The 57,671-nt window shown below is 42.0% G+C and carries 43 protein-coding genes (1 of these 43 only partly in view); 6 read left to right on the forward strand and 37 right to left on the reverse strand.

The annotated features are described in order from the left end of the window. Both GDK41_RS16420 and GDK41_RS16425 read right to left on the reverse strand, forming a co-directional pair. Window positions 1–570: the 5' portion of a 3-deoxy-manno-octulosonate cytidylyltransferase family protein gene (locus GDK41_RS16420; protein ID WP_152087411.1), read on the reverse strand. It extends 252 nt beyond the left edge of the window; only the first 570 of its 822 coding nucleotides appear in the window; its start codon is at window positions 568–570; its stop codon lies off the left edge, out of view. 112 nt (window positions 571–682) lie between these two features. Then, window positions 683–6,250: a two-component regulator propeller domain-containing protein gene (locus GDK41_RS16425; RefSeq protein ID WP_152087412.1), complete on the reverse strand. Its 5,568-nt coding sequence runs from the start codon at window positions 6,248–6,250 to the stop codon at window positions 683–685. 172 nt (window positions 6,251–6,422) lie between these two features. Between GDK41_RS16425 and GDK41_RS16430 the strand changes: the two genes are divergently transcribed. Further along, a complete protein-coding gene (locus GDK41_RS16430) occupies window positions 6,423–7,940 on the forward strand; it encodes a response regulator (RefSeq protein WP_172971634.1) in 1,518 nt (505 codons plus the stop codon). Window positions 7,941–7,956: 16 nt separating this feature from the next. On the opposite strand, the gene GDK41_RS16435 is transcribed toward GDK41_RS16430, so the two are convergent. The 10 genes from GDK41_RS16435 to GDK41_RS16480 form a co-directional block, all read right to left on the reverse strand. After that, window positions 7,957–8,310 carry a hypothetical protein gene (locus GDK41_RS16435; protein WP_152087414.1) on the reverse strand — a complete coding sequence of 118 codons (354 nt, stop codon included), beginning with the start codon at window positions 8,308–8,310 and terminating at the stop codon, window positions 7,957–7,959. Window positions 8,311–8,579: 269 nt separating this feature from the next. Further along, window positions 8,580–9,140, reverse strand: coding sequence for a hypothetical protein (locus GDK41_RS16440; RefSeq protein WP_152087415.1), 561 nt, complete (start codon window positions 9,138–9,140; stop codon window positions 8,580–8,582). Window positions 9,141–9,220: 80 nt separating this feature from the next. Beyond that, window positions 9,221–9,583 carry a hypothetical protein gene (locus tag GDK41_RS16445; protein WP_152087416.1) on the reverse strand — a complete coding sequence of 121 codons (363 nt, stop codon included), beginning with the start codon at window positions 9,581–9,583 and terminating at the stop codon, window positions 9,221–9,223. Between the two features lie 268 nt (window positions 9,584–9,851). Further along, window positions 9,852–12,542 carry a CHASE domain-containing protein gene (locus GDK41_RS16450; protein ID WP_152087417.1) on the reverse strand — a complete coding sequence of 897 codons (2,691 nt, stop codon included), beginning with the start codon at window positions 12,540–12,542 and terminating at the stop codon, window positions 9,852–9,854. 121 nt (window positions 12,543–12,663) lie between these two features. After that, window positions 12,664–13,644: a substrate-binding domain-containing protein gene (locus tag GDK41_RS16455; RefSeq protein ID WP_232056487.1), complete on the reverse strand. Its 981-nt coding sequence runs from the start codon at window positions 13,642–13,644 to the stop codon at window positions 12,664–12,666. A 245-nt stretch (window positions 13,645–13,889) separates the two neighbouring features. Further along, entirely contained in the window at window positions 13,890–14,375 is a 486-nt protein-coding gene (locus GDK41_RS16460; protein ID WP_152087418.1) for a hypothetical protein, read from the reverse strand. Between the two features lie 34 nt (window positions 14,376–14,409). Beyond that, window positions 14,410–15,255 (reverse strand): hypothetical protein, encoded by an 846-nt coding sequence (locus GDK41_RS16465; protein ID WP_152087419.1) that lies wholly within the window; start codon window positions 15,253–15,255, stop codon window positions 14,410–14,412. Between the two features lie 382 nt (window positions 15,256–15,637). Further along, window positions 15,638–18,478 carry an InlB B-repeat-containing protein gene (locus GDK41_RS16470; RefSeq protein ID WP_152087420.1) on the reverse strand — a complete coding sequence of 947 codons (2,841 nt, stop codon included), beginning with the start codon at window positions 18,476–18,478 and terminating at the stop codon, window positions 15,638–15,640. A gap of 568 nt (window positions 18,479–19,046) precedes the next feature. Further along, window positions 19,047–19,553, reverse strand: coding sequence for a cytochrome b (locus tag GDK41_RS16475; protein ID WP_152087421.1), 507 nt, complete (start codon window positions 19,551–19,553; stop codon window positions 19,047–19,049). A 243-nt stretch (window positions 19,554–19,796) separates the two neighbouring features. After that, window positions 19,797–20,534: a helix-turn-helix transcriptional regulator gene (locus tag GDK41_RS16480; protein ID WP_152087422.1), complete on the reverse strand. Its 738-nt coding sequence runs from the start codon at window positions 20,532–20,534 to the stop codon at window positions 19,797–19,799. A 73-nt stretch (window positions 20,535–20,607) separates the two neighbouring features. Between GDK41_RS16480 and GDK41_RS16485 the strand changes: the two genes are divergently transcribed. Further along, window positions 20,608–21,180: a DUF1579 domain-containing protein gene (locus GDK41_RS16485; RefSeq protein ID WP_232056488.1), complete on the forward strand. Its 573-nt coding sequence runs from the start codon at window positions 20,608–20,610 to the stop codon at window positions 21,178–21,180. 184 nt (window positions 21,181–21,364) lie between these two features. Here GDK41_RS16485 and glmS read toward each other — a convergent pair whose 3' ends face one another. The 3 genes from glmS to GDK41_RS16500 form a co-directional block, all read right to left on the reverse strand. Next, entirely contained in the window at window positions 21,365–23,185 is a 1,821-nt protein-coding gene (gene glmS / locus GDK41_RS16490; protein ID WP_152087617.1) for a glutamine--fructose-6-phosphate transaminase (isomerizing), read from the reverse strand. A gap of 86 nt (window positions 23,186–23,271) precedes the next feature. Further along, window positions 23,272–24,039 carry a DeoR/GlpR family DNA-binding transcription regulator gene (locus GDK41_RS16495; RefSeq protein WP_152087423.1) on the reverse strand — a complete coding sequence of 256 codons (768 nt, stop codon included), beginning with the start codon at window positions 24,037–24,039 and terminating at the stop codon, window positions 23,272–23,274. Between the two features lie 140 nt (window positions 24,040–24,179). After that, window positions 24,180–24,476, reverse strand: coding sequence for a DUF6482 family protein (locus GDK41_RS16500; RefSeq protein ID WP_152087424.1), 297 nt, complete (start codon window positions 24,474–24,476; stop codon window positions 24,180–24,182). A gap of 222 nt (window positions 24,477–24,698) precedes the next feature. On the opposite strand from GDK41_RS16500, the gene GDK41_RS16505 reads away from it, so the two are divergent. The 4 genes from GDK41_RS16505 to GDK41_RS16520 all read left to right on the forward strand — a co-directional run bounded on the left by GDK41_RS16505 (window position 24,699) and on the right by GDK41_RS16520 (window position 30,431). Further along, a complete protein-coding gene (locus tag GDK41_RS16505) occupies window positions 24,699–25,982 on the forward strand; it encodes a beta-ketoacyl-[acyl-carrier-protein] synthase family protein (RefSeq protein WP_172971635.1) in 1,284 nt (427 codons plus the stop codon). A gap of 101 nt (window positions 25,983–26,083) precedes the next feature. After that, window positions 26,084–26,860 (forward strand): LytTR family DNA-binding domain-containing protein, encoded by a 777-nt coding sequence (locus tag GDK41_RS16510; protein ID WP_152087426.1) that lies wholly within the window; start codon window positions 26,084–26,086, stop codon window positions 26,858–26,860. A 140-nt stretch (window positions 26,861–27,000) separates the two neighbouring features. Then, window positions 27,001–28,986, forward strand: coding sequence for a TonB-dependent receptor (locus GDK41_RS16515; protein WP_152087427.1), 1,986 nt, complete (start codon window positions 27,001–27,003; stop codon window positions 28,984–28,986). Window positions 28,987–29,141: 155 nt separating this feature from the next. Next, entirely contained in the window at window positions 29,142–30,431 is a 1,290-nt protein-coding gene (locus GDK41_RS16520; protein ID WP_152087428.1) for a LysM peptidoglycan-binding domain-containing protein, read from the forward strand. A 63-nt stretch (window positions 30,432–30,494) separates the two neighbouring features. Here GDK41_RS16520 and GDK41_RS16525 read toward each other — a convergent pair whose 3' ends face one another. The 22 genes from GDK41_RS16525 to mnmG all read right to left on the reverse strand — a co-directional run bounded on the left by GDK41_RS16525 (window position 30,495) and on the right by mnmG (window position 57,504). After that, complete coding sequence (locus GDK41_RS16525; RefSeq protein WP_152087429.1) at window positions 30,495–33,668, reverse strand: lantibiotic dehydratase; 3,174 nt, start codon at window positions 33,666–33,668, stop codon at window positions 30,495–30,497. A 10-nt stretch (window positions 33,669–33,678) separates the two neighbouring features. Next, the gene (locus GDK41_RS16530) at window positions 33,679–34,899 is read right to left on the reverse strand and encodes a lanthionine synthetase C family protein (protein ID WP_152087430.1); all 1,221 of its coding nucleotides are present in this window, start codon (window positions 34,897–34,899) and stop codon (window positions 33,679–33,681) included. Between the two features lie 73 nt (window positions 34,900–34,972). Continuing rightward, the gene (locus GDK41_RS16535) at window positions 34,973–37,096 is read right to left on the reverse strand and encodes a peptidase domain-containing ABC transporter (protein ID WP_152087431.1); all 2,124 of its coding nucleotides are present in this window, start codon (window positions 37,094–37,096) and stop codon (window positions 34,973–34,975) included. A 30-nt stretch (window positions 37,097–37,126) separates the two neighbouring features. After that, window positions 37,127–38,371, reverse strand: a complete 1,245-nt coding sequence (locus GDK41_RS16540; RefSeq protein ID WP_152087432.1) for an HlyD family secretion protein — start codon at window positions 38,369–38,371, stop codon at window positions 37,127–37,129. Window positions 38,372–38,598: 227 nt separating this feature from the next. Next, window positions 38,599–39,963, reverse strand: a complete 1,365-nt coding sequence (gene glmU, locus GDK41_RS16545; protein ID WP_152087433.1) for a bifunctional UDP-N-acetylglucosamine diphosphorylase/glucosamine-1-phosphate N-acetyltransferase GlmU — start codon at window positions 39,961–39,963, stop codon at window positions 38,599–38,601. Window positions 39,964–40,496: 533 nt separating this feature from the next. Then, the gene (locus GDK41_RS20460) at window positions 40,497–41,183 is read right to left on the reverse strand and encodes a helix-turn-helix transcriptional regulator (RefSeq protein ID WP_152087434.1); all 687 of its coding nucleotides are present in this window, start codon (window positions 41,181–41,183) and stop codon (window positions 40,497–40,499) included. Window positions 41,184–42,327: 1,144 nt separating this feature from the next. After that, window positions 42,328–42,885: a hypothetical protein gene (locus tag GDK41_RS16555; protein WP_152087435.1), complete on the reverse strand. Its 558-nt coding sequence runs from the start codon at window positions 42,883–42,885 to the stop codon at window positions 42,328–42,330. A gap of 45 nt (window positions 42,886–42,930) precedes the next feature. Then, the gene (locus GDK41_RS20265; protein WP_172971636.1) at window positions 42,931–43,077 is read right to left on the reverse strand and encodes a hypothetical protein; all 147 of its coding nucleotides are present in this window, start codon (window positions 43,075–43,077) and stop codon (window positions 42,931–42,933) included. A gap of 572 nt (window positions 43,078–43,649) precedes the next feature. Beyond that, the gene (locus GDK41_RS16560) at window positions 43,650–45,773 is read right to left on the reverse strand and encodes a winged helix-turn-helix domain-containing protein (RefSeq protein WP_152087436.1); all 2,124 of its coding nucleotides are present in this window, start codon (window positions 45,771–45,773) and stop codon (window positions 43,650–43,652) included. A gap of 384 nt (window positions 45,774–46,157) precedes the next feature. Next, on the reverse strand, window positions 46,158–46,574 hold the full coding sequence (locus tag GDK41_RS16565) for a F0F1 ATP synthase subunit epsilon (protein ID WP_152087437.1): 417 nt from the start codon (window positions 46,572–46,574) through the stop codon (window positions 46,158–46,160). Between the two features lie 13 nt (window positions 46,575–46,587). Continuing rightward, complete coding sequence (gene atpD, locus GDK41_RS16570) at window positions 46,588–47,973, reverse strand: F0F1 ATP synthase subunit beta (protein WP_152087438.1); 1,386 nt, start codon at window positions 47,971–47,973, stop codon at window positions 46,588–46,590. Between the two features lie 32 nt (window positions 47,974–48,005). After that, complete coding sequence (gene atpG, locus GDK41_RS16575; RefSeq protein WP_152087439.1) at window positions 48,006–48,866, reverse strand: F0F1 ATP synthase subunit gamma; 861 nt, start codon at window positions 48,864–48,866, stop codon at window positions 48,006–48,008. Window positions 48,867–48,924: 58 nt separating this feature from the next. After that, a complete protein-coding gene (atpA, locus tag GDK41_RS16580) occupies window positions 48,925–50,466 on the reverse strand; it encodes a F0F1 ATP synthase subunit alpha (RefSeq protein ID WP_152087440.1) in 1,542 nt (513 codons plus the stop codon). A gap of 14 nt (window positions 50,467–50,480) precedes the next feature. Then, on the reverse strand, window positions 50,481–51,014 hold the full coding sequence (atpH, locus tag GDK41_RS16585) for a F0F1 ATP synthase subunit delta (protein WP_152087441.1): 534 nt from the start codon (window positions 51,012–51,014) through the stop codon (window positions 50,481–50,483). 16 nt (window positions 51,015–51,030) lie between these two features. After that, window positions 51,031–51,501 carry a F0F1 ATP synthase subunit B gene (gene atpF, locus GDK41_RS16590; RefSeq protein ID WP_152087442.1) on the reverse strand — a complete coding sequence of 157 codons (471 nt, stop codon included), beginning with the start codon at window positions 51,499–51,501 and terminating at the stop codon, window positions 51,031–51,033. A 42-nt stretch (window positions 51,502–51,543) separates the two neighbouring features. After that, entirely contained in the window at window positions 51,544–51,777 is a 234-nt protein-coding gene (gene atpE / locus GDK41_RS16595) for a F0F1 ATP synthase subunit C (RefSeq protein ID WP_004335261.1), read from the reverse strand. Window positions 51,778–51,837: 60 nt separating this feature from the next. Beyond that, complete coding sequence (atpB, locus tag GDK41_RS16600) at window positions 51,838–52,695, reverse strand: F0F1 ATP synthase subunit A (protein ID WP_152087443.1); 858 nt, start codon at window positions 52,693–52,695, stop codon at window positions 51,838–51,840. 15 nt (window positions 52,696–52,710) lie between these two features. Next, complete coding sequence (locus GDK41_RS16605) at window positions 52,711–53,091, reverse strand: ATP synthase subunit I (RefSeq protein WP_152087444.1); 381 nt, start codon at window positions 53,089–53,091, stop codon at window positions 52,711–52,713. Between the two features lie 139 nt (window positions 53,092–53,230). After that, window positions 53,231–54,163 carry a ParB/RepB/Spo0J family partition protein gene (locus GDK41_RS16610; RefSeq protein ID WP_152087445.1) on the reverse strand — a complete coding sequence of 311 codons (933 nt, stop codon included), beginning with the start codon at window positions 54,161–54,163 and terminating at the stop codon, window positions 53,231–53,233. A gap of 15 nt (window positions 54,164–54,178) precedes the next feature. Next, window positions 54,179–54,964 (reverse strand): ParA family protein, encoded by a 786-nt coding sequence (locus tag GDK41_RS16615; RefSeq protein WP_152087446.1) that lies wholly within the window; start codon window positions 54,962–54,964, stop codon window positions 54,179–54,181. 14 nt (window positions 54,965–54,978) lie between these two features. Then, complete coding sequence (rsmG, locus tag GDK41_RS16620) at window positions 54,979–55,599, reverse strand: 16S rRNA (guanine(527)-N(7))-methyltransferase RsmG (protein ID WP_152087447.1); 621 nt, start codon at window positions 55,597–55,599, stop codon at window positions 54,979–54,981. A gap of 15 nt (window positions 55,600–55,614) precedes the next feature. Next, window positions 55,615–57,504: a tRNA uridine-5-carboxymethylaminomethyl(34) synthesis enzyme MnmG gene (gene mnmG / locus GDK41_RS16625; protein WP_152087448.1), complete on the reverse strand. Its 1,890-nt coding sequence runs from the start codon at window positions 57,502–57,504 to the stop codon at window positions 55,615–55,617. Window positions 57,505–57,671 lie beyond the last annotated feature (167 nt).

Consider the following 57,671-nt stretch of genomic DNA (forward strand, 5'->3'; position numbering starts at 1 on the left):
TGGAGACAACTCTGTGGAGTCACGCATATCTTGTTCTTTTCGTATCGCTGGAATAATATTTTTACTGAACGTTAAGGCCAATTGCGCTTTGTTAACTTGTACAGTTGTACCGCTAAATGGGGTGATCTTTTTTACTTCTCTAAGTTTATCCAATTCTTGCCATGTTAAATCCACATACGGGGTAAAGACTTCTCCCACTTCACTGGTGCGCCAAGACTCTATCAAAGCACTAATAAACCACGGCGGACAAAGCGGGTTATCACCTTGTAAGTTAACGATAAAGTCAGGTTTTTCTGGCACCTTTTGCAGCACATCATAGCAACGCTCAGTACCACTGCTACATTGCGGCGAAGTCATGATACAAGGCACTTGATGTTGCTGACACAATTGCTCAATTCGCACATCATCCGTCGCTACCACATAGTCACATTGCGCTAAATTCTGGCAAACGTAGCGTGCTATATCTGCAACGCGTAGCAGCATTTCTCTACCGGCTATTTTTATTAAAGGTTTACCCGGCAACCTAGTGCTGCCAAATCTTGCAGGGATCACGACCAACGTCTTATGCATTGAGAAGTCCTTAGAAGTTTTTATAAGCGGCTTTATCACTTTCGATAGCCTAAATTACTGCACATTATAGAACGTCTATCACTTTACTTTAAGGGCCAGTCTTACATTAAAGTTACTCATCAATGTTATGATCGACCCGCCATTGCGTTAGCAGTAACTGCAACACGGCATGTGCACTCTCAAAGTCATATTCATCCAGGCACTTTACCAACGCTAGCAACTGAGATTGGTAATGAGCCTGCGGCAACACACTCATTAGTTCATCAACGACATCCGCAGCCCCCGTATCGCTGTCAGTCAACATGCTGTTCAGCAACGAAAATTTCTCCTGGATACTCTGCGTATCTTGTTGCACATCAACTCTACTTGAGTCTGTGGTGATGTTAGAGCCAGATTTTACCTTACTCAGCGCGCGCTTAATATGATGCATTAAATGCGGCAAACATTCGTTGATCGCTTGCAGATACAAATATAGATCGCGACTATTCTCAAGGCATGCTTGCTCTAATTGAGATGCGGCTTTTTGCAACTCATTCGCGCCAATATTACCCGCTAACGCTTTAAGTGTATGAGCCCAATGGAAAGTTTGATCTTTGTCTTGCTCAGCAGTTGTCAGTAAATTAGCCAACTGATCTATAAACACAGCTTCTTTATCAACAAAGCGCCTCAAAAGTTGTATATACAACTCTATATCCCCATCGGCAACTTGCAAACCTGCTATGGCATCTAGACCATTGATATGATTAAATTCTTTAATTTCCTTGTCATCAATATGCGTTATTGCAAGCTCAAGAATTGGCTGCTCAGGTGCCACCCAGCGTACTATTGTCGTTATCATGTCGCCGATATTGATTGGTTTAAAAATAATATCGTTCATCCCACACGTTTTTACTGCATGCTGATTATCTTTGGTCACACTGGCCGTCATGGCGATGATGGGCAAATTTATAAAATTCGGCTGGGCCCGGATTAACCGAGTTGTCTCATAGCCATCCATTAAGGGCATTTGGCAATCCATCAATACACCATCAAATGCCTGCTCTTGCAACCAATCCAAGGCTTGTTGACCATTACTCGCCACTTCAACATGCGCACCATGCTTAGCCAACAGAGCTACAGCAAGCTCTTGATTTAATTCATTATCCTCAACCAGAAGTAGGCTTTTATTCAGCAGTGGCTGAGCACTTTCGTGTTTAACAAACGCATTGCTATCGGTATCATTGTTTATTCCGATAAGCACCGCAAGTTCGTGGTAAAGAACGCTTGGAAAAATAGGCTTAGTCAGCAATCTCACACGGCTGTGCTGTGCTGCGATGTACTGCAAGTGGTCAGTATCAAAGTCAGCCATTAAAACAACATACCCCTGTGGATTACTAAGTTTAAACTTTGCTATGAGTGATAGCGCTCGTTCAACATATTGATCGATAAACAACACATTCGCCTGCATTAACTGCGGCTCAATTTGGGCCAGTTGCGTGCTACTAAAACTTTGTACTTGCAAATTAGCATGTTCTAAATAACGGGATAGCGCTCGGCTTGTATATTGGTCATCATCTACTAACAAGGCATTGCTTATCGCCAACTTTGGCGGAGCAATTAATTGCCCTGATCGACTTTGTAGTGTTATTGCAAAAGAAAATGTACTACCAATCTCAGGTGTACTCTGACATTCGATCCGTCCACCCATTAGTGCGACAAGCTTCTGACTAATCGCTAGTCCAAGACCAGTTCCACCAAACTTACGGGTAATGGAAGCATCGGCTTGGCTGAATGACTCAAACAACTTATGCTGCTGCGCTTGTGTCATGCCGATACCAGTGTCAATTACAGCGATAGCTATCGTCACCTGCTCAGCCGATTGCTGATCCAAAGTGACATTAAAGGTAACTTGCCCACCTGACTCGGTAAATTTGATGGCATTACTACCCAAGTTTAACAAAACCTGACTAATTCTTAGTGGATCCCCATACAGCTGCTCGGGGATTTGCGGGTCTAGCGACACGCTCATTTTCAACCCCTTCTCCTGTGCCTTAACACTCAATACATCAACACAATTTGATAGCACTTCTTCCAGTGCAAACGGCACGGCTTCAATATCAAGTTTGCCTGCTTCAATTTTTGAAAAGTCTAATATATCGTTAATGATCCCCAACAACGATTCTGCACTACGGTGGATTTTTTCTAAGTAATTTCGCTGTTTTCGATTAAGCTCTGTGTCTAAAACCAAATAACTCATGCCAATAATTGCATTCATAGGCGTGCGAATTTCATGAGACATATTAGATAAGAAATCAGACTTCGCTTGTGTTGCACTCTCAGCCGTTTCTTTGGCCTGTTTTAACGCGGCTTCTAATGTTTTGGCATCGGTGATGTCCATATTGATACCAAATATACTTCGTTTTTGCGTACGGTTTTCTTGGTGAAAGCTGCGACCTATACTAAGTACCCATTTCCACTTATCATCCGCGGTGCGCATCCTAAACTCGCAGCGAAACATCGATGACTGTTTTTTAAAATATGCAAACAGTGTATTTTGTACATGATCAAAGTCATCGGGGTGAACAAGTGCTCGCCAACGAGCAATACTTTTACCATGCTTTTGCTCTAACTCATGAGAAAGGTAACCAAGCATGGTTGACCATACGCTATTCGTTAGCAAGATATCTTTAAAGCTATCCCACTCCCAAGCCCCCATATTCGCACCATGCATCGCCAACTCCATACGTTGCTCCGCTTCCTTAAGCTCACCGTAAGATAAAGAATTGGCTAATGCCACCGCCAAATGATTGCCAACAACGCGTAGAATACTTAACTGGGAGTCGCTAAATGCCCCGCCTCTACTTGATTGTATTGAGAACACACCCAACACTTTACCATCTACAATCAAAGGCATACAAAACACTGATTGCGTGCGCTCTCCATTGAGACTGTCTGATGGCAGCAAATCATATGCTTGCCAAGCCTCATTGCTATCAAGTGACAATTCTGCGCCATGTTTCATGCAAACACTCTCTGCGATTGCTGTTTGACTTATATTTACCTCAAGTAACGACACTCGGTTACGATCTTTTTCTGCATAAATGAACTCTATTATTTGCTCGCTGTGCTGGTAAAGCCCTACAGCAAACAGCTCAAAGTCAAGGGTATTGCTCAGATGCTCATTGATTGTATGACAAATTTTGCTCATATCATGACTTGCAGCAGCATCTTTACCCACCTCTGCGAGCACGATAATATCTTGAGTTCGCTGAGCGATTTTTTGTTCCAACTTTGCCCCAGCAATACTTAGGCGCTTGAAACGCCAGAAAATAATACTCGCAAGTATCATTATAAAAAGTACAGGGGCAGATATTTGAAACCAACGAGTTTGATACCATGCCGGCGCGCGCACTACTTTTATCGAAATACCTTGCTTGTTCCATACACCATGATTGTTGCTGCCCTGTACTCGCAGCTCATATTCACCAGGCGGCAAATCTCGATAACTCACTTCATGACTAGCGGTAATGTCAGTCCACCCTGCTTGATAACCCACCAGCCAAGTTCGGTAACGATTATCTTCAGTGGCTTGATAGTCGAGCGCCGAAAAATAAACGGTTAAAATATGGCTGTCTGGGGCAAGGGTAATACGTTCACCCAAATCAGCGATATCGCGCCCATCCACATTTGCTTGAGTAAAGACGAGCTTTGGTACGGTGCGATTTACACTCACCTCACCGGGCAAAAAGCGGGTGATGCCATCAATGCTGCCAAACATAATTTGATCATCAAATTGTACTTGAGCCCCCACCAAAAAATGATTACTTGCTAAACCATCATGTGTGGTAAAGCGATGAAAGACATTCGTTTTTGTATCAAGCTTGTATATACCACTTGATGTCGCCAACCATAAAAAACCGTTTTTATCTGCAATAATGGATTTAACAGCAAAAGAAGAGTCAAACCCTGTGTTATTAACACGCTGGAAATTACGACTTGCCATATCATAGCTCGTCAACCCACTATTAGTTGCAAACCATATTTTACCATTGAGTTCAATGGCTTGATTAACATAGTTATTACTTAAACTTGCGCTATCTCTTTGCGAAATAAATTGCACCAAGTTTCGTCCGTCTGATTCAACTCGAAAGACACCTTCTCCATCAGTTCCCGCCCAAACCCGTTGCTCGCTATCGACGAATAAGAAGTTTGCGTCAACATGGGGAAATAAAAACTGATATTGATCAGTGCCTAAACGCCACTTGCTCACTGAATTTTGACCGGTTGGGATCACCCAAGCCCAGCCGTTATGGTCGAACACAATATCTTCGATCGAATGGCGTTTATCATCAAGCCAAGGCAATGGCATCAAATGTAATTTTTTACTCAGTTCATCAACACGATAAAGACCAAAGTTTGTTGCCACGAACAATTGACCGGCTTGATCACGCGCCAGTTTATGAATGCGCAACCGATAATCATCTGTTAACCGAGAACGCTCTGTAAAAGGTGTAAAGTGCTGCTTCGCATCAAAATGTACAAGGCCTCGCCCTGTGCCTAGCCACACCCCTCCCTGGCGAGCCTCAATCATACTGAATACTTGACGAAACAACCCAGCAAGTATGTATTCTTGTAAAAAATCTTGATGAGATATAAATGTGGGTGGTTGAGGGTAAATTTTCACAACTCCAGAATAACGCGTCGCCGCCCAAAAGAGTCCCGTTTCATCGACCAAAACTTGCCTAACATCGCGACTGGGCAGCAGTGCCAACTGCGGCATATTCGCCGTGTTTATAAACTGGCGCTGCGCGATAGAAAACCGATATATGCCAGCAAACGTCGACAATATAATGTCACCGTTATGATGCAGCATACCCGATACGCTAGGTAATTTTTCATTTGGTAAATCATAAACTTGATATCGACCCGTTGCTGGGTAAAACGCACCAAAGCTGCGCCGCGTCGCGAGCCACATTTGCCCGTTGCTATCAAATGATACGTACCTAATTTCTTGATGGTCTAACTCACTGGAGTGCATATCAAAGCTGCTGATCTGAGCGGATCGCCGGTCTAGCTTTTGCAGACCATGTGAGGTGCCGTACCAAATTGCGCCTTGGGCATCTTCACTGATACTCCAGACTCGGTTTTTGCTCTGAAAATGCGGGTCACTGACATCATGAATAAAACGCTTAAAACTCAGCTCACCTCTTTGTAGTTGATTTAGCCCACCTCCGTTTGTACCCACCCATAAAGTACCATCTCGACTTTCAAACAACGTTTGAATTTTATCAGATCCCAACGACGTCTCTTCTGTACTATCGTGCTTGAGGTGCAAAAATGATTGAGAAGCAGTAAGTAGATTCAGCCCACCTCCCCATGTGCCGACCCAGAGTTTACCCTTACTATCAAATAAGATACTCGATACGCTGTTCGCTGATAATGAATCAGGCCTGCTAATGTCGTTTTTGTAGGTAATAAATTGATATCCATCATAACGTATAATGCCGTCTGCGCTTGCAAACCACATAAAGCCTTTTGAGTCTTTGGCTAACGCATAAATTTGTGGATTTAAAAGACCATTATTGGCAGAAACATACTCTACTTTCAGTGACGGATGTACTGTTTTTGCCCAAGTGTTGTTTTGCAAAACAACAATAAGTGTCAGAGCCAATAAAGTACTAAAGACTAACGATTGTTTCACATACAACTCCGCTGAAAGCACAGCCAGTACAATGACACACCATCAATGCCAGCCAATATAAAGCTTAAATTATAACAGTTATCTCGTTTAATTAAGGATATTTAACCTTCATGATGCATCTTCTTGCCCTTATGCTATTACTATACAGTTAGCTCGCAAACAAGGTATGTTCATGAATTCTCTTACCAATAAAATGACAGTGCTGATCGTTGACCCATTCGAAGCATTTCGTGCCATGATCAGTAAAGTGCTTAACGAAATGGAAGAGATCACAGTAATACAAAGCTCTCATGGAAACGATGCCCTAGAAAAGCTAGCTTACAATGATGTGGATCTGATTATTGCTGAGTGGCAGTTATCAGGCCTATCTGGAATAGAGTTTTTAACCCAAGTTCGCACAAACCAACGCACTAAGCACATTCCATTTTTAATGACCTCCTCTACTATAGAGCAATCCCATGTAGTGAGAGCTATACAATGTGGTGTATCTGAGTTTGTGGTCAAACCCTTTTCAAGCAAACAGCTTAAATCAAGGATTGAGCGTGCGCTTTGCCGACCTGTTCGAGAATATCAAGGAGAGGTTAACCAAGAGGAAGAGAAAGCTTTAGATCAAAAAATTCAATTACTTATCGTTGATGATGTTGCAGATAATATCAAAGTGATCAGTGATATTTTACGTAAAGATTATAAAGTGCGCGCTGCGTTAAATGGTAAAAAAGCACTGCAAATTTGCCGTGCTGAGCCCCAACCCGATATTGTCTTATTAGATATCATGATGCCCGAAGTAGATGGCTTGCAAGTGTGCCAACAACTAAAGTCAGACCCCAATACACAGCATATCACCATCATTTTCTTAAGTGCACTAGAGCAGACGGAGCATGTAGTTAAAGGTCTATCTCTTGGAGCCGTTGATTATATCACCAAGCCTGCCAACCCAGCTATTGTAAAATCAAGGGTACAGGCGCATTGTCGGGGTATTCAATCAAATAGACTAATGCGTGACCAGATAGATACCATGCTTGAAAATGCACGACTCAGAGATGAGTTTGACAACCTCAATCAAAATGAAATATCAAAGCCTATCAAGCACATTAAAAGCGCCTGTGGTCTTTTGGCAAACCACTTAAACCATCCGCAAAGAGCCATGCCCTACCTCAGTGAAATTCAATTAAATTGCAACCAATTACAGCTGCATTTAGATAGTATTTCGGCCCTCAGCGCAATCGAAAAGGGCGATTACGAGCTGACCTCAAAATCCCACAACCTTGCGCCCATCATTGACAATGTACTTGAAAACCTGGCGGGTATGCTAAAACATTATAAAATCAGTGCGCATACCTCAGTGGATAAAACCTTTACCTTTTATGGTGATGCTGATCTCACATTTGCCTTATTAATGCATTTAACAAAAAATGCCATCGAAGCATCGAGTAAACGGCCCAGTATCAATATTAATAGCAGTGAAAGTGAAGACTTCATCGTTATTACGATTCATAACTCAGACACGGTACCACACCAAGTACGAACCCAGTTTTTTGAAAAGTTTGTTAGCTATGGGAAACCTGATCACTTAGGGATGGGTACCTATGCAGCAAGACGGCTTTGTGAAGCACAAGGGGGAACTGTCGCATTTAGAACAGATGAGGGCTTAGGCACCGAGGTTTTTGTTCACCTACCTATAAAAAAATAAGCCAGCAATGCCAGCTTTATTTTACTACTTTTAGAAAAGATGCCTGAGCTTCAGGTCGCATAGGAATGGTCGTTTGATCACTACACCCTAGCGTTTGCGCGCGTAAAGCACTCACATGGTTAAACACCGTCTTTACACCATAATACTGTTCGATATCTTTATCACTCTCTAACAAATCACCTAACTCGAGCATTAAGTAATAAGCAGTGTGTTGGATTTGTTCTGGCACCTGCTCTTCAACCTCACCTTTTACAAACCAACGACGGATCCAAAACTCTAGGCGATTGCATCCATGCCCTTGTACAATCATGCCAACAGCTAATGCGATCGCAACAACCATCAAAACTGTAAAAATTATAACCGGTTGCATCGTCTATACTTCCTCCAATTACTGACCTATAAATGTGATTCGTCGTCTATTTCGAGCAATATAATATTTGATTTACCAAATATTAACTTCCGCATTAAAGCGTGTCAATTTTAACTCAGCTAACCTAATGCTCTTGATCAACAAAAGACTGAAATAACATACAAAAACCATGTACAGTATATAAATATATTTATACAAAACCAATAGATAAAGTTAATATTTGTTAACAAACTTAAATAACTCTGAGCCAAAGCTCATATAAAGTCAGTTCATACTTTTTTTTGTGCCGCAAAAACATGAACGAGATATTTAATTGGCACGCACAGCAGAATAAATGCTGTCAAAATATTAATCGATATAACCCCAAGACTGTATATATGATAGTCATACAGCACGTTAATATCTAAATAGCCTCGCAGAACCAACTGCACATAATTTAGAACAACCACCACCGAGGCGCCATACATGTATATTCTCGCATACAATGAAAAATGACAGCCTCTCACTCGATGTACAATATACAAAGTAAGCATGAATAAAAATCCAGAGCACATCAAAGACGTATAAAAAATTTGTCTTCGATCAATCACATCCATTGATAAAGCCACTAACTCATAAGCTAGGGGAGTTGCATATAGTGAATTTGCCGCGACCATAAATGTAGTTACTAAACATGAATACAACTGATGGTCTTGTGCTGTTTTCAAACTCGATTTGTCGACTAAGGAAAAGCGAATTCCATGGTATTTATAAACAATTAAGGTGATTAAAAAGGCGCAACTTTCTATAGCTAAAGTAATCGCATCAGTGACGACTAAATAGCTTTTCATAAAGCTTCCCTGCGACAATTTACTCTGTATTCAAATTCATATACCAACTTTTACAGCCTTTTACCTAGCGTTTTTGTTGTTTATTTCACCACTTTTAAATTAGGCTTTTTCGTCTTATTTTCTGGCGTTGCTTCTTCAGCGCTTGATTGAGATTCATACTCTGCAGTTTCAGCGTGTAATTCACTGACTTTTGATAACGCTTGTCTGACTCCATGTTGCTGGGCATGATCTTCTTGCTCTTCTAGTGCTTCACCAAGCTCCATCATTATATGGTATGCTTGGCTTTGAAGCTGATCTGGGGCGTCATCATCCACATCTTTGCCCAACACCAACTTATGTAGTTTCTTTTCAAATTTTAAACGCTTTTGTCCATGAACAACCGACATAACAACGAGCCCAAATGAAATAACCATAAGCACTGAGCCGATTATCAATGGCTGCATACTTCACTCTCCCTTATATTAAAAAAGCAATCTGTTGCCTTCGCTGAGATACAAACACTTAAAATGTGGTGTTGACTGTTATAATCAAAGTAACCCTATAAAAAATTATAGAGTTTTGTAAAAATTTTTCATCGTTCACTCTCATTAGCGCTATGATGTTAAATCTTCTTTCCTGCCGTAGCAATAGAGTGATGGCTTTATATACAGTTTTTTACATCTCTGTTAACGCTTCATATACATGATAGTTTAGTGAGGATGCACCTTTTGCTTAACTCAAAACAAAAGCGGCGACAGCTCTCAAGAGTTCATTTTGCTCAATTGGCTTTGCGATGTGGCCATCAAAGCCTACTTGTCGATACAAACGTTTGTCCTCTTCATAAGCATTTGCGGTCAGTGCAATGATTGGAATGGATGGTTGGATGTGCTTGATTATTTTACACGCTTCAATTCCATCCATTATTGGCATTTGAATATCCATTAAAATGATATCAGGCGCCTGATCTCTAAAGGCGTCTACCGCTTCCTGGCCATTATTTGCTATACAGATCTTTGCTTTGGTTGGTGACAACATTGCCTTTGCGACCATTTGGTTAATTTCGTTATCTTCAACAACTAAAATGTAACTCCCCTCAAAGTCATACTGCTCTATAACTGCTTCATCATCTTCCAATCTCGGGGTGGTTTTAAGCAACGGCAAGGTAACACAAAAGAGACTCCCTTTATCGGGCTCGCTTTGCACATCAATCGAGCCATGCATCATCGTAACAAGAGAGTGCGTAATGGCTAAGCCTAATCCAGATCCCCCATACTTGCGAGTCGTTGATTTATCTGCCTGCTCAAAACGGTAGAAAAGTCGACTCATTTGTTGCTCATTCATCCCAATTCCAGTATCGCTCACTTGAATAAGTAAGTTCTGTGGACCACCTTGTTCCGAAAATAAAACCTTAACTTGCCCTTGTGAGGTGAACTTGAGTGCATTTGAAACGAGGTTTAATAGTATTTGCCTAATTCGTACTTCATCGCCAACCCAAAAGTCGCTCGATAGATGTTTGTCAAAACTCAAAGTAATATTTTTATCGAACGCGATGGGTGACAACTCAGACTTTACGTTTTCTATGAGTCTGTTTAAGTTAAAAGCCTGCTGCTCTAATACTAGTTTTCCAGCTTCAATTTTAGAAAAGTCCAAAATATCGTTAATGATGGTACGCAATGCTTTAACAGAGTAAATCCCTTTGGCAAGCAACCCTTGCCCATACTCTCCGAGCGGCTCTGCTTTGAGTAACTGCAATGTGCCATACAACCCATTCATTGGGGTTCTGATCTCATGACTCATATTCGCCAAAAACTCAGATTTAGCTTTGGTTGCAAGCTCTGCTTGCTCTTTGGCTTCTGAGAGTGCTTTTTCATGATTCAATTGATCAGTCAGGTCATATGCAATCCCTAAAAAACCAAACAAAACCCCTTTTTCATCAGTCAGCGCTGTAATATTCAAGCGAACTTGAATAAAATGCCCATCCTTTGCCACATAGGTCCAACGATTAACATCACTGCCACCCGCTCTTGCTTTGGCAACAAAGCTTTCAAAGCCCGGTGTAACCTGTATTTCTAGCTCTTTGCTCAGCGTGCTAGCATGCTCTTCAACTTCTTCTGCTACGTGAAAAATGGCAGGTGTCGCATGCCCTACAAGTTCATCTGCTTGATAGCCCAATAACCGCTCAGCAGCGGGGTTAAATAAGGTAATCGTGCCAAACTCATCGGTGGCAATAATGGCGTAGCTCGCAGAAGTTAAAATACTTCTTTGTAAGGTATTCGTTTTTTCAATCTCTTGCGTACGCATCGCAACTTCTTTCTCTAGTTTTTGGTTTGCTTGCTCTAGTGCAATTTCCTTTGCTTTTGCCAACTCAACTTTCTGCCGCTTTATCTGGCTTCTTTTTAACAGCACGCTTTGCACACTCAATACCATGATAACGAGCAGTAAGGTAATGCCCAATGTTGATGTTAGTACGTCTGCGCGAGACTCGAGATCTAATCCATAAATAAATGTCGGCGTGGCATATAGAGATACAAGCCATTGACGACCAAACATATTTATCTGTGTACTGGCATTAAACTGCTCTAGCTTGTTACGCCGCTCACCATGCGTAAAAAAAGTAATGCCTTCATTGGGGGTAACATCTGAGATGGATAAAATAACATTATCACTGAGTGTTCGGATTGAAGATAAAACTTCGTCAATTAAGATAGGTGAATAACTCCAACCCAATAAACTGTTCAGCCTATCGTTTCTTTGAATTGGCGCACCAGAACGATATATTGGTAATAAAATTAAAAAGCCCTGCTGTGCTTTTTTGTTTGCCTGTACGAGCGTAATTGGCGCTGTTAACCTTACTTCGTCACTCAAAGCGGCATCTACGGCAGCCTGCCTGCGCATTTTTTCAGAGCCAATATCTAAACCTACCGCACTCGCATTTCGCTTCTCAGGTTCAATAAATTGAATAATAAAGCGACTTTCATCATGCGTACTGAGCTTTTTAATAGTAAACGCGTTATCTGGTCTTTGCCGTTTGGCGTTATCGATAAACTCCCTCTCGTCTTTTGGCTCAACATAGCGGATCAAGCCAAAACCTCGAGCACCAGGAAATTCGCGATTAAAATCCCTCACTTTCATATATCGCTGCATAGCATGGTAATCAAACTTATCGATACCAATCGCGGTGATTGTTCCACTGAGACCAAACAACCCATATTGATATAGCTCTACGCGCTGTTTTACGCCACTGGCTATAAACTGTAAACGCTCAGCCAAAGCACTCTGTATCCTGTGCTCTATCAAGTGAGCCTGACGCTCATATGCGATATAGCTAAAAACCAACCCAGCCACCAAAGTTAGCAAGGGCAAAGCCAGCAACTTAAATAATGCCGTTCCAGCCTTTTTTGGTTTGATAAAAAGCTCTTTCATTTGAATATTACTCAGCAGGCCAGGGGGTAAAGCTGCTTGACGTGCATGTTCATGCACTTTCACTGATGTTTTGAGTATAGGTTTTAAACAAATGGATGCAAATTTGAATTAACACGCTATGTTAGTGATTGACCGTACAGCTTGCCGCGTTATTGCTTGTGCAATAATGGTAATCCAAAAAGTAGCTTTGCTGTGCAGGTCGTTGACCTTTGACGATGTAGTCGTATAAAAGCTGCGCAGACAACCGTCCCATCATGTAAGGCTTTTGCCCAATATTTTCAGTTGACAGCCCTTTTGATAAAGCCTGCAACTGAATGTTCTCTGTGTCAGCAGAGACGATGGTGATCTCATGCTCTGCTATCTGAGCTTTAAATGGCTTCAGCTGTTCAATGTATTGAGGGTTAAACTGTGCAAAACCTGCCACCGCAACAAAAATAGGAGGGGAAGGCTGCCTGATCATATTAAGTAGTTGCGACAACGCATCATCTCTGCGGCCCATCGTAAAAAGTGGGCATCGAATATGCTCTTGCCAGCCAGACTCGGCTGTTAATCTGTCAGATTTGCCATCAGACAAAGCATATCTTACGCCACGGATGCGTTCATTTAAATTCGGTGTAGTTTGATGACCTGACTGAATACATACCGATTGTACCGCCTCTTTTTTATATTTTTTGGCCACTTCTCCCATCGCTTTGCCAAAGTCAAAGTTATTAGTACCTACATAGGCTAAACGATATACCCGATGTTGCGCTAACAAGTCCGAATCAAACGTAACCACCGGGATCCCTTTTTGTTTAGCCGCTTTCAAAGCACCCTCGACTAGATAGGCTGAATCAGTTGTCGAAATCATTAGCCCATCAATATCTTGCTCTATTAACTCTTTTACAATAAGCACTTGGGTGCGCACATCTTGATAGTCGTCAGCACCATCGTATATACAGCTCAAATCGTCATGTAACTTAGCGAATGCTTGGCAGCCATGAAACGATTGCTCGTAAAAGCTATCATTTTTGGTCTTGCCTACGACTGCAATTTTCAGTTGAGCATGGGCGTGACACATTACACATGCCAACAGCAGTAACAGTGATCTCGCGTATTTCACACATCTCCTTAAACGCTTTACATATGCCGATTGAAAAGACGACTGTTTGTTAGATTAGCAATAACCTCTGGAAAAAAGAAACAAGTTTTTAACCCGTTGACGAAACCGCCACCATGCTGCTAAGCAAAACAATACTTTTCAAAAGATGATGTGATGAGACACTTTTAGATGAAGGGCATAATAAAAAACAGCGCAAACCATTAAATTTGCACTGTTTTTATTGTTTAACAGTTTTGCTTATACGATTATGGCTCGTAGCCACAACGCCAAACACGCTGAGTAACCGTCTCTGTTCGACAGTTTGTTTTAATAGTGCGTGTATGCTCAGTCGTTCTCAACTGATCATTCGTCAGACCTAAACTACCAGAGTATGTATACCAATCAACACTGCGAATGCCATCTGGCTGTGTGTACCAGTAGGTACCTGTTTGTGATTCCCATTGTGCTGCCGGACAACTACTCGACTCGTCTAAAACAAGGTTAGTTGAGGCATAACGGAAACTAGGTAAGTAAAAATCTGGTTCATTCCATAAATGACCTAAGTATATATGGCCACTGTAGTCACAGTGTCGTGTCGTTACGGTGTAAGTTTCTGTTTCTGTATCACAGACTTGTACATTTCGAGTCACGATATCCCAATAACCACCTACGTCACACTGCATACGTGCTTGCGCAGAGCCTGCCCCCAGTAATAGTAGCGCCGACACAACAGCTATATTTGAAGCTTTCATATTTATCCTTATATTTTTTATTGTCTTTTCAGCATCATAAGCTCAGCTTATGCTGCTGCTCTTCAGAGAAAAGTGCCCTGATCTGAGCAAGCTTTTCAAAGTTTGTTTTAACACCAGGATTAGCGTACGGACTACCTGACGTACCAAGGTCAATCACTTCTGGTATCGAGTAAATGTGTGCCGAAAGGCGTCTTATTTCTTGCTTTTGGAAGGCGCTTAAATTCAAGCTAGTTAGTGAGTTATTTAACATACTGAGCTTTTGATCAACACTCAGCTTAGCCTGCGCTCGCTCATACTGTTTATATTGCTCTAACTGCTCTGCGGTGAGAGTATTTTCAAGTGAGCGTTGGTACTGGACGCTATTTTGGCCAATAACATCCATATAACGCTGTTGATAGTAATCACGGTTGTCGGGCTCTGAGCGGCTATGTTTATCAAATGTTTGCCAAGCATCAAAATCTGCCTGTGCTTTACTTGTCAATAACTGCGCCAACGCATCATGCTGAGCGTCATCTAACTGCAATTGATTACTCAAAGAAAGCAGCACGGGTTGCACAGAAAATACTTGTAACTTGCTTTTTATTTCTGCCGCAGGAATAACCTTGAGGTCACTTGGGGTAGTTGTTTGCTCGTAAGGCGCTTCTGGCTGGGGTTTTGAAAGGTCATACGATGCGACTGGCAACTCGAGCACCGCAACTTGCTCACGTAAATTCAAATTGGCTGCTTCCAGTTCAGCAACACGCGCAGACAGCGACGATACCGAAACATGCTGAGTACTTGCAACTGAATTGACTTGGTCTGTTTTTGTTGCAACCCCAAGCCATAAGTATGCCAAGACAAAGCCACTAAAAAACATACACAACAATTTGAGAACATTCATGATATTTGCCTACCTTAAGCCTAACTGGAGCAATGCTGAAAAAGCCTTTTTGGCAAAGGCTTTGTGGATACAACTAAACGTTTAAGTGCAACTTATAAACGATTCATGAATATGGTACGCCAGTTAACTGTTTAAGAAACCAGCGATTTATGACAGGTTTTTGTACAAAGTGAATGAACAGACTGACTTAGAAATAAAGGCTAAGAGTAGAAGGGGCTGAATTGCCAAAAATTCGCTTTTTCAGCAGTAGCCAGAATGGCTGCAACGAGCACTAGATTATATTGAGCGCATATATCTATGTCTTTGAAAGAGAAATGCCTGGCAGATAAGCGCTGCCCGCTCAATAAAGTGGCAGCGCTTTGGCGTCATTTTTTCCAAATAATTACACTTTGCGATTAAATCTGCGCATTACCAAAACGGCAGCAAACAAGCAAAAGCCAAACCCTAACGAGCCAGAGCTAGATGATTTAGCCGCTGTCTTTTCGGTTTTTACAACTTTGCTTTCCACTTTGGAATATTGAGCTGTAACAGTTAGGGCGCTAGTCACTTGAGCAAATGATTTATCCCAACCGCTGAATTCATGACCTTCTCGCTTTGGAGACTCAGGTGCAACAGCCGCGCCTCCATGCTCTACATTAAATAAAGCCAGTTCTTTGCCATCCCAATCTTTGAAAACCACTTGATATATGTTGACCTCATATTGTGCTGTGATTGTCGCGTTGGCAGTAATGTTGTTAAGGCTATGATCCCAACCGCTGAACGTATACCCTTCTCGGCTTGGTGATGTATCAAGGCCTTGCGCTGCTTGACCATGATTTACAACTTCTTGCTTGAGCACCGCACCATTCCAATCTTGGAATGTAACTTGATATGTGTTGATGTCATATTGTGCCGTGACCACGAGATCTGACGTTACATTGGCAAACGCGTGATCCCAGCCTGTAAAAGTATATCCAACTCGGTTGGGTGTAGTTTCCAGGCCTAGCGCTTCTTGATTGTAATTAACAACCTCTTGCTTAAGCACCGTACCATCCCAATCTTTGAATACGACTTGATACTTGTTGATCTCATATTGCGCCACAACCACCAGATCTGACGTTATATTCGTCAGTTCATGATCCCAGCCTTTAAAAGTATGCCCCAATCGGGTTGGTATGGTTCCTAGTCCTCGCGCCGCTTGATTATAATTAACAACCTCTTGCTTAAGCACCGTGCCATCCCAGTCTTTAAATGTCACTTGAAAGGTATTGATCTCATATTGAGCAGTAATCGTTGTGTCGAGTGCTATTTTTGTCAGCGGTTGATCCCAACCGACAAACGTATAACCAACGCGCGTTAGAGTGGTTTGCGGAGCCGGTGCCGTTTCACCTTCTGCTACTTGTACAGTCGATAAAACCGTACCATCCCAATCAACAAATCTAACGGTATAGATTGTTGGCTCTACACCAACCACCGAGACGTTTAAAAGGTTATTATCAAATTTAAGCTCAGGCTCATCTGATATAAATCTAAAAGCAAGCGCCGCTTGCTTGGTCGTGTTTGCGGTTAGATTAAATGTAACATCTTTATCTAGCGTATTTGCAGGGACTGTAAACTCACATCGACCACTGCCGTTGACAAACTCACAACTAGACGTTCCTGTACCAGTCATACTATCGAATGTCACTTCAACGTCGTCACTACCAGTCACTAAAATAGCAAATGTATTGGGCAGCGCTTTTCCTGCAAGCTCCTTAAAGCTTAACGTAATTTGCTCAGGCTTGTTAAGGCGCCCCTCAATCGTTTTAGCACTTGTCGAAATATAAAGATCTGCGATGTTTTCATCCGCCACGTTAAAAAATACATAAGGGTTTATGCCTTTAACGATAAGCTCTTCTATTTTGCTGCCATCAAACTGGTTGCGCTGGTTATCTCTAACCCACCAGCTTTTAACATGCCACACCCCAACATGATCAGTTTTATCGAACGTAAACGTTGCATTACCTACGAACACATGCGGCTGTGGATCAGTTTGCCATTCAGTAATATTAACCAACTTGTTATCTCGATAGTCACCCGAAGGTGAAACAAGACTAATATAACCACTGGATAAACCTGATGGCTCATAGAACTTAACTTGAGCGGTCACTTGCTGCTGACCTTCGCTTATGCTGAGCGAATTATCCGATACAGTTAGGCTAACTAGTTTAGGGGGCGTAGCATCAACCTCACTTGAATTAATAACTTTAATGTTTGGAAAAAAGCCCAAATCTCTGATCTCACGCTCTGAAATGCTCGATTGATTTTTTTTGTCTGTATCGTAGGCCCACAAAATTGAGGTTCGCCATTCCCCTGCAACATCGTTACTATTAAAAGACAGCTCAGCACTGGCTTTATACACTCCATTTTGAGACGTTGTTTGCCAGTCAGCAAGTGGTACAGTTCGACCTATCGTGGCGCTGTGTTCTTCAGGTGGCGCGATAGAAACAACGGCTTCTTGAACACCGCTGTCATCGTGTAAAAACACTTCGAGAGTAACCGTTTGCTGACCATCATCAACGTTCACCGACGTGCTTGATAAAGAATAGCCTCGCAATTGGGGGGCCATTGAGTCTATCAAAGTGGTATTGGTTACCATCACATAAGGATTGAACCCCATTTTCTTTAGCATACTGGCACTTGTGTAAACTCGATAGTGGCCTTTGCTATCTCTTAAAAACATCACTGCTGCTCGCCAAATACCACCAATATCGCTGGTAGTTTTGAGCGTTATCGTGCCAGTTGCTTCATAAACATGCTTTTCATCAGTTTGTGTCCACTGTGTTAATGCAACTCTGTTAGTGGGAAACGGGTAGCTTCGATTAGGTGGAACCAACCCAAATACCATAGAAGCAACGCCACTTTCATCATAAGCTTTTACAGTCAGCGTTATCGTTTGGTCACCAGAGGAAAGGTCTACTTCGTTGCTAGACAATTGCCATGATGTTATTTTCGGTGGCTCTCGGTCTTCATCGTCGCTTAATTGTATGATGTCACGACCAGGCTGACACTGAGTATCTAGGTAACTAAATACACTATTTATATGTTCAGGACCCAATTGCGCATATAGAGCCAACTCGGTATTGAGGTGCTGTTCATCTAGCTGGCAAAGTTGTTGGTGACTAGTCAGTGCGCTTGCATGACTAAAAATAAAAAGTGCAGCGATCAGTATACTGCTAATAAAGAGTTTGAGTATGTTCTTCACTTTGGCATTCCTTTTATACTCAGTATTCGTATTTTACAAAGAGAGACCCATACAAATCACTTAGGTACACTCCATGTCCCTATTTTCCGCGTCAAACGCGGACCTTTAATGGTAACACACCATAAATAAATAACTTTATCTTTTGTGAATTTTTAATTGGTTTTAGTGACTTATCGACTCTTAAGTACTAATTGGGTGCCTACTGTTTTAGGGGAAGATCAGTTCGCGAATGTAATACCAATTGCATTAAATTGGTGATCAGATATTGCGACAGATAAATGGCTTAGTAACAAGGCAAATATTTCACTATGTAGTTATTCTACATGAGAAATATTTAACGCAGTTAATGAGTTATTTAGCTCGCTAGAATGATCAATGTATTAATAAAATTGGTATAAGGTAAACGTAAAGAGAATAGCGCAGCAAGATTAGCTTACTATTGCATTCTTTGCTTGAGATAGGCATACCACAGTAGCTAAAAACGTTGAGATAAGGCTTTAAACTGGCATGTATGAGCACACTGTTGGGACCAAGTGCAACCAACCCGCCATACCGACACCCAATACATTCACCTTTTTGCGTACAATACTCCGGCCAAATGGATCGCGATTAACCACCACATAGCTTGTTGTAGCAGTAAGTGAACCTCATGAAATTGACTAAAAACACTGAAATAGTTGTCTTTTTTTGCAGGAAGCTCAATACCTAAAATGTTAAGTGGCAGCTCATAGTTAGTCACCATGAGTATCCCCGTGCCAGCAAGAAGAAAAATACACACATACAACAAGCCGTGAACAGCATTGATAAAGAGACTATGGCGCCTGCTTTGTGGTGTCATTCGCGGCAACTTGGTTTGAAATCGAAGTGTATATAACACTCTTGAGAGGATAATAATGACTAGAACAAAGCCTGCTGTTGCATGTGCTTGTAAGGCATCTTGGCGATGTTGCACCTCGCCTTTTATTTGCCAATCAACATAGTGAATTTGACCAGACAAAACCATGAGCATATAAAACAACAAAAGCGCACTTATCCAGTGCAATCCCCGATCCATTAGGTAAGCTTTAGATAACATAAAAATTCCCTTTAATATCTAAGAAACAGCATTATAGCGCCATTAATCTTCTATAAACAACACATTGGGTTTTATCTAGACACAGCTAGTAGCTCTAAAGAAAAACAAGCTGGTGTTAATCAACTTTTGTAAGATAGGCCCATGTTTCACGAAAGGGGTAAATTGAAATGGCATACGTCATAGCCAAGTTGCAAAGTCAATCACGTTCATTTATCAAGTAACAAGAAAGTCTGAGAAGACATATCAAAGCATTGTCGGGGTATCTGTTGCTATTAAATGAGAAAACTCTTCATATGATTTTAATATAAATTGCTCTTCAAGTACCTGCGATTGCTGAATTCGGTCAATTCGAAAAGTTCTATAGTCATCCCTTAGGTGGTCCCAGGCAAATATATACCACACGGGGTAGTTGAAATATAAGTAATGAGGCTCAATTATTCGCTTCGATTCGTTTCTTCTTTCATCGGAGTAACTAATCGACAATAGATTTTGATAAACAAAAGCCGCATTAACCTCCCCACAGTCTGGAAACTCCGATTGCTCATATGAAGAATGCACTTGTGGCGATGCCGAACTTCCAATCAATACCCTATTACGCAAACTTCTGATCTTTTCTTTTTGTTCAGGAGATAACAATGCCAATAGCTTATATCGTATTGAATTTAGGCTTTTCATAAAAAGCGGAGAGTTCATTTTTTCACAAATGGCGATACTAATTAATAGATCAATTGTTTCGCTATCCGTAAGGTTGATTTTTCCTAGCCCCCAACTCCTGTGTAGTCTGACGCCTCCACCTCTGCCTTTATCAGCATCAATAGGTAGCCCCCTTTCCCTAAGTATATTTAGATCACGAAATAAAGTTCGCTGAGAAACTTTCAAGGCTTGGGACAAGTCTTTGGCAGTTAAAAAATCATCCGACTTAAGCATGCTAGCAAGTAAATCTAATCTCGCTAAATGATTGTTAGTATTCGCTCTTTTCATCAACTTAATATGTCACAAAATGACATCTTTGTTAATAGACTTACATTTCTCATATAACTTAAAGCGAAACAGAATGAAAACAACTTACTTACTTTTAGTGATTTCTTTTATTTTTGGAAAACAAGCCATGGCAGAAAATATAAACGATATAAACCATCAAGATTCACAAGAAGAATCTATTGCTCCTAATGACTTTGACTTTGAATTAGGCACCTGGAAGGTTAAACACCGAAGGCTCAGAAATATGTTTAGTGATAAGAAAGAATGGCTGGAATTTGAAGGTAGTTCTTCGACGACCAAGATTTTAGGAGGTTATGGAAATCTAGAAGACAATGTCCTGCACTTTCCTGATAATTCATTTCGGGCTGTCGCTATACGCTCTTACGATTCAGCTACAAAAAAGTGGTCAATTTGGTGGTTAGACGGACGATCGCCAAACAAACTAGATGCCCCAGTTATCGGCTCCTTCAAAAACAAAGTCGGTTTATTTTATGCTGAAGAAGTTTTGAACGGGATTCAAACAAAAATAAGATTTAAATGGGACTCATCCAAACAGGAAAACCCTAAGTGGGAACAAGCATTCTCTTTTGATGATGGTGTCACTTGGGAAACCAACTGGACCATGAGCTTTTCACCTGCAAACTAGCACTTAACACTCAAAACGGACAAAATATTAGGGTAAAATTTAGATGTTCGCTTCTCACTCAACACAGTCCTTTAGTATATTAACGTTAACTCACAATGGGGCAAAAACATTTTAGTATAAAACTTTTTTGAGAAGGTATATCTATATTCCTAAGTCACAAAAAAAGGCGCTTTCGCGCCTTTTCTTATTCCACCGTCACCGATTTGGCTAGGTTTCTGGGCTGATCAACGTCGGTGCCTTTAATTACCGCAACGTAGTAAGATAGTAGCTGTAGCGGGATTGTATATACAACTGGCGCGAGGATGTCTTCAACGTGATTGACATTGATAACACGCATGGTGTCGTCAGATTCAAAGTGTGAGTCTTTATCTGCGAATACGTAGATGATGCCGCCACGTGCGCGTACTTCTTCAACGTTTGATTTTAGCTTTTCAAGTAGCTCGTTGTTAGGTGCAACGACAATGATTGGCATATCTGCATCAATCAACGCCAGTGGGCCGTGTTTTAGCTCACCTGCTGCGTAGGCTTCGGCGTGAATGTATGAAATTTCTTTCAACTTCAACGCGCCTTCCATTGCGATTGGGTATTGTGAGCCACGACCTAAGAATAACGAGTGATGTTTATCGGCAAACTCTTCGGCTAAATCTTCAATGCCACCTGCCAGTGTTAGCGCTTCTTCTAACTTATTTGGTAGGGTTTTAATGGCATTGACGATATTGCTTTGATCTAAGCCTTTTTCTTGTGCGATAGACGCTGTTAGCATCAGTAAGCCCACAAGTTGTGTGGTAAACGCTTTGGTAGAGGCGACACCAATTTCGGCACCCGCTTTGGTCATAAAGGCCAAGTCAGATTCGCGTACCAGTGATGAGCCTGGCACATTACAAATGGTCATTGATGCCATGTAACCTTGCTCTTTTGCAAGGCGTAAAGCCGCTAAAGTGTCAGCCGTTTCACCTGACTGTGAAATGGTCACAAGCAAGCTGTTTTCGTGTACGAACGATTGACGATAGCGAAACTCTGAGGCAATTTCTACATTACAACTTACGCCAGCAAATTGCTCTAACCAATAGCGTGCAACCATACCTGAGTGGTAAGACGTACCACAAGCAATGATCTGTACATGTTTTACATCTTTAAATATTTGCTGGGCGCTGTCGCCAAAGGCGTCTACTGCTACACGGTCATTTTCAAGTCGGCCTTCAAGCGTATTACGCACTGCCAGTGGTTGCTCGTAGATTTCTTTAAGCATGTAGTGGCGGTACTCACCTTTACCTGAGTTATCTTGAGTTATGTTAGACTCAACTACTTCACGTTCAACTAATTCGCCGTTGCTATTATAAATTTCTACGCTGTCACAGGTAATACGAGCTACATCGCCTTCTTCTAAAAAGATAAAACTGCGTGTTACAGGAAGTAGTGCCAGTTGATCAGAGGCAATAAAGTTTTCACCTAAGCCTAAACCAATCACCAATGGACTGCCTGAGCGCGCCACAATCATTTCTTGGTCATTCGCTTTGTCAAACACCACGGTGCCATAAGCACCATCAAGCTGTTTTACTGCCGCTTTTACTGCATCTAGCAAGCTATCGTGTTGCTGGCGAAGTTGGTGAATAAGGTGCACCATAACCTCAGTGTCGGTGTCTGATAAAAACTCATAGCCATCACCTTTTAAAGCATCACGAAGCGGCGCGTGGTTTTCAATAATACCGTTGTGCACTAACGCAATTTCGCTATTTGAAACATGCGGGTGCGCGTTGCTTTCGGTTACACCACCGTGGGTTGCCCAGCGCGTGTGTGCAATACCGGTCGTGCCTTTTACTGCCGCTTTTTCAAGCGCTTTCTCAAGGTTAACCACTTTACCTACCGCTTTTACGGTATTCAAAGTGCTTGCTAAACTCAGTGCGACCCCTGCTGAGTCGTAGCCACGGTACTCAAGGCGTTTAAGGCCTTCAATTAAAATCTTATTTACTGGACGCTCTGCAACCGCCCCTACAATACCACACATAATCTCTCCATTTTGCACGTGAAGTGTGTTGTCATAATGATGTTTACTACGCACGATGTTGTCTTTCGTACGTAGCGTTAAATTTTTTAAACGCTTGCGCGAATAACGGTTACGCCACTGCTTTCGATTGTTTGGCACAACTCCAACGCTAAATTGTCGTCGGTGATCAAGGTCGTTACTTGCGACCAAGGCAATTCTAAGTTGGGAATTTTGCGCCCTACTTTGTCAGACTCCACCATCACTATTACTTCTCTGGCAGATTCGGCCATAACTTGGCTTAATCCCACCAGCTCGTTAAAAGTGGTTGTACCGCGCGCAACATCAATGCCATCGGCACCAATAAACAGCTGGTCAAAGTCGTACGAACGCAGTACTTTTTCAGCCACTTGCCCCTGAAAAGACTCAGAATGTGGGTCCCAAGTACCGCCGGTCATCAAAAGTGTTGGTTCATTTTCTAAAGATAACAATCGGTTAGCAATATTCATGGCATTGGTCATAACCACTAGCCCCTGCTTTTTCACAAGCTCTGGGATCATCGCCGCTGTGGTTCTGCCACTATCAATAATTATGCGATTGTGATCTTTAATTAAACTGGCGGCCGCTTTAGCAATAGCCATTTTGCGAAGTGAATCGCGTTTGTCGTTGCTTTTTGCAACGATCTCTTGCGGCAATGCCACGGCACCACCATAGCGGCGTAATAACAACCCGCTCTTTTCTAGCGCGGTCAAATCCTTTCGAATCGTAACTTCTGATGTTTCAAACTCAACAGCCAATGATTCAACACTCACCTCACCTTGTGCATTTACTTTGCTCAAAATGGTATGTCTGCGTTGCTGGGTGTTACGTTTAGTCATGTTTTTTTCAGGTAAGTTTCGATTCGTAATTTAAGTGTAGTTTAAACGAAACTTATAGAGTCTGACAACTTTGATTTGTATTTTTATAAGTAGCAGGTAAAAAAAGCAGGCGGTGCGCCTGCTAACAACTAGGGGGAAGTTTAATGGAGAATGTTCAAACTGGTTCTGGTATTGCCCACAGACGTCGATGCCACCATTTCGTCATAAGCGGTTTGCATCTCAAAAGTTGCTGACTCAACACCCAGACTGGCTAGCATTACTTCGGCTTCTCTTAAAGAATTGAAGGTAATTGTTTTTCCTCGGGCATCGCTTAACAAATGGTAATTGCCATGCGAATCTACTCCCCCGGCTAGGTAGTGGTTCGAATCTGCATAGCTTAAAATTACTGCCTCAAGCAGCTGCTGGTTTAGTTGAGCTTTCAAATCATTTACACGCATTTTGCTTCACCTGTTTTGTGTGGTTAATTTTTAAACGATACAGGGTTGTGATTAGATCATCGCTGAGCAAAATTTTTATTCTTTGTCTAACTGAATGTCATGATTTTGTCATCGCTGCTTATTAGTCTGATCAAGTTATATCTGCGTCTGAATAAAACTAGCAGCAGTAATCCTGGTTAGGCACTGTGAAGTCCTATGATGAGTGAGGTAAGACGAAATATCATGAGAAGAATTGTTGTAACTGGCATCGGTGCTATCTCTCCAATCGGCAATACGGCACAAAATAGCTTTGAAAATTTATTGCAAGGCAAACATGGAATTCGTCCTATTGAACATTTCAGCCCTGAGCAATTTGCTTGCAAAACTACTTTTGCAGCCCAGGTATGTGCCAATCTCGACCCTTCAACATTACCGCCGTTTAAACAAATGGACGACAGCACCCGTACTAAATTATTAAAAAAATTAGACCGCCATCAACTATTTGCCATGGTCGCAGCTGCTGAAGCTATCACTGAAGCGGGCTTGGATACCATCACTAATGAACTGCAACTGCAGCGTATTGGTGTCAACATTGCCACAGGCGTTGGTGGGCTTAATAGCCTTGAAGTCTGTGCAGGTAAAGCCGCTAAAGGTAAAAAGCAATCTCCCTTTGGTAATTTGATGTTTTTACCTAATTTAGCAGCCGGTTATGTTGCCAGTCACTGGAACTTTGGAGGCCCCAATAATTCGCACTCCACGGCTTGCGCGGCAAGTGCTCACTCTATCATCGATGCCTGTAATGCCATTAAAGGAGGTGAGGCAGAAATTATCATTGCCGGCGGTGCCGAAGCATCGGTTACCCCGGTTGGTATCTCTACCTTTAATGCGCAAAATGCACTATCCACCCGAAATAGTGAGCCGCAAGTTGCATCTAGACCTTTCACACACGATAGAGATGGCTTTGTAATGGGTGAAGGAGCCGCTTGCTTAGTGCTAGAAGAATACGACCATGCGATCACCCGAGGTGTCCATGTTTATTGCGAAATTGTTGGCTTTGGTCGCACCAGTGATGGTTTTACTGGGCAAGCACTTAGCGCGCCCCACCCGCAAGGTTTGGGGGCACAACGCGCTATGCAAACCGCACTCAATATGGCTGATATCAACACCACTGAGATAGACTACATTAACACCCACAGCACCAGTACCGCAGCAGATAGCATTGAAGTGCAGGCTATCAAAAATGCCTTTGCAGGTCACGCCAAGCATATAGCTGTATCGGGTACAAAATCGCAAACAGGCCATCTACTCGGAGCCGCTGCCGCAATTGAAGCGGTATTTACCGTACTTGCGCTAAAGCATCAGATCTTACCGTATACTTTAAACCTAACACCCGATAACGTGGATGCAAATTGCCAAGGTGTTGACTTAATAATGCAAAAACCTATGCAAAAACCCGTTCGATATGCTTTGTCTAACTCTTTCGGGTTTGGTGGTACCAACGCGTCTTTGGCTTTTAAAGGCTTTTAATTATCACCTCATCCTGTGCAGGCTATACACTATGCCTGCATTTGACTTGCATCTTATCTCGGCCTCTTTAAAATACCTTTATTTGAAACGCAGTATCTCGCATGCAAGCATTCAAAGCGCATATCAGCAGCCCCGAACAACGCATTAAATATCAGTGGTTACTGTCAGCCTTGGTATGGAGTGCCATCATTTTGATGCTAAGCGCTATGGAAGGTTTACATGATTTAATGGTTGCTGTTGACAAAAAATACAACAGCCCGTGGTGGTGGGCGCTGCAAGAATGGTGTCTTTGGTATCTACTCTCCCCAATCACTTTTATATTACTGGATAAACTACAAAACAATAATTTACTCAATAAAAAGGGGTATTTGCTCACCTTAGTTCCACTGTTTTGTAGCGCTATGGCGTATCAAGCCATTTTTGATTGGTTTGTGTATCATGATCATATCCCCAGTACATTCGTGTATTTTGCTCCTTCACATTTTCTGGTTGTGATTATCAGCTTACTGATCTGGCACAAGCTTTGGAAAAATCCAACGCCAAACACACCACCTGAGATGCTGTTGGTTGATCAAGGTCGCCACAAAACACTATTGGCTTTAGCCGATATTGTAACCATTAGCGCTGCGAGCAACTATGTGGAGATCAACACCCACGCAGATACCTATATAAAACGTGCAACATTAACGCATTTAGAACGCGCTCTACCTACGGCATTGTTCCTTCGTTGCCACCGCTCTCATGTAGTGAACCTGCGCTGTATCGAGCGCATTGAACGCAAACCCTCTGGCAGCGCTGTGATCTATTTAAATAATGGTCAATCAGTTCCTTTGAGTAAACGCTATTACGCACACGTTAAAGCTTTAAGTGCGGCGTAGTAAGCCCGTCTGTGGTATTGAGCATCCATAATCTGATATGCCGCGGTGCATTCGTCCCAAAATGACTCCAACCACCCCTAATATATTGTTTTATATAGTTTGATATTTTCAAATAGCAGGCATAACGACAAGGAATAAACATGCCTACAGTGAACTCAATTCAAATAATCAACATAACAGCGGGTGTCTTATTGAGCTGCTCGGCACTTGCCATAAGCGCGCCTACTGATGAACAACATCAAGCTCAGCGTTTTGACGCTAACCACTTTTCTCAATTCAATGCCCAACATGCTCTGGATATAGTGACGTTGACACCCGGCTTTGTGTTGCATGAGGGAGATGCACAACGAGGACTGGCAAATACCTCAGGAAACGTATTAATTAATGGCATACCGGCCCAAAGCAAAACTCAATCACTGCGTGATCTACTAGAGAAGATCAGCATCGACCAAATAGAATTTATCGACTTTTATCCTTCAAATCACCCTTTTTCAAGTGTTTCTCATCACACCCAAGCTATTAATATTAAAGTAAATCATGTCGCGACTGCCGTTGATATACAAACCAGCTATGCGGTGCGAGATAACAAACGTTCTTTGGCTGAATTAAGCACACAAATACACTTGCCTTGGCAGGACTGGCAACATCAACTCAGCCTTAAGGCACACAACAGCCGCTATGAGTCTGACTACTTGGCCAAAGAATTTAATCAACAATCAGTGTTACAGGGCCTTCAAGCAGAAAATTTTATTGAGCAACTTCAAGAGGTTAAGCTAAGTACTCTGTCAACGCTCGGTAACGATCAGGGCAGTTTGCAAGTAACCAGTCAGTTTTGGTCCGAGCGCTGGCAAACTGATTTTGTACATACCCATTTTGTCCCTAACGACTCCACGCCATACGCGCGCAATTATACCGTTGAATGGCTAGATATGGATGAGTATCAACTGGGCGCTGATTGGCAAACCACGTTGTTTGACACTTTCGAGCTGCAACTTACGGGGCTAACTACGGATAATAAACAAGCAAAAACTATTGCTGAGTTAAACGTACAAACAGCGCCATTTTTGCAAAGTAAACACCACAAAGAATACGCTGCACAGTTGTCTATACAAGCTACAAGTTGGCACTTAGAGCCGCAGTGGGGTATTGAGTTTAGTTACAACCAATTGCGAGCACAGACACAGTCCGCCACTCAGTTTATATCCAACCAAGTCTCTGAAACGCGCTATCAACCCTTTGCGGCTATAAACTGGAAGATCACTGATGCTTGGCAGCTTTATAGTAAGCTCAATGTTGAGTTTGCCGCGCTGAACACCAATGCGCAGCACGCAAAAAAACTGACGGAGCGCCATATTAAACCCCTGCTAAGGCTCACTTATGAGTCGCCGAAGTGGCAGGTTAACTGGCAGTTCAAGCAGCACGTAGAACAACTAGATTTTGGCTTATTTGTGGTTAGTCAAGATATCAGCTTTGACCGAGTTCAGCTGGGTAATAATAATATAAAACCGAGCCGTTATAGCGAGTTATCCATGCAGCTAAATTACGCACCAAACGAACATATCACCATTAACAACACAGTGTTTACGCAGTGGCAACGCGATATCCACGAATCAATGCAATTAACCGAAACTGATGAAGGTATTGCCAATGCTGGTCGAGCACGCCTTAATGGCATCAATGCTGTTATTGATATCAAGACTGATTTCTTGTTACTAAACAGTACTGTGACTTTTGATTATCAATATCGCCATGCACAATTTGATGACCCATTAGGCGGTGTACGCGCTATCAATGCACTTACTCCGCACGCACTCAGTGCCGAGTTCAGGCATAACTATGACACGCTATCTTGGGGCATTGAATACATCGCCAAACAGCGAGAGACTGAATACTTTGTCACTGAAAAGTCTGTGGTTCGAGAGGGCCCTAGCACCTCATTGTTTATCGAAATGCCAATCGCAGACAAAACCCAGCTACGACTTGCAGCTAATGCAATTGAAAAAGAAAAAACGCGGTATTGGCAACAATTTTACCAACCAACTCGCGCAGGTAGATTGGATGGCTATCAAGTCATCAACGAATCCGTAGAGCCAGAGCTGCGTTTAACCCTACGCAGTCAACTTTAATTAACCGTGGTTTACGTACATGCTTTGGGTGCTAAATTATTGCGCCAAGCATGTACTGGCCTAATTCATCAGTGGTTAATCCCAACGCTTTACAGTTACACAACTCGCTGGCCTTAAGTTACAATCGCAACAAACAACAATAATACTGGCTGACTATGCATTTTTCTCGACCCCTTTTTTTACTGCTTATCATTACCTTAACCGGCTGTGCCAGTGTCTCTAAACAAGAGCCTCAGTCCAATACAACAAGGCAACCAGCCCCAGTCGTTGTTAAGCAGCAAGAAAAGACGCCGACAGTTGAACCTGCCCATACGCGCATATCATCAATAGAACCTCATCAACATGATGACGTTTGGCAACGCATACGCCATCAATTAGCCTTTGCACCAAGTGATCATCAAACGGTGCAAGACCGTGTTGATTGGTATATGTCTCACCCAAACTATATGGACGTCATAAGCGAGCGTGCCGCACCGTTTTTACATTATGTTGTAGAACAGGTAGAGCGTCGAAACTTACCAATAGAACTTGCGCTTATGCCGTTGATAGAGAGCGATTTTGATACCTCAGCCTACTCTCATAAGCACGCTTCAGGTCTTTGGCAACTCACTCCCTTAATCGCGAAACATTATGGTGTAAAAATTACCCCTTGGTATGATGGTCGCCAAGATATTGTGGACGCAACAAACGCCGCGCTCGATTTTTTGAGCTACCTTCACCAGCGATTTGAGGGTAACTGGTATCATGCTATTGCGGCTTACAACACCGGTGAAGGCCGAGTGGCGTTAGCCATCAAAAAAAATAAACAGCGAGGTAAATCAAGCGATTTCTTTGCGTTGTCTTTACCTAAACAAACCCGTCACTATGTGCCCAAATTGCTTGCGGCCGCGCAACTTTTACGCGAGCAAAAAATGACTTTTCCAAAAATAGCCAATCACAAAGTGATCGCTGTTACCCCATTAAAACAAGGTATTATTTTAAATACCGATAAACAATGGCAGGCACTGCAACCTCTAAACCCTGGCTATACACGGTTTCCAGCGCTATTAGATGGACCACAGCATATCGTGCTACCAGCCAATCAAGTAACACAATGGCAAACTTACTTGGCCAATCAGCCTGCTATGCCAAGCGCGCAGTGGCAACAATACACCATTCAACGTGGCGATAGTTTAAGCGTGATAGCCAAACGACACGCCTTGAGTGTTGCGCAATTAAAAACCTTCAATCAGTTGAAAAGCAATAAGATACGAGCAGGAGAGACATTATTGCTGCCCATTCTAGCCGACCAACAATTAGATTACACCGTGCGCGCAGGAGATAGCTTATGGCGTATAGCAAAACACTTTCAAGTGACCATCAATGAGATTAAAAAGTGGAACGCACTCTCAAAAGATATCTTACGCGTAGGTGATACATTAACTTTGTTTTTATCTGATAGTTAATAAAAAAGCCGCGCATGTGACCATGCTCGGCTTTTTAGCTTGTTTAAACAAACGAACTAATGATCACTGCTGTTTATTCGCTGAAAAATATTTGCGACGCAGTAAGTCATGGATCACTAACTCTTGCTCACGGCCATAGGCTTTAAACATTCGATTATTATGCATATGTAATAGCGAACCAAGAAGTGAGTCTTTACTACAGTTAAGCACCTTATCATCTATTAGTTTATTCACTTGTGCAACCACAGGTTCAGCCTGTGCTTGCCACTGGTTAAGTAACATAAAGAGTGCACTTTGTAACTCATCACTGGCATGCGGTGGTACTTCATTAAACTGCTTAAAATCTTTATCGAGTTGTTCCTGATAGTCGCGATAGCGATTACCCAGCTGCTTTCTGAGCACACTACTATCACCAAACTCTTGGCCAAAGCCATCTCTTAGGCGGCTTATCAACGCAAATTTAGCATCTTCACTGTAGTTAAAAAGTGTAAGCAGCCGATCTGTGTATAGTAACGCAGCACGCCATCTTACTTGTTCACCATGCTCTTCAATAAGCGCACACACTTTGGCAATCAAAGCACTGTCATACATAAACAATGACTCCACCAAAGCCATTGATTGCGGCCCTCCGTAACGCTCCACTTCTCGCTCATAGGTCATCAACTCAACTTTATGTAATTCACCACTTTCAATCATGGGGTCAAGTAACTGATTGAGAATGGGCAATAGCTGACCACACAACACGTGAGGCTCACCAAAAAAGCGCAATCTGAGGTGCCAATCGGGATCGCCATAGCGAATGAAGAACCACTTGTCATAAAGTGCCGAATGTTGCTCAATTAATGGCTGCAACTGTTCGCTCAATAGCTGTTCTACTAACGAGTTACCTGAGTATATTTTTAAACTCAACCACTGAGAGCCGGCACTAAAACGGCGTTTGATAGGTGCCGCCGTTATATTAGCAATTGGATCATCGGCAAAATGAGTGTGTTTGGCAGCATTTGCGTTAAAAAGCGGCACAATCAGCTCGTTGTTATAGTGATGCCCCTGCGCATCGACTACCCGAGATTGATAATGCTGGCTAAGCACCTCTTTGAGCTCTACGCGTGGTGAACCTTTGGTTTCAGATAACAAAATGGCAAACATCTCAGGGTTGGTTAAATCGATCTGTAAAACATTGTCTCCCATGGCGTAGCTTACTTGGGTATCAAGCTGATACTTGCTCATTAAAGCATTCAGTTTGTCTGTATCAAATTGACCTTTTTTACATACCGCTTCGAGTTGCTCTCGCTCAATACGCCATGTTTTTTCATTCAAGATTAAGTTATCTAACATGATACGTGGTACAAACGCACTGCGCGCTGTCGAGCTTGGCATTTGAAAGTTAGGCGCTCTGCCTGATTGATGCTGCAACATACACAAGAATTTATAAGCACTTAAGCTTCTTGCCGTATAGTTGTGTGCACTAGATAACCTGGGCACCACTTGTTTATTTAGCCGTTTACTCCAAAGCTTAACCTGTTGGCTTTCTACCCAAACATGTAAATCACTTAGTGGAATTTGATACTCATCATCTAATGAACTGTCGGCCATAAACACGATTTCATACTCACGTAAGTGAGGACGCGCTATCACATTACCCGGTCTGCCTTCAGGCATATGAACGACTTCAGCAAAAATAACATCCGGTGAATGCGCCTGCTCTTTAGCCAATTCATCGATCACTTGTTCTTTTAGCGACTCTGATAAATGGCAAAACCGGCCGAGTAAGTTGGCCGATGAAGGACCATAGCAGCCATTGAATTTGATGATTGGGTTTTTGCTGTCGTCTTCAAAAACGCTCAACATGGCTGCAAATGAACTTGGAAACTTCTTTATCGCCCCTTTGTTCGTAACTTTGCCTTTGAGTTCTTTGCTCTTTAATACGATACAATCTTTTGCTCTATTTTCAGGCAAGCTGATGGCTTCATCAATCACACTCTCTAACACGCTCACTGTCGGCGTTGATTGTCCGCTTTGCGCTGGTTGCTTGCCAAGCGGCAACCCTGCAATGAGCGGCGCGTCATAGCCTGTCTCGTCAGAAATACCGATCCCCGACTCGTCATCCAAAATAACGTCTAACGGAACAAATTGACCTTCAAAGCGCGCATTAAACTGTGCCATAAAGTCGTTCATGGCCGTCGTGGTTGACTCTGTACTTAATCCTGCAATTAATTCTAATTGTTTCTTTAAACGGCCAATTTCCATTTCACTTAATTGGCAGTGCTCAAAGTGGCGATAAACGTCCGACTGAAAAAGCTTATTCTCTTGAACCTTGACGGGTAAACGCTCAAGATGCGACAGAATTTGTTTGTAAGGTGTTGTTTCACCTGTTTTTTGCTTATCTAATTGTTCTACTTGCGCAAGCGCAGTCGCTAAGTGATCTGCCGTTTCATGTTCTGAAATTGCTTGCAATGATTTTAATAGCGCAAAATCAGGAGAGTCTCCCGTTAAGGGCAGTGGGATATCGGCTTGCAGTACACCTTCATCAATTAAGTCTTGAATATAGGCTTCAACTTCTTCGCGCTCCGCTTGTGGATATTGCTCACAAAATACCTTAACCAAAGCGTTAAAGCTCAACCCCGAACCAGCGCTATCTAAGGCAAATTTGAAGTATTCGTCGCTCTCTACCGCGCTCAAGCGATATTGCATATTGTCATCCGATAAATAAGCTTCAATATATCGACACTGCTGAGCAACAAAATAATGAGACGAGTTTGGTTTGTACTTTAGTGAATCTGAGCGAGAAGCATGCTTAACAAAGTGCTCTTTCAAGGCCGATAAGTAAAACATATCAAGGCGAGTGCTGCGGCCATCCTGAGTATGATCACCACCAACTAATACCGTTTGCTCACTGATCTGCCCAGTATGCACGCCCGAGAAAAGACCAAATGGTGTCGGCCTTGAACACATGCGGATCATGTACTTTATCAGTGCATGCGCAACCTTTTTACCTTGCTTTGAATCTGGCTTGGTTCGCCATTGTTCGATACGCTCAAGTAATGAGGGGCTTGCCAAATATAGTGCCTCAAGCACACCAGGAATATCTAACCAGTCGCGAAGTACCGCGTTATTATCTACATTCGGCTTTGAAAACGCATGTAAATGCTCTATCGATAAACGCGGAGTCCGTACCACAAAAAATGGCGCATTTTCTACGGGTTTTGCCGTTACATTAGGTTGCTTTGTTTTTGTCATACATCCTCCATTAAGCCATTAGCAAGCAGTCAGCCCAGCTGGTGTCATCATCAAGCACACTCAACAATGCCAGCCCTATCCCCGAATACCCCATCAAAAAGCCTAAGTCTTTCTCGTAACTCATTGCTCGACCATCAAAACAGTACATCGCTTCAATACCCCGTTCATCATATTGTGCCAAGGTATAGTCGAGCCATTTCTGCATTGCAGATGCTAATTCTGGGTGAGGCATTACTTGATTCAATAATTGGTAAATAGTAACTAGCCCGGCAAAACCATGGCACAAACCCGCATCTCGTACTTGACCAGACTCAGCATCGCGCTGTGTACTATGCAAGGCGATGTCTAACGCCTTATCAACATAGCTTGGTCTATCAATTGCGTGACCTACCCGCGCAAGGGTAAGCGCGATGGTTAAATCACCATAACACCATCCTAATCGTGAATCGTGCTGCGAACCTTGTGCACAGGTACCAAAGCAAGAAAAGCTGTCATGGCCTGGGTTTTGATGCGCCAATAGCCAATCACAGCTGCCTTGCAGCAACGCTGTTACCCGCGCATTTAAACTGTCGATATTTAAAGCAGGCAGAAGTGCCGCGATAATCCCAGGAACGCCGTGTGCCAAACCAAGGTTATGTTCTGGTTCATCAAGTGCTTCTTTGTTCAGCCTGTATACGGAGTTACTTGGTTGAGACCAGGTGATATGACCGTTATCGAGTCTTGTTGCCGTGCTTTCAAAACCTTTAACAATCACTTCCCAGAGCTTGCTTTGATCGCTAAAACGCGCACGTCGCTTAGCATAGGGCGCATAACCGGCTAAACCGAGCACAGACTCTATTTCTCCAGGCCAAGGATCGTGTGCTAAGGCATCGGCAAATAGCTGATCCACATCTTCTAATAGCTCTGCATCATATTCTTCTTTATCAGCTTGGTTGAGATACTCAAGTAACCAAGCCTGACCGGCTAAACCGTTACTCAATTCGAAAGATTGCTCCGCAAGACCGTCTTGTAATTGCTCAAGTTTTTGTGAAAACACGGCTTCATCTACCCAGTCAGGCTGCCATTGATGTGCTTTGTACAAAAACAGTAAGTGACCTGCAATACCACTGAGTAACCCATGGTTATGCTCACTGGTATCAAAGCTAGCAACCTCAGTGGCCAATATTTGAATGAGGTTGGCTATTTGTTGTTTTTTATCAAACTCATCGTTGTTATTTTTATTGCTATTCATTCTTTTCCTTAAGTCTTTATTGTTATGCTGGTGCACAAAATACGCCGCCCTAACTTTAAGTACTCACGCTCTGTTATGCTTGTGCCGGGCTTTGCTCTTTATATTTAGTCAGCTTGATTTCTCGATCGGCAGATGCAATGGTTTCTTTGCGGTGCGCGATGATCACACGGGTCATTTTTAAACGCGAAACGGCTTCGTTTATATCAGACTCTAAACTGGTATCTAAATGACTTGTCGCTTCATCCATAAACAATATTTTGGGGTTTTTATATAGTGCCCTTGCCAAAATAATACGCTGCTTTTGGCCCCCTGATAAGCTGGACCCCATATCGCCAATCAAGCTGTCGTAGCCCATTGGCATTGCACTTATATCATCATGAATTGCAGCAAGGTCTGCACAATACACGACTTTTTCCATATCAATTGGCGTATCAAAAAAAGCGATATTATCGGCAACAGAGCCTGATAACAGTTCATCATCTTGCATGACCGCCGCAATTTGCTGGCGATATTGACGCGCACCGATTTGCTCAAGAGGGATCCCATCGATTAGTACTTCACCACTTTTAATGGGGATCAAGCCAAGCATAACCTTAAGCAACGTCGATTTACCGCATCCTGATGGGCCGGTAATAGCCACTGATTCACCAGCGTTAATCTTTAAACTTAAATCATTGATCACATTGGCTGATGCATCTGAGTACGCAAAACTGACATTTTTAATTTCAATATTGCCGACAATAGTATGACGTTTGGTTTTGTCCGGCTGCAGCTGCTCTTTTTCTGTTAATGCAATATCGGCGATGCGGTCAAAGTGCAAGCCTAGCATCTTAAACTCGATAAATTTTTCGATTAGATTGGCTGTTTTATCCATGAACTGGCGCTTATAAGACATAAACGCAAATAGCATCCCAGTACTAAAACCACCTTGGATCACTAAGTGAGCCGCAAGATACACCACAAGAATATTCTCGATACCAAACAGGGCGCGATTAATCGCATCGTAACCAATTTGAAAGTTACCTAAGCGGATATTTTGATTAATGGCGTTGGCATAACGATTTTGCCATTGTCCTTCTCGCTTAACTTCAGAACCAAATAACTTAATGGTTTGAATACCACGCACGGTCTCCATAAAGTTAGAATTTTCTTCCGCTCGCGCCATGATCTCCTGCTCACTGATGGTGCGAAATGGCTTATACATCGCAACCCGCACTAAGGCATACAAGATCACAGCAACCAATACCACCATTGACAACATGGGCGAGTAGAAAAAGATCATCGCTAAGGTGATGACCGCCATCAAACCATCGATAATGGCTTCTATCACCCCCGTAGTGAGGAGCTGTTTGACCTGCTGCAAAGAACCAAACCTTGATACCACGTCTCCCATATGACGAGTTTCAAAGTAACTTAAGGGCAGACGCACCAAGTGGTGAAATAAATTTGCTCCCAATTGAATATTCATTTGGTTACCAAAATGCAGCAAGGTGAAGCCACGCAGCGCATTAGTGGCTATCTCAAAGGCCAACACCAAAAAGAAACCAACAGCCAACACAGTGAGTAACGAAGTATCGCTGGTGAGGATCACATCATCAATGACCAATTGAATATAATAGGGAGAAGCCAGTGTAAATACTTGCAATAAAACTGATAACGCAAAGATAAGAATGAGTGAGCGCTTGAGCCCCGTGATCCGACTCCAAAAGTCAGAAAACTTTAATGATGGTCTAGCCTCTTGCTTCTCAAAATTTTTGGTTGGCGTTAACTCAAGTGCGATCCCCGTAAAATGCTTGGATGCCTCTTCTAAGGTAAAAGTTTTTTCGCCTGATGCTGGATCATGAATAACGATGCGTTTTTCATTCGCCTTTTTAAGCACCACAAAATGATTCATATCCCAATGCAGTATGCATGGCGTTTGCAGCGCATCAAGATCTTCAAGCTCAATACGTAGTGGTCGAGAGGTCAACTCTAGTTTTTCTGCAAAGTGCATAATATCTAAAAGTGTTGCGCCCTCTAGAGAAATGCTGAACTTTTGCCGTAACGAGATCAGATCACTGTTATAACCATGATAAGCAGCAACCATCGCTAAACTTGCTAGGCCACATTCCGCGGCTTCTGATTGCAAAATAATCGGGAGAGACTTTCTTGACCAAAACTGTAGCTTTGATACGGGTGATTCGTCTTCAACATGCATAATAAGCCGCCTTTTCCTTTAATTTACAGCTTACAGCTGACCTTTGATGCTAAATACAGGGTCGAATAGCCACCTTAATAACGACCGCTCTTCAATAATAACGTCTGCATCTAACGTCATACCTGGACGTAGTGCTGAGTCTTTGCCATATGCCTGCACAGTTTGTTGCTCTATCGCCACAACCACACGATATGCAGGCGCAGTAATAATGCCAGGGGTATTCGTTTCGTCAGGAAAAATAACACTTTGGCTTACTTCAATAACCTGCCCATCGTACACACCAAATTTTTCATAGGGAAAGGCGTGATAGCGCAAGCGAGTTGGTTGTCCTTCTTTCACAAAACCAAAAGCGCTGGTGGGTACAAAGATGATTGCCTGCATTTGACTGTTTTCGGGTAAGACTGACAATAGGTTTTGACCACTATCGACATTTTTACCGACTTTAGCCATCAAACCACTTACCACACCAGACTTAGGTGCCCTAAGCTCACCTAGACGCTGTTGCTCAATAGAAGAAAGTTGAATTTGTAGCTCCGCTTTTTGAGACTGAAGCTGTGACAAGTGGTCACTCTGCTCTAAGGGTAACTGCTCGAGTTGATTTTCAAGTTGCTCGATTTGACTTTGCAGTGATAAACGCTCTGATTGGATACTCGACGCCTGTTGTTTTAACGATAACAGCGTATCTTTTTGCCTTTGCAACTCTAACTCTGAAATATAGCCTGTGCCCTTTAATGTGCCTATTTGGCTTACCATTTGTTCGTTTAATTCTAGACGCTGTGAAAACGTTTTTGCTTGCCCAAGTAACTCTTGCAACCGTGCTTGTGCCGATGTTTTTTGCTGCGAAAGCTCATTAAGCGCGAGCTTATTCTGTCGCTGCTGCTGCTCTATGCGTTGCTCTAAAGCACTTAACTGAAAATTATACTGATTTAGTAGCGCTTGGTTGAGCTCTACAGCATGCTTACTATGTTTTGCAGACGCAATCCGCAATAACGGTGCCCCTTCCTCAACATATTGCCCTTCCTTCACCAAAATCTCAGCGATCACACCCGTTTGCGGAGCTTTCAGCCGTAAGATACCGGTATTAGGCTCGATAACACCTGATACTCGCTCTTTGCGTGTGTATTTACCGATAGATAAAAATATCAGGCTAATAACAACGACTGTCACTATCATCACTGCTAACGTGCTAAATAAAGGAGGTTGTACTAGAGAAACTGCACCTTCTAGCCTGTGCCGCTTGTTTTCCATTACTTCTTTGCGGAATAAGTTTTCCATAGCTCTACTTCGAGTAACATTATTGTTAAAATTTTTTCATTGAAGTCACAATGTACCACGGAAGGCGACAAAAAGGAATGTGACCCACAATGCCACTTTATAGTGCATAGCAACATGATTAAAAGCTTGGTTTAGCGCACCTTTTCGCAAAATGGGTAATGAGCAAATCGCTCAAAATCATAACCAAAAAGAGCGCTCTGGGCGCTCTTTTACTGCTAATACTAAGTTTACTTAGATTTTTTGGTCGGCCTTTGCCAACCCGTCAAATTTCTTTGTTTAGCGCGTGCTACAGCAAGTTGTTCGTTTTCAACTGTTGCCGTGATCACCGAACCAGCGCCAACCGTTGCAGTGTCACCTATGGTGACAGGGGCAACTAACGCGGTATTAGAGCCAATAAAAGCATTATCGCCAATAATGGTTTTCGACTTATTCACACCATCATAGTTACACGTAATTGTGCCTGCACCGATGTTCACTTTTTCACCTATCTCAGCATCACCAAGGTAGGTAAGATGATTTGCTTTCGAGCCTTTTCCTAGGCGCGTTTTTTTCATTTCAACGAAATTACCAACATGCGAATCTTCTTCCATGATGGCACCTGGTCTTAAGCGTGCGAATGGCCCCAACGTACATTTAGCGCCAACTTGAGCATCTTCTACCAGCGTGTTTGCCTTGATCACAGCACCATCTCCAATCACACAGTTTTTAAGTACGCAATTTGGCCCGATCACAACATCGTCACCTAAAACGACATCACCTTCAAAGATCACGTTAATATCGACTTGCACGTCTTGCCCAGTTTTGATGGTACCACGCACATCGATACGACTAGGATCAACAAGGCTAGCACCATTAAGCATCAATGTTTCGGCTTGCCAAGTTTGATAAGCGCGCTCTAATGCCGCCAACTGCACACGGTTATTTGCCCCTTCAACTTCCATCGCATGTTCTGGCTGTGCCGATGTGATCTCTATTCCTTCGTTGTGCGCCATGGCAACGATATCTGTTAAATAGTACTCACCTTGCGCGTTATCATTTGATAGCGCCCCCAACCATTTCTTAAGTAAGCTGCCATTGACCGCCATGATGCCCGTATTAATTTCATTGATTAACAGTTGCTCTGGCGTCGCATCTTTTTGTTCTACAATACCAACCAGCTTGCCATTTTCTCTTAGCATGCGACCATAACCCATTGGATTATCGAGTGTCACCGTCAACACTGCCAATCCTTTTTTAGGTACACAAGCCAACAAGCGCTCTAATGTTTCACGTTTTGTTAGCGGCACATCACCATATAAAATCAATACCGTATCGTCATCGCCAATGTGTTCTTTAGCAACCGCCACAGCATGGCCGGTACCTAGTTGCTCTTCTTGGAGCACCCAATTTACTTCATTATGAGATAACGCACTGTGCAGCTGCTCTCGGCCGTGACCATAAACCAAGTTAATATTGGTCGAGCCCAACGCAAAAGCATTGTCTATAACATGTTGTACCATCGGCTTGGCAGCAACAGGGTGAAGTACTTTAGGTAATTTTGAGCGCATGCGAGTACCTTTACCCGCAGCTAGAATAACTGTAGTTAATGACATCAATTATGAGTCCCGTATAACGTTGTAAGATTGGCTGATGAGCATTTCTAAAAAAGATATTCTAACCGATTTCATAAACTTTTAGAAAACTTATACACCCTGATTAAAGAGTCTATTTCTCTTTGAATTCTCTTTAAAGTTTTATCAGCAATAAATGCTTCAGTTAAACTATGCGCTAGGGCGCTCATCAACAGACCCTCAGCTGTCAGCACCTCACAATGTATCTAGTAAACCTCAGATTGGATAAGTGTTTTTGGGCTGTGTGATTATATGTTGTTCACACATTTATCATACCAAAAACCCTAACTGAGGTTATTTATATCTCCCGCATAGACAGGGCTTCTTAATTTTTGTTATTCGTTGCAAACCAGACACAGTTAACTTATTCAATACGGTATTTCAATCTACAGGCTAACTAATTGCTCAATACTAGACGGCACTCTTACTGAACTGACAAATTTGTCCTCCTGTAACTGGCTGTATTATTTATTATTAAACTGACATCAAAATTGATAAAAAGTCTTCTCTCATGATTAAATAATATTATTAATTAGGCACTTAACAATCGCCTGCTGCCTGTTCGCACTTTGTGTTTTTTCAATACAATTTGTTAAGTGAAAATTAACTGTTCTCTCTGAAATCCCTAAGATCTGACTAATTTCCCATGAAGTTTTACCTTCAGAAGCCCACAAAAGGCAATCCTTCTCTCTATTTGTAATATTAAATTGACTACGACGACAGCGAATAGCAGCCTTAAGCAAGTAAGGTGAAAGAATCGTCCAATACCAATCTATTAATTCAATGCTTTTAAACTCAATAAAATTATCTGGAATATTGAAAACAAGCGCGCCAACAATACCGGGAACTCCCCTCAATGGCAGTACATATAGCTGCTGGATATCTTCTCGTGTCGCCAATAATTTCTCTAATGAAGTAATTCGAATACCGTTTTTGCAGTAAGTATAAATTTCTTCATTATCAAGGTAACCCTCAACTTCTACACTATATTGACCATATATATACTGTTTGTAATTGGTCGTTGAGAGCGGCGCATAATCAATAAATGCCAAGCACTCATATCCCGAGTTAGAAGCTATATCTCGTAACGTGCGTGTAAGTAACTCATCTTGCTCTACAGCTTCGAACATAGCAATCGAATTGTTTAGAGCATCACGGTTATAAAATGGGTCATACAATTCATTTTTCATGTGCTTTTCCATGTTTAACTCCTATGCTTAGCAGCCTTAACGCTGCTTTAATCTGCTTATCTTCGGAAACAATTCTGAGCCTGTTTTGCACAGACGTCAAAAATAGCAAAACAAAAACAAAAGCTAAAAAATCAATGAATTAGACACAAACATTATTGTAAAAATGATCTGGATATTGATTGATAACAACACATATCGATCTGGCGATATTATCGATTTTTGCAATTAAGGTAAGTATTGGTTAGCAAGTGGCATACCTTGGTATTCTATAACCCTCAGAAAGTTTATACATCGCGGTCATGAAGAGGCTTTAGCTTGTCTTTAATACCTATTAGCTTAACTAAGCTAAACTCGGGATAAGCAACATGTTACAGCACTGCACTTTTTGCGTATTTCTGCGTTAAATTCGCTATCAATCGCTCGCTACTACGTACGCGAACTCGCCTTGAACTGCACAAAAAACAGCTGCACTGTATGATTTGGTCTGGTAATGGACTGATATAACTAACTTTGTCATATCCATTACCCCGAGTTCAGGTTAACTAAGTGAGTCAATTTTAGGTGAGACTCCCTATCGATAACTAGAGAATACTTCGCTACTCACTTTTTCTAATTGGTAAAATAAAAATCAGCTAGGAGATTAAGTATTGTTGTAAGTTGGCATTAGCAGACAATTCAAAGTGCTTTGCCTTGCAACCACAATGGCCAATCAAATAAACATACTACTTTGCTGTCGCTGCCATAAGTAAACATGCGCATCAAAAATACTTTCTAGAGCGATATTGTTCTTCAGCAAACTCTTTGTTTTAACTAGATAAAGATACTTTGTTCTGCAAAAACCATCTTTTTGCTTAGGGTTTATGCCAACATCAAGCTAAGTGTTCTATTGTGGGGTAAGGAAGTGTTGTCGATAGCAATAAAAAATATCTTCGTTATCGCTGCTCTAAGTGAAAAGTGGATAACCTAGCTACCGTAATAGTGATTAATTGCTGATTGATATTGCTTAGTGACATTACTAGCGACCAGCTCAGAGTCTTCAATTGCCGTCTCTGTAACATGAGTTGCTCAACACATGACAGACAAAGTGGCTTATTCAAAATAATGAATATTTGGAGTTCTAGATGAGGAGTAAAAATAAATCTCCTATAAGACTAACTTATAGGAGATTCTTTAAGCAATCATATTTATTTGGATACATTTTTAATCCCTTTTGACGACTCAGCTCATACAACATAGCAAAGTCGGTACCACCGACCACTGATGACAGCAATACTCTATCGGCCTTGACCGCATCCACATTAAAGTGCCAATGACCACCTTTAGAGCATATCCATAGTTTAGAGTTCACAATAGGTTGCTGTGCTTCAGGCTCTTTTTTAAAGGAATACCAGCCTAAAACCAAGCTAGATTTGACCTTAAACAGCATTTCTCCAGCAGAGAAATGGTGATCTTTCATTAATACATCACTAACAAACTCCAAGTACCCTGAAGCTTTTGAAGTTACTGTCTTTTCCTCATTTCCTTGGATATCCATATAAGTTAACAGTGCTTGACCCTTGGCGACCTTATCACCTTGGGCCAAGCCAAATTGATGCACGACTACACCAGGCTCTGTTGAATAGTAAAACTCCCTCGCAGGCTCTTGCAGTACAAGCTCCCCCCTTACTGGGCTAGAGCTTAATGACAAAGCAAGTAATGAATATGCGATATACAACTTAATCTCCCTATGAAACAACAAACAGTAATTTACGTGTCGAGCTTATTTCTCAGGAATATCTTGAGATGTACCAGTTCCCGTTGTTACGCCGCCTGCAATCACTTTAGTTTGCTTGCTGTCTAATACAGGGCTGTTTGATAGTAGTTTAACTTTCTTTGTTTTTAGCTTTAATTTTAAGTTAGATAACATAATGTATTTTCCGTTTTTAAGTTGTTGAGAACGATTAATACATTAAACAAACTCTGCAGATTTATGTAATTATCAATCCTTATGCTATCTCCCATAAGGTTTGTATAACTCACTGTTTTTAATAGTTACTTTTTTTGGATACCGAAATTTACGAAAGCTTATGAAAGATCAAACTAAGTATGTATCAACAATAATGCCTTTTCATAAAATATCTTTGCCAATTGCCATGCGATATTTCTATTGCTTAACGCGCCAATTCATACTTCACAATAGAGTGTTTGAGTGTAGCCATGGTAAGTTGAGCGCTTTAAAAAAGGCTGTGAGGGAAAATGTACATAAAGGTGGAGAGTTTTAAAGTCATAATGTCTGACTTCAATCTATTGAGTGTTACAAGAAAACTGCATTTCTGTGTAGTCATATGCTAAACCATCACTACCAAACACAGCATTCACGATATATTACGGTTATACGCACCGAACGGCCATAACGGTTAGTTGACTAATATCCGAATCATGGCCCAGCTAACCTCATAAAGCCAAAATAAAAACACATAAAGAGAAAGATTAGCGTCTTTATTGAATAGACAAATTGATTAATTGATTTTCTGCAGCCTCCAGCACACTTAGCTGTAACTTTCCTTCACTCTCCAAATAGCGAATATCTTTTATTGCATATTGTAATGAATCAATTTTAAAGATTTCTTCTAACGGATCATCGCCTGTGCGATTAATTCGATAAATATGCTCACCATCTGAATGATAAATACTTCCACCACCGACAGCGATTGAATGCTTATAGCGCGCATTAGGTAGTTTGTACTCGTCGAGCAATTCTCCAGAGAGCGAGTTATAAAGTAGAACTTTATCGTCAGAAGATAATGACATGAGTATGTCATCATCCAATCTGCCAAACCATAAGGAAGATAAAGCAGGAAACGGAGTGACTTCCCTCGACTGCAAAGAGTATTTATAGGTGTTACTTTTTACTTTTTTGTCGCTCAAATCCACATAGCCTATTTCACTGCCATTCAAAAACTCTGCAGACACAATACCGCCAACGCTGCTAATAGAGTCAATTAATGATAGCGTTTCTAGCTTATAAATATCTAATTTGTTGCGGTAGTGCACTAGCAACAAGTTATTTTCAGATTCATATTTGATGGCTCTAATATCGCCACTGGGAATATCCAATACCGTGCTGTTACCATTTTTATCTATCTGAGTAACCACTCGGTTTTCATTCTGTTTAGTCACTACGAGATAATAATCTTTGAACTTAATTGGGCTCAAACTACCATTACTTAACTGAATTTCAATCCCCATTTGCTTTGTACTTAAATCCAGTGAGTGCACATAAGATGTAAAAGGGTAACTCAGTATCAATATTTCATCTTTATTGATGAATTGGAACATTGCATAGCTTTGTGAAGTATTTAACTTGTCTTCTTTGACTAGCTTTCTTTCACTAAGGCTATAGCCGTAGACAACATTTTTTATATTATCAAACCACAGCAATAAATCTGATTCAGCATCATAATTTAGTGCCCAAATGCGGCTGTTCGATTCTAGCAATTTGACTTGATTCCCCCCGTCGGGATCTGTCATGTATAACTCATTCACATCATATTGTCGGCGTTCAAATAAAATTACTTCTTTCTGTGGGATATAGGTCAAGAAGTTATCACCGAAAGAGTTAAGGTTTGGAGAACTTATTTGAAATTCATCTCCAGTTTTTAAGTTTCGACTATTTAGTGCAAACAATTCATCTCTATTTCGATATCCCGATTTAGCATATACAATGCGATCTTTTCCGATACCACTGCCGCGATGTACAAAACCGATCATGTCACACTCAAATAACGCTTTGTTTTCACTAACAAAATCAGCACTAATTTGCCATATTTGGCACTTTTCTGTGGTTTTAGTGCGATAATACAAAACACTTGAATCTGTAGACCAACCCAGAGGGTAGTAATCAACACCTTCAGCCCCCAAGCGTCTTTCATGTCCACTTTCTAACTCTTTTACTACAAGAGAATAATATGAGCTGTCTTTTGGAGCAAAAGAGAAAGCGAGGAGCTTTTTATCCAACGATAAATTGAGTACGGCGTAGCGTCCAGGTACCCAGGACAACACTCTTTCTTCAATATTTTTGCTATTGACCTGCGTACGGCTCTGTATACTTTTACTTGAGAGTAAAAAATAAAAACTAACAACAGACAAAGCGAGAACACAAAATACAGCCCAAGGCCTGAACTGTTTTATATTACTTTTTTTTCGTTCTTGGGATTCGATAACGACTGATTTCGGTTTGGGAGGAGGAATAGAGGTGCTTTCTTTATCTAAATCTTGGTGATATATAATTTCTGGCTCAATAAAAAAGCTATATCCTTTCCTATAGTGTGTTTTCACGACAATGCCTTTTTGCATGTCAGATTTGAGGATTTTACGTAACTCAGACATTGCTCGGTTAATAGCATTGTCATCTACATATTTTTGACACCAAACATCATCAACCAAATCTTGTCGCGTAATTATTTGATCGTTATTAATAATAAAATAGCAAAGGAGTCTAAATAAAAGGGGTTCTAATTCTCTTTGTATACAGCCATCATAAATACACTGCTGCCTAGGGTCTAAAGTCCAGGCCCCAAACTTCACTTCTTTAACTTGCCGTGAAAATCTCACTTCATTCATTATGAGTAATTTAGTGTCCCAATATACTGTTCAGAATTGTACCGACTAATGCCTTAAACTCAATAAAAATATTCATATAACCATTATTGTCTGTGAACTTTATCGTAACAAAAAGCCTTTCACATAGCTCACATTTAATTCAATAAACTTAACATAAAATAAAAATATTTATATACCAAGACAGATTTGCATAATTTATTACTAATAAAACAATATGAGAAATCTGAAAAATTACCCATTCAACGAGACTTTTCCCATGACTTGCAATGAACGCGTTATTGTTTAATTCAATGGTAAAAAGAAGATAGTTTGTACTAACAAGGATTAGAAATAAAAAAGCCCGCACTTTTTAGTGCGGGCTTTTTAAACCAGATAGGTTTGTATTTATTTACGCAATTGGCGAATAACGCGCAACTGGGCAATTGCTTCAGCCAGCTGCACAGCGGCAGCATGGTGGTCAAGCTCAGTCGCAGAGCTTGAGGCCATTTGTGCTTCAGCGTCACGTACAGCCTGTTCAGCAGCTTGCTCGTCTAAGTCTTCACCGCGTGTTGCTACATCCGCAAGGACTGTAACAATGTTTGGTTGTACTTCAAGCGTACCGCCTGCAACATAGATGATCTCTTCGCTACCATCTTGTTTAACTAAACGTACCATACCAGGTTTTAGGCCAGTCAGCAGTGGCGCGTGACCTGGGTGGATGCCCAATTCACCTTCACTACCTGTCACTTGAATAGCTGACACAGAGCCTGAGAATAAATTCTCTTCTGCACTTACTACGTCAAGATGTACTGTCATTGCCATAACACCCTCCTAATTACATGTTTTTGGCTTTTTCAACTGCTTCGTCGATTGAGCCAACCATGTAGAACGCTTGCTCTGGCATATCATCGAAGTCACCATTTAGGATGCCTTTAAAGCCCGAGATAGTGTCCTTCAATGAAACGTACTTACCAGGTGCACCAGTGAATACCTCTGCTACGAAAAACGGCTGAGATAGGAAACGCTGGATCTTACGTGCACGAGATACAACTTGCTTATCTTCATCAGATAGCTCGTCCATACCTAAGATTGCGATGATGTCTTTCAGTTCTTTATAACGCTGAAGAACTGTTTGAACGCCACGTGCCGTATCATAGTGCTCTTGACCAATTACTTGCGGGTCAAGTTGACGAGATGTTGAATCTAGTGGGTCTACCGCAGGGTAGATACCAAGAGATGCGATATCACGTGAAAGTACAACGGTTGCATCTAAGTGCGCGAACGTTGTAGCAGGCGATGGGTCAGTCAAGTCATCCGCAGGTACGTATACCGCTTGGATTGAAGTGATTGAACCAGTCTTAGTTGAAGCGATACGTTCCTGTAGTACACCCATTTCTTCAGCTAGTGTAGGCTGGTAACCTACCGCTGATGGCATACGACCTAGAAGTGCTGATACTTCGGTACCCGCTAGTGTATAACGATAGATGTTATCTACGAAGAAAAGTACGTCACGACCTTCGTCACGGAACTTCTCAGCCATAGTTAGACCTGTCAAAGCAACACGTAAACGGTTGCCCGGTGGCTCGTTCATCTGACCGTATACAAGCGATACTTTATCAAGTACGTTTGAATCGTTCATTTCGTGATAGAAGTCATTACCCTCACGCGTACGCTCACCAACACCAGCGAATACTGAGTAACCGCTGTGCTCGATTGCGATGTTACGGATAAGTTCCATCATGTTTACGGTTTTACCTACACCAGCACCACCGAATAGTCCAACTTTACCACCTTTAGCAAACGGGCATACAAGGTCGATAACCTTAATACCTGTCTCTAGTAGCTCAACTGAACTTGATTGTTCTTCATAAGAAGGCGCTGCACGGTGAATCGACATACGCTCTTCTTCGCCGATTGGACCTGCTTCATCAATAGGCTGACCTAATACGTCCATGATACGACCTAGGGTCTTAGTACCAACTGGAACTTTAATCGGCTCGCCTGTGCCTTCTACTGGTGTACTACGACGTAAACCGTCAGTAGTACCAAGTGCGATAGCACGTACCACACCGCCACCTAGCTGCTGTTGAACTTCTAAAGTCAAACCAGCTAAGTCGCCTTCTGTTACTTTTAGTGCGTCATATACGGCTGGCACGTTGTCTTGTGGAAACTCGATGTCCACAACGGCGCCGATAATTTGGACGACCTTACCTAAACTCATGTCTATTCCTCTCGTTAAACTTTGCCGAAGCGTTACACAGCAGCTGAGCCGCCAACAATCTCACTAATTTCTTGTGTGATTGCCGCCTGACGCGCTTTGTTGTATACAAGTTGCAGCTCATCCATTAGGTCACCGGCATTATCAGTTGCAGCTTTCATTGCAACCATACGGGCAGCCTGTTCAGAGGCAGCATTCTCAACCACACCTTGATAAACCTGTGACTCAATAAAGCGTACCAGTAGCGTTTCTAAAATCGCTTCTGGGTTTGGCTCATATAAATAGTCCCAAGCGTGGCTTGATACTTCTTCTTCAGCTTTTGGCAAAGGTAATAACTGATCGATTACTGGCTCTTGCTTCATGGTATTTACAAAGTTGTTATATACCACGTACAAACGGTCAATTTTGCCTTCTTCGAATGCGTTAAGCATTACTTTTACAGGACCAATTACATCCTGAACAGAAGGGGTATCTCCAAGACCTGCTGTTTTTGCAAGTAACTGACCACCAAAACGTTTAAAGAAACCAGCAGCTTTGCTGCCGATAGTAGCAAACTCAGCGTTTACACCCTTTTCTTTCCACGCTTTGACATCTTGTGCAACTTTTTTGAACTCATTTGAGTTCAAACCACCACACAGACCTCGGTCAGTAGAGATAACAATATAACCAACTCGTTTTACATCGCGTTCTGATAAGAACGGATGTTGGAAGTCAAGATTAGCTTGAGCAACACGACCGATCACTTTGCGTAAGTTCTCAGCGTATGGACGGCTTGACGCCACGCGGTCTTGCGCCTTCTTCATTTTAGAAGCGGCAACCATCTCCATCGCGCTGGTGATCTTTTGAGTATTCTTGATACTCCCGATCTTGCTTTTAATCTCTTTTCCGCTGGCCATGACTCTCTCTCCGAATCAAGGTGAACATTAGCGATAATGTTCACCATCCATAACTAAATTACCAAGTTTGCGTAGATTTAAACTTCTCTAGAAGTTCTTTCAACTGCGCTTCAATCTCAGCGTTGTAGTTACCTGTTTCATTGATTTGAGCCATTAGCTCTGCGTATGTGCTGTTAGCATAACCGATAAGACCTTCTTCGAAATCCATGATTTTAGCGATTTCGATGTCTTTTAGGTAACCCTTCTCAGCAGCAAATAATGATAGAGACATTTCAGCAACAGACATTGGTGCGTACTGTTTCTGCTTCATTAGCTCTGTTACACGCTCACCGTGCTCAAGTTGTGCACGCGTAGCATCGTCAAGATCAGAAGCGAACTGAGAGAACGCCGCTAGTTCACGATATTGAGCTAGCGCTAGACGGATACCACCACCTAGTTTCTTAACGATTTTAGTTTGCGCAGCACCACCTACACGAGATACCGAGATACCAGCGTTAACCGCTGGACGGATACCTGCGTTGAATAAGTCAGTTTCTAAGAAGATCTGACCATCGGTGATTGAGATAACGTTGGTAGGTATGAATGCAGAAACGTCACCACCTTGAGTTTCAATGATTGGCAATGCCGTCAATGAACCTGTTTTACCTTTCACTTCACCGTTTGTGAACTTCTCAACGTAATCAGCGTTTACACGTGATGCACGCTCTAGAAGACGTGAGTGAAGGTAGAATACGTCACCTGGGTATGCTTCACGGCCTGGTGGACGCTTAAGTAGCAATGAAATTTGACGGTAAGCAACAGCTTGCTTAGACAAATCATCATATACGATTAATGCATCTTCACCGCGGTCACGGAAGTATTCACCCATAGTACAACCAGCAAATGGCGCTAGGAACTGAAGCGCTGCTGATTCAGAAGCCGATGCAACAACAACGATAGTGTTTGCAAGTGCACCGTGCTCTTCTAATTTACGTACTACGTTTGCAATTGTTGACGCCTTTTGACCAACCGCTACGTACACACACTTAACGCCTGTGTCTTTTTGGTTGATGATAGCATCGATTGCTAGTGCAGTTTTACCAGTCTGACGGTCACCGATGACAAGCTCACGCTGACCACGACCAACTGGGATCATCGCATCGATAGACTTATAACCAGTCTGTACTGGCTCGTCTACTGATTGACGCTCGATTACGCCTGGTGCGATTTTTTCAACTGGTTCGAAACCGTCGTTATCTAGTGCACCTTTACCATCGATAGGCTGACCTAGTGTGTTTACAACACGACCAAGTAGACCACGACCAACAGGTACTTCTAAGATACGGCCAGTTGATTGTACTTTTACGCCTTCTTTAAGGTCAGCGTAAGGACCCATTACTACAGCACCTACTGAGTCACGCTCAAGGTTTAGTGCGATAGCATAACGGTTGCCAGGAAGCTCGATCATTTCACCTTGCATACAGTCAGCAAGACCGTGAATGCGGATGATACCGTCAGTAACAGATACAATTGTACCTTCGTTACGTGCTTCACTTACAACTTCAAACTGCTCAATACGTTGTTTGATCAGCGCAGAAATTTCTGTGGAATTAAGTTGCATGCTCTTTTTCCCAATTACGATTGTAGCGAAACCGCTAAGCGGTCTAATTTGCCGCGAACTGAACCGTCAATAACGGTGTCCCCAGCTTTAATCACAAGACCACTTACCACGGTCTCGTCAATGCTACAATTCAGCTTAACTTTGCGTGCGAAACGTTTTTCAAGTGCCTCGACCAATTTATCTTGCTGCTCAACAGCAAGTTCAGCTGCAGAAATCACGTCTACATCGATTTCTTTGTCATATTCTGCTTTAAACTCAGCAAAAATATCTGCAACTTTTGGAATAGCGGCTAAACGCTCATTTTCGGCCATCAGCTTGATAAGATTCTGACCCTGTTCGTTGAGTTGCTCAGCACAAACCGTGATTAACACACTTGCTTGCTCTTTCGCATTAGGCATATTTGAAAGCACTGCCGATACTTGCTCATCGCTGGCCACTTGACCAGCGAAGAACAACATATCATTCCATGCTTCAACATTGCCTTTTTCAACGGCAAGTTCAAAAGCCGCTTTAGCGTATGGGCGAGCGATAGTAGTCAATTCAGACATGCTCATACCCTCCTAATTACAGCTCAGCGACAAGTTTTTCAACGATGTCACTGTGTGCGGCTTGATTAATTTCACGCTCTAAAATCTTTTCAGCACCAGTTACAGCCAGAATAGCAACTTGCTTACGCAAGTCTTCTGTTACACGGCTGCGCTCTGATTCAATTTCAGAGTGACCTTGAGCAATAATTTTCTCACGCTCTTGCTGACCACGAGTTGTCTCTTCGTCAACAATTAGCGCTGCACGCTTTTTAGCTTGTTCAATGATATCAGCAGCTTGAGACTTTGCTTCTTTTAACTGCTCAGCAGCTTCAAGGCGCACACGCTCAAGTTCTTTTTCAGCTTTATCAGTGGCAGCTAAACCATCTTCGATTTTTTTTTGGCGAGCTTCAATTGCACCGTTTAGCGGTGGCCAAACGTACTTCATACAAAACAGTACAAAGACTGTAAATGCAATTAATTCACCGATAAGAGTGGCGTTAATATTCACAACCGCTCCTCCTTAAAATAGTAAGCTGTTCAAAAAGTAAAATTAAAGTACGAACAACAATACCATTGCGATACCTACACCGATCATTGCTACCGCATCGATTAGACCAGCTAGGATGAACATCTTAACTTGTAGTGAAGGTGCAAGCTCAGGTTGACGCGCACATGCTTCTAGGAATTTACCACCCATGTTACCGAAGCCAATCGCAGTACCGATAGCACCGAAGCCGATAAGTAGAGCTACAGCGATGTACTTAAGACCTAATACTAGTTCCATTTTTTTCTCCAAAGTTTTTTAAAGTTAAAGTTAAAAAATATATAAAAATTAAATAATTAATTAGTGGCTATCTGAGCTAGCCATACTTAAGTAAACTATCGTTAGCATCATAAATACGAATGCCTGCAATACGATTACTAAAATATGAAATACTGCCCAAATGAAGTGCAACGGTAATTGCATCAAACCAACCGCGCCGATCAAGATGAAAATCAACTCACCAGCATATAAGTTACCAAACAGACGCAGTGCCAATGAGAACGGCTTAGCAACCAGCGCGATTGTTTCTAGTAATAAGTTGAATGGGATCAGAATAATCTGAACCATTTTATTGTTTGAACTAAACGGATGTAGCGTTAGTTCAGCAATGAAACCACCAATCCCTTTGATTTTAATTGCATACCCGATCATCAGTAAGAACACACCAATTGCCAAAGCAGCCGTCATGTTAATATCTGTCGTTGGTACAATTTTCATGTACACATCGTGCGAGTCCATTGCAAATGCAGTTTCACCTACAAAACCAGCGAAAGATGGAAGAAAGTCAACCGGGATTAAATCCATTAGGTTCATTAAGAAAACCCAAACGAAGATTGTTAGCGCAAGTGGAGCAATTAAAGTACTTTTACCATGATAAGTATCGCGCACGTTGTCACCAACGAACTCAACTATCATTTCGATGAAGCACTGAAATTTACCAGGTACACCTGTGGTTGATTTTTTAGCGGCGTTACGGAAGATCCATAAGAAAATAAGACCTAAACCGATTGACCATGCGAGGGTATCTACATGCCATGTCCAGAAACCACTATCCGCACATGCTTTGTTGAAGGCAAGACCGGCATCGGTCGAGCACATCTTAGCATTGGTTAAGTGGTGCTGAATATGGCTTGATAGAGTCACTTCTTCTGCAGCCATGTTTTATCCCAAAAGTTAATGATTAAAAAAAATCGGCGCAAACCACTGTGAAAATAACACCAGTATGTAACAGCAAAAAAATGGCAAAGCCATGACTGAAAAATACTTAAATACCAGTGCAAATAAACACACAGTAAGCAAAAATTTTAATCCATTGCCTCGTTTTATCGAGTCAAATACTTGTTCCGCCTTACTCGCGCCCATGTAACGAAACGCGTATAAAACAAAAACAAAATTAGGGAGTACTGCAACTAGTCCACCTGCTAAGGCTGATAGACCTGCATTGACTCCCCAACCAACAAAAACTATTACTGCAGCGACAATTGTCACTATTCCCTGAAGTACTACGCCTTTTAATGCGGCTCGCCTATATGGGCCAGCTAACGATTTAGTCACTTTGTATTAACCTTTATGACGTTAAATTTTATCAGGGCATGAAAAACTGGCGAAATTATACTTATATTTGGTGATTTTGCAACTTGATGAGACAAAATGTGGCGCTTTTTCACCACCACATTCGTTGATTATTCGCACTTTAGGAAGGTTGCTGCATATCGGATTGAATACGGCCCAGTATACCGTCTAATTCATCTAAATTTGCATATGAAATAACTAATTTCCCTTTGCCTTTTTGGTTATAATTAATTTCAACTTTAGCACCTAAGTTTTCAGCTAATTGTTGTTCTAACAATTTGACATCAGGATCTTTTTCTTTTGCTTGCTTTTTCTCCACAGGCTCTAAAATCGCGCGTACTAATTTTTCCGTTTCTCGTACCGTAAGAGCCTTAGCCACAGCCGTTCTTGCAGCTTCAGATTGCTGCTCATCACGCAATGCTAATAAGCAACGTGCATGGCCCATTTCGATGTCACCGTGCTCCAACAAAATTTTAACATCATCATTGAGATTATTGAGTCTAAGTAAATTAGTGACAGAAGTTCTCGACTTGCCAACAGCATCGGCAACTTGCTGATGGGTTAATTCAAATTCATGTAATAACCTATCAAGTGCGACCGCTTCTTCCATCGCGTTTAGGTCTTCACGCTGAATGTTTTCAATTAAGGCAATAGCAACAGCCGCCTCATCAGGCACATCTTTTAAAATACAAGGTACGACATCAAGTTCGGCTAACTGGGCTGCACGCCAACGGCGCTCACCTGCGATGATCTCAAATTGGTTCTCAGCAATAGGGCGCACGACAATTGGCTGAAGTACCCCTTGTGCTCGAATTGAGCTTGCTAACTCTTCGAGTGCCTGCTCAGACATATCTTTACGCGGTTGATACTTTCCTGGATGCAAAAACTCAATGGGAATGCGCTTAAGCTCACCGTCAAGCGTTAGCTCACTGGCAGGACTAGGTGTTGTTTGTTGTTCTTGTTCAGCAGCTACTGACTCAGCGCTTGGAGCTGGCTTTGAAGAACTCAATAAGGCATCCAAGCCTCGGCCTAAACCGCGTTTTTTTACCGACATGTTGTTATTATCCTCTTAGGCAACCGCTGCGGATTGTTTTTCTTTACGACGTAACATTTCGCCTGCCAAAGCTAAATAGGCTTTTGCGCCACTTGATGCCCGGTCATAATACATTGCAGGAGCACCAAAACTAGGCGCTTCAGCTAAACGCACATTACGCGGGATCACGGTACGATATACTTTGTCTCCAAAGTGTTGTTTAAGCTGTTCAGATACATCATTAGCTAAACGATTACGTGGATCATACATAGTACGTAAAATCCCCTCAATTTGTAGTTCAGGGTTCACTAATTTAGCCAATTGCGTAATAGTATCCATCAATGCTGTTAGTCCCTCAAGCGCATAGTATTCACATTGCATCGGAACGAGAATAGAATCGGCAGCCGCCATGGCATTAACCGTGAGCATATTTAGAGATGGTGGACAGTCGATAAAAATAAATTCGTACTTGTCCTGTATCGCATCCAACGCATTACGCAAACGCACTTCACGGGCAAATAATTCCATTAATTTTACTTCAGCTGCAGTCACATCTCCGTTAGCAGCAATTAAATGGTATTCACCTGACGTTTCCTTGCAGATAACATCATCCATTGCTCGCTCTTCAATGAGTAAGTCATAGATGGTCGCTACATCACCATATTTGTCGACGCCGCTACCCATGGTTGCATTTCCCTGCGGGTCTAGATCTATTAATAAAACCTTACGTTTAGTTGCCGCCATAGACGCTGCTAAATTTACAGCCGTGGTGGTTTTGCCAACGCCACCTTTTTGGTTTGCAATTGCAATGACTTTTGCCACGTTGCCCTCGAATACTAATCTTTAGAAAGAATTATTAAATGTCGCTCTGCATCTAACTGTGGCACGTTAAGATGAATATCTTGCTGCAGTTTTACGCCAGTAGGTAATTGTTCAAGCTCTTGCGCTGGAAACTGCCCTTTAAGTGCCAAAAAATGTCCAGATTGGTCAATCAAATGTGTACACCAATCAACCATATCTTGCAAAGATGCAAAAGCACGGCTGAGTACGCCATCTAATTTAACACTTGGTTGATAATCTTCAACACGAGACTGCACAGGAGTTACATTATCTAATCCAAGCGCATGTTTTACTTGCATTAAAAAACGAACTCGTTTGCCCAAACTGTCAAGCAACACAAATTGTGTATCAGGTAGAGCAATTGCCAACACGATGCCAGGCAATCCAGGACCTGTACCGACATCAATATAGTGTTTACCTGGTAAATGAGGCGCAACCACTAATGAATCCATGATGTGTTTTACCATCATTTCTTTCGGATCACGAACTGAAGTTAAGTTATAAGCTTTGTTCCATTTATCTAATAACTCAACATAATGCACTAATTGTTGTTGTTGATGGTCGCTTAGCGCAAGTTCCGTTTGCGCTAACAAAGAAGTCAGTTGTTGCTGTAACACAGTATTCCTATGCAACTACGCAGACTTGCGCAGTAGCCCTTGCTTTTTCAGATACACTAATAATAGCGAAATAGCGGCTGGTGTGATACCAGAAATACGCGAAGCTTGACCAATGGTTTGCGGACGAGTATCGGTTAGCTTAGCTACCACCTCGTTTGATAAGCCGCTTACCTGAGAATAATCATAATCAGCAGGTAGTACAGTTTCTTCATGACGAAGTTGTTTATTGATCTCATCTTGCTGTCGGGCAATGTAGCCAGCATACTTAGTTTGGATCTCAACTTGCTCAAGCGCTTGTATATTATCGGACTCCGATCCCAAACCTTCTATTTTCATCAATTCATGATAAGACACTTCAGGGCGACGAATTAGATCTTCTAAACTTGCTTCACGGATCAATGGCGTTTTAAGTAACTCATTAACCTGTGCAAGGGCAGGGTGATCTTTATGGATCCAAGTTGACTTAAGTCTTTGAGATTCTTGCTCCATTACTTCAAGCTTGTGATTAAATGCAGCCCAACGTGCATCATCAACCAATCCTAATTCACGACCTTTTTCTGTTAAACGTAAGTCAGCATTATCTTCACGTAGTAGCAAACGGTATTCCGCACGGCTAGTAAACATGCGGTAAGGTTCTTTAGTACCCAATGTTGCAAGGTCGTCTATCAATACACCTGCGTAAGCCTGATCACGACGCGGTGTCCAAGCATCTTTACCTTGTACTTGTAGCGCTGCGTTCATACCTGCTATTAGCCCTTGCGCACCTGCTTCTTCATAACCGGTAGTGCCATTAATTTGGCCAGCAAAGAATAAACCATTAATAAACTTGGTTTCTAATGATTGTTTTAAATCACGAGGGTCAAAGAAATCATATTCAATTGCGTATCCAGGGCGACAAATATGTGCATTTTCAAAACCTTTTATCGAGCGCACAATTTGTAATTGTACATCAAAAGGTAAACTCGTAGAGATACCATTAGGGTAAAGTTCATACGATGTTAGGCCTTCAGGCTCAACAAAAATCTGATGTTTATCTTTATCTGCAAAACGAACGATCTTATCTTCTATTGATGGACAATAACGAGGACCGATCCCTTCTATTACACCAGCATACATGGGTGAACGATGTAAGTTTTCGCGGATCACGTCATGTGTTTGATCATTGGTATAGGTGATATAACACGGGATCTGTTGTGGGTGATCAGATTGTTTACCCATAAATGAAAACACCGGTGTTGGTGTATCACCTGGCTGTACTTGCATGACAGAAAAATCAACAGTACGCGCGTCAATACGAGGTGGTGTACCTGTTTTTAAGCGATCAACTCTAAATGGCAGTTCACGCAAACGCTGAGCGAGTGCAATCGAGGGTGGATCACCAGCGCGACCACCTTTAAAATTTTCCATGCCTATATGAATTTGACCACCAAGAAAAGTACCAACCGTTAAAACCACAGAATTAGCGCTAAAACGCAATCCCATCTGTGTAACAACACCTTTTACTTGATCTTGTTCAACAATTAAGTCATCACAAGATTGTTGGAATATCTTTAAATTCTCTTGTTTTTGTAGGATATCTTGAATAGCAGCTTTATATAAAGCGCGATCAGCTTGAGCACGAGTAGCACGAACAGCAGGGCCTTTAGACGAATTTAGTGTTCTAAATTGAATACCGCCTTTGTCGATAGCTTTGGCCATTGCACCACCTAGTGCATCTATCTCTTTAACCAAGTGACCTTTACCGATACCACCGATTGCTGGGTTACATGACATTTGACCTAAAGTATCCATATTATGGGTTAACAATAGTGTATTCATACCCATGCGAGCTGATGCTAGTGCAGCCTCAGTTCCGGCGTGTCCGCCACCTACTACGATTACGTCAAAATGTTCATGATAAATCATTTACGGGATCCTACTTAAAAACAACCAGCAAATTCTGAAAGGGAGCGTATTCTACCTAGAAATGCTCAGAAGTGAAATGTTTAAATAATGAGCAACCTATAAAAAGGTTAAACTAGATCACTAATAATATATAAGGATCTTTTTAAAGATCTTTTATTAGATCTTAC

This window comes from Pseudoalteromonas sp. A25, from assembly GCF_009176705.1.
Lineage (GTDB): Bacteria > Pseudomonadota > Gammaproteobacteria > Enterobacterales > Alteromonadaceae > Pseudoalteromonas.

Coding starts and splice junctions, on each gene's coding strand:
- GDK41_RS16430 (WP_172971634.1), top strand. CDS start 6,423: ATGAATTCTCTTACCAATAAAATGACAGTGCTGATCGTTGACCCATTC.
- GDK41_RS16435 (WP_152087414.1), bottom strand. CDS start 8,310: ATGCAACCGGTTATAATTTTTACAGTTTTGATGGTTGTTGCGATCGCA.
- GDK41_RS16440 (WP_152087415.1), bottom strand. CDS start 9,140: ATGAAAAGCTATTTAGTCGTCACTGATGCGATTACTTTAGCTATAGAA.
- GDK41_RS16445 (WP_152087416.1), bottom strand. CDS start 9,583: ATGCAGCCATTGATAATCGGCTCAGTGCTTATGGTTATTTCATTTGGG.
- GDK41_RS16450 (WP_152087417.1), bottom strand. CDS start 12,542: ATGAAAGAGCTTTTTATCAAACCAAAAAAGGCTGGAACGGCATTATTT.
- GDK41_RS16460 (WP_152087418.1), bottom strand. CDS start 14,375: ATGAAAGCTTCAAATATAGCTGTTGTGTCGGCGCTACTATTACTGGGG.
- GDK41_RS16465 (WP_152087419.1), bottom strand. CDS start 15,255: ATGAATGTTCTCAAATTGTTGTGTATGTTTTTTAGTGGCTTTGTCTTG.
- GDK41_RS16475 (WP_152087421.1), bottom strand. CDS start 19,553: ATGTTATCTAAAGCTTACCTAATGGATCGGGGATTGCACTGGATAAGT.
- GDK41_RS16480 (WP_152087422.1), bottom strand. CDS start 20,534: ATGAAAAGAGCGAATACTAACAATCATTTAGCGAGATTAGATTTACTT.
- GDK41_RS16485 (WP_232056488.1), top strand. CDS start 20,608: ATGAAAACAACTTACTTACTTTTAGTGATTTCTTTTATTTTTGGAAAA.
- glmS (WP_152087617.1), bottom strand. CDS start 23,185: ATGTGTGGTATTGTAGGGGCGGTTGCAGAGCGTCCAGTAAATAAGATT.
- GDK41_RS16495 (WP_152087423.1), bottom strand. CDS start 24,039: ATGACTAAACGTAACACCCAGCAACGCAGACATACCATTTTGAGCAAA.
- GDK41_RS16500 (WP_152087424.1), bottom strand. CDS start 24,476: ATGCGTGTAAATGATTTGAAAGCTCAACTAAACCAGCAGCTGCTTGAG.
- GDK41_RS16505 (WP_172971635.1), top strand. CDS start 24,699: ATGAGAAGAATTGTTGTAACTGGCATCGGTGCTATCTCTCCAATCGGC.
- GDK41_RS16510 (WP_152087426.1), top strand. CDS start 26,084: ATGCAAGCATTCAAAGCGCATATCAGCAGCCCCGAACAACGCATTAAA.
- GDK41_RS16515 (WP_152087427.1), top strand. CDS start 27,001: ATGCCTACAGTGAACTCAATTCAAATAATCAACATAACAGCGGGTGTC.
- GDK41_RS16520 (WP_152087428.1), top strand. CDS start 29,142: ATGCATTTTTCTCGACCCCTTTTTTTACTGCTTATCATTACCTTAACC.
- GDK41_RS16525 (WP_152087429.1), bottom strand. CDS start 33,668: ATGACAAAAACAAAGCAACCTAATGTAACGGCAAAACCCGTAGAAAAT.
- GDK41_RS16530 (WP_152087430.1), bottom strand. CDS start 34,899: ATGAATAGCAATAAAAATAACAACGATGAGTTTGATAAAAAACAACAA.
- GDK41_RS16535 (WP_152087431.1), bottom strand. CDS start 37,096: ATGCATGTTGAAGACGAATCACCCGTATCAAAGCTACAGTTTTGGTCA.
- GDK41_RS16540 (WP_152087432.1), bottom strand. CDS start 38,371: ATGGAAAACTTATTCCGCAAAGAAGTAATGGAAAACAAGCGGCACAGG.
- glmU (WP_152087433.1), bottom strand. CDS start 39,963: ATGTCATTAACTACAGTTATTCTAGCTGCGGGTAAAGGTACTCGCATG.
- GDK41_RS20460 (WP_152087434.1), bottom strand. CDS start 41,183: ATGGAAAAGCACATGAAAAATGAATTGTATGACCCATTTTATAACCGT.
- GDK41_RS20265 (WP_172971636.1), bottom strand. CDS start 43,077: ATGTTATCTAACTTAAAATTAAAGCTAAAAACAAAGAAAGTTAAACTA.
- GDK41_RS16560 (WP_152087436.1), bottom strand. CDS start 45,773: ATGAATGAAGTGAGATTTTCACGGCAAGTTAAAGAAGTGAAGTTTGGG.
- GDK41_RS16565 (WP_152087437.1), bottom strand. CDS start 46,574: ATGGCAATGACAGTACATCTTGACGTAGTAAGTGCAGAAGAGAATTTA.
- atpD (WP_152087438.1), bottom strand. CDS start 47,973: ATGAGTTTAGGTAAGGTCGTCCAAATTATCGGCGCCGTTGTGGACATC.
- atpG (WP_152087439.1), bottom strand. CDS start 48,866: ATGGCCAGCGGAAAAGAGATTAAAAGCAAGATCGGGAGTATCAAGAAT.
- atpA (WP_152087440.1), bottom strand. CDS start 50,466: ATGCAACTTAATTCCACAGAAATTTCTGCGCTGATCAAACAACGTATT.
- atpH (WP_152087441.1), bottom strand. CDS start 51,014: ATGTCTGAATTGACTACTATCGCTCGCCCATACGCTAAAGCGGCTTTT.
- atpE (WP_004335261.1), bottom strand. CDS start 51,777: ATGGAACTAGTATTAGGTCTTAAGTACATCGCTGTAGCTCTACTTATC.
- atpB (WP_152087443.1), bottom strand. CDS start 52,695: ATGGCTGCAGAAGAAGTGACTCTATCAAGCCATATTCAGCACCACTTA.
- GDK41_RS16610 (WP_152087445.1), bottom strand. CDS start 54,163: ATGTCGGTAAAAAAACGCGGTTTAGGCCGAGGCTTGGATGCCTTATTG.
- mnmG (WP_152087448.1), bottom strand. CDS start 57,504: ATGATTTATCATGAACATTTTGACGTAATCGTAGTAGGTGGCGGACAC.